The organism is Kitasatospora sp. NPDC005748 (genome assembly GCF_040630735.1).
GTDB lineage: Bacteria > Actinomycetota > Actinomycetes > Streptomycetales > Streptomycetaceae > Kitasatospora.
The window spans coordinates 1-57,671 of the sequence record NZ_JBEXYD010000024.1; the positions used below are offsets into that span (position 1 = coordinate 1).

The following is a 57,671-nucleotide window of genomic DNA, read 5'->3' on the forward strand; positions in this document are numbered from 1 at the left end:
CGCCCGGTTACATTCCGAACCCGGAAGCTAAGCCTCACAGCGCCGATGGTACTGCAGGGGGGACCCTGTGGGAGAGTAGGACGCCGCCGAACAATTATTCAAGGCCGCGGCCCCAGCGATTCGCTGGGGCCGCGGCCTTTTTGTTTTTACGCACGTATGCACCCCGGCACGACAGGGGACTTTCGCCCAGGCGCGGGGTCCCGGTCGATGCCGGACAATGGAGATGGTGCTCGGCCAGGAGGCCGGCATCGAACCGCGCGAGGGCAGTGGTGTCGCCTCCATCCGCGGTAGAGCTGAAGCAACAAGAGGAGTCACCACAATGTCGAACCAGCCCCAGGACCGTCCCGAGCGTCGATCGGACGACGGCCGCGGCTACGAGCCCCGGTCTCGTGGGGGCTGGTCCAACGACCGAGGTCCGCGTCGCGACGACCGTGACGACCGTCCGCGCCGTGACGAACGCCCCTCGGGCGGTGGCTTCAACCGTGACCGTGATGACCGTCCGCGTCGTGACGACCGCCCGTCCGGCGGTGGCTTCCGTCGTGACGACCGCCCCTCCGGCGGTGGCGGCGGTTTCCGTCGCGATGACCGTCCGTCCGGTGGTGGTTTCAACCGTGACCGTGATGACCGTCCGCGTCGTGACGACCGCCCCTCGGGCGGTGGCTTCCGCCGTGACGACCGTCCGTCCGGTGGCGGTGGCGGCGGCTTCCGTCGTGATGACCGCCCCTCCGGCGGTGGTGGCGGTTTCCGTCGCGATGACCGTCCGTCCGGTGGTGGTTTCAACCGTGACCGTGATGACCGTCCGCGTCGTGACGACCGCCCCTCCGGCGGTGGCTTCCGCCGTGACGACCGCCCCTCCGGCGGTGGCTTCCGCCGTGACGACCGCCCCTCGGGTGGTGGCTTCAGCCGCGACCGCGACGACCGTGGCGGTTTCCGCCGCGATGACCGTCCGTCCGGCGGTGGTTTCAACCGTGACCGTGATGACCGTCCGCGTCGTGACGACCGCCCCTCCGGCGGCGGTTTCCGTCGTGACGACCGTCCCTCGGGTGGCGGTTTCAACCGCGACCGTGACGACCGTCCGTCCGGCGGTGGCTTCCGCCGTGACGACCGCCCCTCGGGTGGCGGTTTCCGCCGCGACGACCGTCCCTCGGGCGGCGGGTTCAACCGTGACCGTGATGACCGTCCGCGTCGTGACGACCGCCCCTCCGGCGGCGGTTTCCGCCGTGACGACCGTCCCTCGGGCGGCGGTTTCAACCGCGACCGTGACGACCGTCCGTCCGGTGGCGGTTTCCGCCGCGACGACCGTCCCTCCGGTGGCGGGTTCAACCGTGACCGTGATGACCGTCCGCGTCGTGACGACCGCCCCTCCGGCGGCGGTTTCCGCCGCGACGACCGTCCCTCGGGCGGCGGTTTCAACCGCGACCGTGACGACCGTCCGTCCGGCGGTGGCTTCCGTCGTGACGACCGTCCGAGCGGCTTCAACCGTGACCGCGACGACCGGCCCTCCGATGGCGGTTTCCGCCGCGACGACCGCCCGTCCGGCGGTGGCTTCAACCGTGACCGTGACGACCGTGGCGGCTTCCGTCGCGACGACCGTCCGTCCGGTGGCGGCGGTTTCCGTCGTGACGACCGCCCGAGCGGCTTCAACCGTGACCGTGACGACCGTCCGCGCCGCGACGACCGCCCCTCCGGTGGTGGCTTCCGCCGCGACGATCGCCCCTCCGGCGGTGGTGGCTTCCGTCGTGACGACCGTCCCTCCGGCGGCTACAACCGCGACCGCGACGACCGCGGCGGCCGGGACTACGACGACCGCCGGGGCAACTTCGAGCCCGTCAAGCGGCTGCCGATCCCGGAGGACGTCACCGGCTTCGAGCTGGACGCGGATGTCCGCCAGGAGCTCAAGAGCCTGCCCAAGACGCTCGCCGACGATGTCGCCCGCAACCTGGTGATGGTCGCCCGCCTGCTCGACACCGAGCCGGAGGAGGCCTACCAGTACTCCCGCGTCGCGCTGCGGCTCGCGTCCCGCGTGCCCGCCGTCCGTGAGGCAGCCGGCTTCGCGTCGTACATGACCCAGCGCTACTCCGAGGCGCTGACCGAGTTCCGCGCCGCCCGTCGGATGACCGGTCGGGCGGACCTGTGGCCGGTGATGGCGGACTGCGAGCGCGGTCTGGGCCGCCCGGAGCGGGCGCTGGCGATGGCCGGCGAGGCCGAGGTCAAGCAGCTGGACAAGGCCGGTCAGGTCGAGATGCGCCTGGTCGCGGCGGGTGCCCGCGGCGACATGGAGCAGTTCGAGGCAGCGGTGGTCACCCTGCAGAGCCCGGAGCTGGCCTCCAGCGCCGTGCACCCGTGGACCGCGCGCCTGCGGTACGCGTACGCCGAGGCCCTGATCGCGGCCGGCCGGGGCGACGAGGCCCGCGACTGGTTCGCCAAGGCCGCCGAGGCCGACACCGACGGTGCCACCAACGCGTCCGAGCGGCTGGCCGAGATCGACGGCCTGGAGTTCGTCGACGCGCTCGACCCCGAGATCGAGGACGAGGTCGCGCGGGACGAGGCCGAGGACGAGGCTCCGGCCCCGGCTCCGGCGAAGTCGCGCGGCGGCGTGCCGGACGAGCGGGAGATCTTCGAGGACGAGGAAGACGTCGAGGAGTTCTACGACGAGGACGACCTGGAGATCGACGAGGACTTCGACGGCGTGGTGCCGGAGCGGTCCACCGACGCCAAGGGCTGACACGCGCGGCCAGTAGGTGAGTGAGGCCCTGCCGCACCCCGGGAAACTCCGGGGTGCGGCAGGGCCTCACTGCTGTCCGGGCGCGACCGGACGGCCCGGCCGCAGGACGCTCAGCCCAGTTCGAGACTGCGTAGGACCAGCCCGGTGGCCGGCTTCGGGCCGAAGGACGTGGACTTGCGGGGCATGGTGACGCCCTGCTCGGCGAGCCGGCGGACCACGCTCTCGCGCACCGGGTGGAGCAGCACCGCCGTGCCGCCGGTTCGGGCGGCCTCGCGCTCGGCGGACACGGCGGTGTGCAGGTAGCCGATGTCGTCCGGGCCGTCGGGGACCCGCCAGGTGTGGTCGAGCAGGGCGGCGTGCAGCACGGTCGCGTCCAGGTGGCGCCACTCCTCCGGCCGGTCGTGCGGCACGCTGGCGTCGAGCAGGGCCTCCTCGGGCTCGCCGATCAGCCAGTAGACGCCGTCGCCGCCGGTCAGCACGAACCCGTTGCCGCCCTGCCGCTTCTGCTCGGCGAGGGCCTGGAGGGCGGTGGCGAGCGGGCCGGGTACCTCCTTGACCCGCCACTGGTCGCCCAGCTTCTCCAGGGCCGCGGCGATCGGCAGCCGGTACAGCACCCGGTGGATCGCGCGGACCCGCAGCGGGTAGCGGGCGGTGTCGACCAGCAGCACCAGGCCCCGGTCCCAGGGGCTGCGCGGCAGGTGGCGGTGCTCCCGCTGGAGCCGCAGGTACATCTCCCAACGGTGGTGGCCGTCGGCGATCAGCGCCCGGCAGGTGGCCAGGTCGCGGCTGATCTCGGCGATCCCGGCGGGGTCGGTCACGGCCCACAGCCTGTGGTGGGTGCCGTCGGTGGTGGTCGTGGTGAGCAGCGGGTCGTCCCCGACGGCCCGTTCGATCACCCCGGCGGCGCCCCCGTTGCCCCGGTAGGTGAGCAGCAGCGGTTCGAGATTGGCGCGGGTGGTGCGCATCAGACCGACCCGGTCCGCCACCGGCCGGGGCATCACGTCCTCGTGGGGGAGGACGACGCCGGCCTCGCTGCCGCTGACGGCGAGGGCGCCGATCAGGCCGCGTTGGAGCAGCTCCGGGGAGTCGCCGGTGGCGGGGACCCGCTGCTCGTAGACGTACAGCGCCGGCTCCGGGTCGGCGGCCAGGACCCCCTCGCGCTGCCAGGCGCGCAGCAGCCGGGCGGCGTGCCGGTAGCGGGTGTCGCGGTCGGGCCGGTCGCCGGCGTCCTCGGGTTCGGGGCGCGGCAGGATCAGCCGGACCACGTTGTGCGGGTCGGCGGTCTCCAGATCGAGCCGGCGGCCGGGGTCGACGACGTCGTACGGCGGTGAGGTGACCGCGGCCAGGGCGCCGACCCGGTCGGGGACGTAGCGGAGGCCGCGGAAGGGGGAGAGGGACAGACCTGCGGTGGCGACGTGGCCGGGGTTACCGGGGCCGCCCTGCGGAGACTCCGCTCCGCTTTCTGCACTGGGTGTGCTCATTCTGGGCATCGTAATCGGGTACGCGTTGTTCAGAGATCGGAACACCCGTGCTGGTCCGGAGCGGGCGGGTGTCGTGACCGAGGGCGAGGTACGGCGTGAGAGAGCGCAGTGGGCGGTCGACGCAGCGTTGTGCGTCCCGCGAGGCGGTCGGCGCGGGCGGCGAGGTGGGCGCATGAGTGGTGGGCAGGAGCGGTTGGACGGCGGCGGCGGGGCGGACGGCTCCGCGGACGGTGTGATGAACGGGTCGGCGGGCGCCGGGAGTTCGGGCGAGGGCTTCGACGGCCCCGGGGGCGGGGCGGAGCAGGGCCGGGCCGGGGAGCCCGCGGGGGACGTCTACGAGTGGTTCCGCCGGGGCGGGAAGCTGCTGGCCCAGGGGCATCCGGCGGCGGCCGAGCAGTTGCTGGCGCGGGCGGCCGCGGCGGAGCCGCACTCGCGCAGCATCCGGGAGATGCTGGCGCGGGCGCAGTTCGACGCCGGTTCGTACGCGGCAGCGCTGGAGAACTTCCGGGCGGTGGCCCTGGCCGATCCGTCCGACGACTACGCTCAGTTCGGGTGGGGCGTCTCGGCGGCCCGGCTGGGCGACTTCGAGACGTCCGCCGAGCACCTGGCCCTGGCCGTCGCGATGCGGCCGGACACCGACCACTACCGGTCCGCGCTGCGGCAGACCCGGGCGACCCTGGCGGCCCGCGCCGGGGCGTTTGGCCCGCTGCTCCCGGGGGCGCCGGGGTACACCGGACCCCGCCCGTCACCCGGCGGGCTGCCGGCGGCCGCCGACCGGGGCGCGGGGGACGACGAAGTCCTCGACGGCAGGACCCGGGACGAGACGGATGACGGGAAATCGACGCAGTGAATGAGGTAGCGAAGGCATGACCGAGACGGCCACCACCGAGCGACGGACCGCCCCCGGCGGCAGTGAGCGCCCGCTCACCGAGGCGTACGACACGGCACTGCTGGATCTCGACGGCGTGGTCTACGCCGGGCCCGACGCGATCGACCACGCGGCGGACTCGCTGGCGTCGGCGCGTTCGGCCGGGATGCGGTTGGCGTACGTGACCAACAATGCCTCCCGCCCGCCGCGGGTGGTGGCCGCGCACCTGACCGAGCTGGGAGTGCCGGCCGAGCCGGACGACGTGATCAACTCGGCGCAGGCGGCCGCCCGGGTCGTCGCCGAGAAGGTGCCGGCGGGGTCGAAGGTCCTGGTGGTCGGCGGCCTGGGCCTGGAGGAGGCGCTGGCCGAGCGCGGCCTGGTGGCCGTCCGCACGCTGGCCGAGGAGCCGCTCGCGGTGGTGCAGGGCTTCGACGCCTCGGTGGGCTGGACGCACCTGGCGGAGGCGTCCTACGCGGTGCGGAGCGGGCTGCCGTGGGTGGCCTCCAACACCGATCTGACGGTGCCGACCGCGCGCGGGATCGCGCCGGGCAACGGTGCGCTGGTGGCGGCCGTGCGCGCGGCGACGGGTGTGGAGCCCGAGGTGGCGGGCAAGCCGCTGCCGCCGATGCACCGGGAGACCGTCCTGCGGACCGGTGCCGAGCGGCCGCTGGTGGTCGGGGACCGGCTGGACACCGACATCGAGGGTGCGTTCAACGGCGGCGTCGACAGCCTGCTGGTGTTCACCGGGGTCACCACGGCGGCGCAACTGCTCTCGGCGCCGGTGGAGCACCGGCCGACGTACCTCGCGGAGGACCTGCGGGGGCTGCTGGTGGCGCACCCGCCGGTCGCCGTGCAGCCGGGCGGCGGGTTCGGCTGCGGCGGCTGGGTCGTGGTGGCGCAGGACGGGGTGCTGAAGCTGGAGGGCACCGGTTCGGACCGCTGGGACGGCCTGCGGGCGCTCTGCGCGGCGGCCTGGACGGCACTGGACGCGGACGGCGGTCCGTCGGACGGGCGCAAGGCGCTGGCCGAGCTGGGGTTCTGAGCCCCGGGGCCGGCCGGCCGGGCGGTCCGGGCGGCCGGCCCCACGAACGGGTGCCGGGGCGCGGGCCGGTCGGGCCGTCCGGTCAGAGCAGTGTGCGCAGCCGCAGCAGGTCGCGGAAGCCCGCCTCCAGCCGGACCCGGCCACTGGCCCAGGCCGCCGCGAAGTTGAGCGTGCCGCCGACCAGGGCGACCAGGTCGTCGCTGCTCATGGTGAGCCGGATCTCGGCCTTCGTGGCGGGCGGGCCGGGTGCCTCGGTGACGTCCTCGATCCGGCCGTCGCGCAGCCAGCCGGTGAAGGTCAGGTCGAGGTCGGTGATCCGGCAGGTGAGGGAGCGGTCGAGGTCGGCCGCCTTGCGGACGTTGCCGGTGGACTTCGCCAGGTTCCGGCTGAGCTGCTCCAGTGCCGTCCGGCACTCCTCGGCGTTGGCCATGGCGGCTGGTCCACTCCCTGTGCGACGGCGGCGGTCACTGCGGGGCCACGGTACCGCAGGCGGGTTTTGGCGGTAGCGTCGTCGGTGGGGTGCCCGGAACCGGTCCGGGCACCCACGGCGACGGAGCGATGCGCGCAGGCGCTAAGGAGGCACCCGGATGCTGCCGAAGACGGTGCGGGGAGCGGTGGAGGTCGCCGCCGGGCTGGTGGAGGAGGTCGGCAAGCGGGTCGTCGGGACGGCGGCCGGGCTGCTGGAGATGAGCGGGGTCGACGTCGCCGAGGTGGAGCGGCGGTTGGGCGGGCCGTTCCCGCCGTCCGCGAAGTCGCTGCAGACCCTGGCCGAGGAGGCGGTGACCGCCGGCCGGGCCGGGGTGGACCTGGCGGTCGGCGTGGCGCGCAGCGAGGTGGAGAAGGCCTTCGAGAAGGTCGGCGACCAGGTGACCAAGGTCGGCGTGGTGCTCGCCTACCTGGAGAGCAAGCTGCGCGAGGTCGAGGAGGAGGCCGTTCCGGCCGCGTCGCCGCAGGAGGAGGAGCCCGGCACGGCGGCGCCGGCGCCCCGCGCCGACGCCCTGTTCGGGCACGGCTGGGAGCTGGACGACGAGCCGGCGGCACCCGCGGCGCGGGTGGGCGGCGAGCCGATAATGGCCGAGCGGGTCGAGGTCGACGAGCCGGTGGAGACCGATCCGCCGGTGCCGCCGGCGGTGGCGACGAAGCCGGCGGCCGAGAAGCCCGCCGAGCGGAAGCCCGCGGCGAAGAAGCCGGTGGCGAAGAAGGCCGCCGCGCAGAAGCCCGCCGCGCAGGTGCCTGCCGCGCAGAAGCCCGCAGCCCAGGCGCCCGCCGTGAAGAAGGCTGCCGCGAAGAAGGCTGGCACCAAGAAGCCCGCCGAGCAGCAGCCCGCCGAGCGGCAGCCCGCCGCCAAGCAGGCCGCGGCGAAGAAGGCTCCCGCGAAGCGGACCGCCGTCAAGAAGACCGCCGCCGCGACCACCGAGCGGGCCGCCGCGAAGAAGGCGGCGCAGGCCGCCGGCCAGGAGCCGCCCGCCAAGAAGCGGACCGCGACCAGGAAGACCACCGTCCGCAAGAGCAGCACCAGGAAGCCCGATGCCTGATCCCGGCCCGGGCACCGCCCCCGCGCCCGTCATCCGCCCGGCGGACCCGGCCCGGGGCCTCGCCGCGGACTCAGCCGCGGGCGCCGTCCCGGACGCCTTCCTCGGCATCGATGAGCCGCTGCCGCTTGGCGTCGAGCCGACTCCCACCGGCCACCCGGCCGTCGACGCCGCGCTGGCCCGGCTGGAGGCGTTGGACGGGGTGCCGACCGAGGCACACGTCGCGGTGTACGAAGATGTTCACCAGCGGCTGACCGACACGCTGGCCGCGCTCGACCAGGATCGACCCGCTGGGTCCGACCGTTCGCGATGACCCGTAGGAGCTGAAACACCAGTGGCAGTGGCACGACGCCGTCTCGACGCGGAGCTGGTCCGCCGCAAGCTGGCCCGGTCGCGCGAGCACGCGTCCGAGCTGATCGCGGCCGGCCGGGTGACCGTCGGCGGCACCACCGCGACCAAGCCGGCCACCCAGGTGGAGACCGCGGCGGCGGTCGTGGTGGCGAACGACGAGAACGACCCCGACTACGTCTCGCGCGGCGGGCACAAGCTCGCCGGGGCGTTCGCGGCCTTCGTCCCGCAGGGCCTGGTGGTCGAGGGCCGCCGGGCGCTGGACGCGGGCGCCTCCACCGGCGGCTTCACCGACGTGCTGCTGCGCGCCGGGGCGGCCGGCGTGCTGGCGGTGGACGTCGGCTACGGACAGCTCGCGTGGTCGCTGCAGAGCGACGAGCGGGTGACGGTGATGGACCGCACCAACGTGCGCGAGCTGACCCGGGAGCTGATCGGCGGTTCGCCGGTCGACCTGGTGGTCGGCGACCTCTCGTTCATCTCGCTCGGCCTGGTGCTGCCCGCGCTGGCCGGCTGCGCCGCCGAGGACGCGGACCTGGTGCTGATGGTCAAGCCGCAGTTCGAGATCGGCAAGGAGCGGCTGGGCAGCGGCGGCGTGGTGCGCAGCCCGCAGCTGCGCGCCGAGATGATCCGGCAGGTGGCCGGGAAGGCGTGGGAGCAGGGGCTGGGCGTGCGGGCGGTCACCGCGAGCCCGTTGCCGGGGCCGTCGGGGAACGTCGAGTACTTCCTCTGGCTGCGCCGGGACGCCCCGCCGTTGGACCCGGCGGAGGCGGACCGGGCCGTCGCCGAAGGCCCCCGGTAGGGTGCTCTGCGGACGTCCGGTCCGTCATGCTGAGTGACGCGGCCGCACCGGGCCGAGGGCGACCCGGCCGACGTAGGGAGAGGGCAGCGGGCATGAGCGAGCGAACCGTGGGGGTAGTCCCGGCCGAGATCCGGGGGAGAGCTGTCGAGGGGTACGCGTCGCCCGCGGCTACCGTGGGGAGACGGGGGCACCTCGGAGCTGTCGGGACGGGCGGAGAGGGGCGCGCATGAGTGAGGGACGTACGGTCTTCCTGATCGCGCACACCGGCCGGGAGGCCGCGCTGCGCAGCGTCGAGGGCCTGGTGCACGGCCTGCTGAAGGCGGGCATCCGGATCAGGCTGCTCGCGGCCGAGGCGGTCGACCTGGACCTGCCCGACGGCATCGAGCGGGTGGCCGGCGGGCCCGGCGCGGCGGACGGCTGCGAGCTGATCCTGGTCGCCGGCGGGGACGGGACGCTGCTGCGCGGGGCCGAGCTGGCCCGGGAGCACGGGCTGCCGATGCTCGGCATCAACCTGGGCCGGGTGGGCTTCCTCGCGGAGGCCGAGCGGGACGATCTCGCGGTCGTGGTGGAGCGGGTCGTCGACGCCGAATACGAGGTCGAGGAACGGATGACGCTCGACGTGATCGTCCGGACCAACGGCGATGTGGTCCACCAGGACTGGGCGTTGAACGAGGCCTCGATCGAGAAGGCGTCCCGGGAGCGGATGCTGGAGGTGGTGACCGAGGTGGACGGCCGTCCGGTCTCCAACTTCGGCTGCGACGGGGTGGTCTGCGCGACGCCGACCGGTTCGACGGCGTACGCGTTCTCCGGCGGCGGCCCGGTGGTCTGGCCCGAGGTGGAGGCCCTGCTGATGGTGCCGATCAGCGCGCACGCGCTGTTCGCCCGGCCGCTGGTGGCCTCGCCGGACTCGGTGCTGGCGGTCGAGGTGCAGCCGAAGACCCCGCACGGCGTGCTCTGGTGCGACGGGCGGCGCTCGGTGGAGCTGCCGGCCGGGGCCCGGGTGGAGGTCCGCCGGGGGCAGACGCCGGTGCGGCTGGCGCGACTGCACCGTGCGCCGTTCACCGACCGGCTGGTGGCGAAGTTCGCGCTGCCGGTGACGGGTTGGCGCGGCCGGGCCGAAACGCACTGACGGCGGGACCCGGGCCGCCGGTTTCGATCACCGGCGGCCCGGGCCCTTCGTCGTGGGCGGCCCTCAGACCGCCAGCGGCTGGCTGTCGTCGCCCGCGCTCCAGCGGCCGCCGACGGCGGCCCGGGCGGCGACCTCCGCGAGGCGTTCGACGGCGGCGGGCACGGCCGCGGCGGGGAGGGTGAGCGGGATCCGGATGTGGTGCTCGAAGGCCCCGTCCGAGCCGAAGCGGTTGCCCGCCGCGATCCGTACGCCGCCCTGCTCCCCGGCCTGGGCCAGTGCCGCGCCGGACAGGCCCCCGGTGGAGACCCAGAGCGCGAGCCCGCCGGGCGGAGCGGCGTAGCGCCAGGCGGGCAGCCGCTCGCGCAGCGCGCGGGCGAAGGCCTCGGCGGTGGAGCGCAGCCGGTCCAGCTGGTGGGCGCGGACGGCCGCCAGCGGCTCGCCGAGCAGCTCGGCGGCGATCAGCTGGTCCAGCACCGGGGCGCCGACGTCGCTGTAGACCCGGGCGGTGGCCAGCCGGCGCACCAGCGCGGGGGCCGCCCGGACCCAGCCGATCCGCAGGCCGCCCCAGAGCAGTTTGCCCGCCGAGCCGACGGTGACCACCTGGGCGGACCGGTCCAGTGCGGCCATCGGGCGGGGGAGCACGGCGTCCGGCGCGAGGCCCCAGCCGAGCTCGGCGGTGGTCTCGTCGGCCAGCACGATCGTGCCGGCGGCCCGCGCGGCGGCCAGCAGTTCGCGGCGCTGCTCCTCGGGGACGAGGGCGCCGGTGGGGTTGTGGAAGTCCGGGATCACGTAGGCGGCCCTGGGCGTGGCGCCGCGCAGCACCCGGCGCCACTCGGCGAGGTCCCAGGAGGGCTGCCGGGACGGCCCGCCGGGCCAGCCGTAGGGGACGGGCACCAGGCGCGCCTCGCCCAGGCGCAGGGCCTGCAGCGTGTGCGCGTAGCTGGGCGCCTCGACGGCGACCCGGTCGCCGCGGGAGATCAGCGCCTGCCGCACCAGGTGCAGCCCGCCCATCGCGCCGATCGTGATCAGGATCTGGTCGGGGGTGGTCGGCAGGCCGCGCTCGGTGTAGCGCCGGGCCACCGCCTCGCGCAGCACCGGGACGCCGGTGGGGTAGTTGCCGTGCCCGGCGGCGTACGCGGGGAGCTGTTCGACGGCCCGGGCGGCCGCCGCGCCGAGGAAGGGCTGCGGGGCGGGCAGCGCGGCGACCCCGAGGTCCAGCGTGCGGCCCTGCTCGTCCGGCGGCACCGGGTGCAGCGCGTCGCCGGGCGGCGGGGCGCCCTCGGGCAGGGCGGTCCAGCTGCCGGATCCGCGCCGGCTGTGCAGGTACCCCTCGGCGCGCAGCGCCTCGTACGCGGTGGCCACGGTGGTGCGGCTGAGCCGCAGCGCCAGGGCCAGCTCGCGCTCGGCGGGGAGCCGGGCCCCGACCGGCAGCCGGCCCTCGGTGACCAGCAGCCGGACCTGCCCGGCCAGCGTCCGGTAGGCGGGGCGGCGGGCGGTGGCCGGCTCGGGCAGCCGGGCCGCGTCGAGCAGCCGGGCCAGTGCGGCGGCGGTGACGGTGCTGTGCCAGTCGGCCATGGCTGATCAGTCCACTTGCTCGGAATTGGCCCTGGAAGGGGTCGCTTTGGCCTGCCCATCATGGCAGGGCGGCCATCGAGTCCGCCACCGTCGCGGGCCGGGCCCGTACGGTGCAGCACCACCTGCGGGAGAGCCCGATGGCCACCACGACCACGCGACCGACCACCCCCGCGCCCGCCGTCACGGCGCGGCGCCCCTCCCTCGCCGTCCGCCTGCTCGGCGACACCCACGCACTGGGCCGCCGCCTCCCGCAGCTGCTGGTCGGGCTCTCCCTCTACGGGGCGAGCATGGGGCTGATGCTGCGCTCCGGGCTCGGCCTCGACCCGTGGGACGTCTTCCACCAGGGCCTGCAGCGCACCGCCGGCCTCTCGGTGGGCGCCTGGGTGACCATCTGCGGCGCGCTGGTGCTGCTGCTCTGGATCCCGCTGCGCCAGCGCCCCGGGCTCGGGACGGTGGCCAATGTGCTGATGATCGGCGCGGCGATGGACCTCACCCTCCGGGTGACCGGCACGCCCGGACCGCTGCCGGCCCGGATCGCGCTGATGGTCGGCGCGATCGTGCTGAACGGCCTGGCCACCGGCCTCTACATCGGCGCGCGCTTCGGCCCGGGCCCGCGCGACGGCCTGATGACCGGCCTGCACCGGCGCACCGGCCGGTCGCTGCGGCTGATCCGGACCGGAATCGAACTCACCGTGCTGGCCGCCGGAGTCCTGCTCGGTGGTACCGCGGGCGTCGGCACCGTCGCATACGCGCTGGCCATCGGCCCGCTCGCGCAGATCTTCCTGCCCTGGTGCACCGTGCCCAGCCCCGCCGAAACGCCCTGGAAGGGATGAACTTGAGGGGCGTGGAGTTGCCGCTCGTCGCGCGCCGGGGCCGGAACCTCGTAAGGTCGTCACCGTGTTGGACGAGATGCGGATACGGGATCTAGGGGTCATCGACGATGCGGTGGTCGAACTGGCCCCCGGCTTCACCGCCGTGACCGGTGAGACCGGTGCCGGCAAGACCATGGTGGTGACCAGCCTCGGCCTGTTGCTCGGTGGCCGGGCCGACCCCGCTCTGGTGCGCAACGGCGCCGGACGAGCGGTCGTCGAGGGCCGCCTCGAACTGCCCGAGGGCTCCCCGGCGGCGGTCCGCGCGCTGGAGGCCGGCGCCGAACTCGACGACGGCGCGCTGCTGATCAGCCGGACCGTTTCGGCCGAGGGCCGCTCCCGGGCGTACGTCGGCGGCCGGGCCGTGCCGGTCGGGCTGCTGGCCGAGCTCGGCGAGGACCTGATCGCCGTGCACGGCCAGACCGACCAGCAGCGGCTGCTCCGGCCGGCGCGCCAGCGCGGCGCCCTGGACCGGTACGCGGGCGAGGCGGTGGCCGAGCCGCTGGCCCGCTACCGCGAGGTCTACCGCCGGCTGCGGGAGGTCTCGGCCACCCTGGAGGAGCTGACCACCCGGGCCCGCGAGCGCGCCCAGGAGGCCGACCTGCTGCGCTTCGGCCTGGACGAGGTGGCCGCCGCCGAGCCCGTCGCCGACGAGGACGTCGAACTGGGCGCCGAGGCCGAGCGGCTCGGCCACGCCGACGCGCTCTCCTCCGCCGCCACGCTGGCCCACGCCGCGCTGGCCGGCGACCCCGCCGACCCGGAGGCGCTGGACGCCGGCACCCTGCTGGCCCAGGCCCGCCGCGCCCTGGACGCCGTCCGCCACCACGACGAGCGCCTCGCCGGCCTCGCCGACCGGCTCAACGAGGTCGGCTACCTGCTGGCCGACGTCGCCGGTGACCTGGCCGGCTACGCCGACGACCTGGACGCCGACCCGGTCCGGCTGGCCGCCGTCGAGGACCGCCGGGCCGTCCTGGCCCAGCTGCTGCGCAAGTACGGCGGCCCGGAGAACTCCCTCGCGGAGGTGCTCGCCTGGGCCGACAACGGCTCCGCCCGGCTCGCCGAGCTCGACGGCGACGACGAGCGGATCGACGAACTCGGCGCCCAGGAGACCGCGCTGCGCGCCGAGTTGGCCGAGCTCGCGGGCGAGGTCTCGACCGCCCGGCAGGCCGCCGCCGGCCGCTTCGCCGAGGCCGTCTCCGCCGAGCTCGCCGAACTCGCGATGCCGCACGCCCGGGTGACCTTCGCGATCGCCCAGGTCGACGACCTCTCCGGCATCGAGGTCGACGGCCGCACCGTCGCCTACGGCCCGCACGGCGTGGACGAGGTCGAGGTCCTGCTCGCCCCGCACCCCGGGGCCCAGCCCCGCCCGATCGCCAAGGGCGCCTCCGGCGGTGAGCTGTCCCGGGTGATGCTCGCCGTCGAGGTGGTCTTCGCCGGCGCCGACCCCGTCCCCACGTACCTGTTCGACGAGGTGGACGCCGGCGTCGGCGGCAAGGCCGCGGTCGAGATCGGCCGCCGGCTGGCCAAGTTGGCCGAGTCGGCCCAGGTCGTGGTGGTCACCCACCTGCCGCAGGTCGCCGCCTTCGCCGACCGCCACCTGGTGGTGGTGAAGACCAACGACGGCACCGTGACCCGCAGCGGCGTCAAGGTGCTCAACGACGAGGAGCGGGTGCGCGAGCTCTCCCGGATGCTCGCCGGCCTGGAGGACTCGGAGTTGGGCCGCGCCCACGCCGAGGAACTGCTGGCCGCCGCCCGGGCTCCGCGCCACCGTTAGCCTCCGCCGCCCGGCCCGGCGGCCCTCCGGCGGACCGCGACGCGCCCCCCGTGGCGCCGACTGTCCAAGAGGGCCGCCGACCTGGCATGGTGGCGGCTGGACACTGGCTTTCCAGTCCCGAGCGCCGTCGGCGGGCAATCCTCGCGACGCGGCGCGCGAACCTGATCGAGTCGGATGCGAGACGACGTGGACCATTCCGCCGCCCGGGCCACCGCGGCCGCCCCAGAACCGGGTCAGCTGCACGTGGTGCTCGTCCTGGCCGCCAGTACCGGCGGCATCGGTGCGCACGTGCGCTCCCTGGCACAGGGCCTGGTCGCGCACGGAGTGACCGTCACGGTCTGCGCGCCCGCCGGTACGGACGCGTTGTTCGGCTTCTCCCGCACCGGAGCCAGGTTCCACCTGGTCGACATCACCCCCACGGCGGGCGCCCGCAGCGACGCCACCGCGATCGGCGAGCTGCGCCGTGCCTTCACCGGCGCCGACGTGGTGCACGCCCACGGCCTGCGCGCCGGGCTGCTGTCGGACCTGGCGCTGCGCACCGCCGGCCGCTTCCCGGGACTGCGCCCGGAGACCCCGCTGGTGGTCACCTCGCACCACGCGCTGCTGGCGACCGGCATGGAGCGGCGGCTCCAGCGGCTGATGGAGCGCCGGGTGGCCCGGGCCGCCGACCTGGTGCTCGGCGCCTCCTCCGACCTGGTGGCCCGGGCCCGCGAGCTGGGCGCGACCGACGCCCGGCTCGGCCCGGTGGCCGCCCCGCCGGTGCCCGAGGGCCGGCTGGAGCGGGCCGAGGCCCGGGCGGCGCTGCTCGGCGACGGCCCGGACCGTCCGCTGCTGCTGGCGGTCGGCGGACTCGTCCCGCAGAAGGCCTTCGGGGTGCTGCTGGACGCCACCCGCGAGCTGGCCGGGCTGGATCCGCGGCCGCTGCTGCTGATCGCCGGCGACGGCCCCGAGGCCGCCGGGCTGCGTGAGCGGGCGGCCGTGGAGAAGGCCGAGGTCCGGCTGCTCGGCTTCCGCACCGACGTGCCGGACCTGCTGGCGGCGGCCGACGTGCTGGTGGTCTCCAGCCGCTGGGAGGCCCGTTCGCTGGCGGTCCAGGAGGCGATGCGGGCCGGCGTCCCGGTGGTGGCCACCGCCGTCGGCGGCATCCCCGAGCTGGTCGGCGACGCCGCCGTGCTGGTCCCGCCCGGCGACGCGGCGGCGCTCGGCCGGGCGGTGCGCGAGCTGCTGGCCGACCCGGAGCGCCGCCGGCGCCTGGTGGCCGCCGGCCGGCAGCAGGCCGAGACCTGGCCGGACGAGGCCGCCACGGTGGCCCAGGTGCTCAGCACCTACGACGAGCTGGTGCAGCGCACCCCGTAGCCGGGCCGAGCGGCCGGTCCGAACCGCGACGGGTGGGACCGGGCCTGCCCGGGCCGTGGCCGCCCGGGCAGGCACCGCTCAGACCGTGGCCTGCTCGACCCGGTCGACGGCCGGGGCGTCCGGCTGGGCGGAGAGGTAGGCCCCGCCGCAGGCGGTCAGCCGCAGCGCGGTGTCGATCAGCGGGACGTGGCTGAAGGCCTGCGGGAAGTTGCCGACCTGGCGCTTCTCCCGCGGGTCCCACTCCTCGGCGAGCAGGCCGAGGTCGTTGCGCAGCGACAGCAGCTTGTCGAACAGCTCGCGGGCCTCCTGCACCCGGCCGATCATGGCGAGGTCGTCGGCCAGCCAGAACGAGCAGGCCAGGAACGCGCCCTCGTGGCCGGAGAGGCCGTCCACGTTGTTGCCGCTCTCGTCGTGCGTCGGGTAGCGCAGCACGAAGCCGTCCTCGGTGGAGAGCTCGCGCTGGATCGCCTCGATGGTGCCGATCACCCGCTTGTCGTCCGGCGGGAGGAAGCCGACCTGCGGGATCAGCAGCAGCGAGGCGTCCAGCTCCTTGCCGCCGTAGTACTGGGTGAAGGTGTTGCGCTCCGGGTCGTAGCCCTTCTCGCAGACGTCGCGGTGGATGGTCGCCCGCAGCGTGCGCCAGCGCTCCAGGTGGCCGTCGGAGGGGGCGTCCTCGGGGTTCTGCTCCAGCAGCTTGATGGTCCGGTCGACCGCCACCCACGCCATCACCTTGGAGTGGACGAAGTGCCGGCGCGGGCCGCGGACCTCCCAGATGCCCTCGTCCGGCTCGGTCCAGTGGTCCTCCAGGTAGTCGATGAGCCGCAGCTGGAGGTGGTGGGCGTGGTCGTTGCGGACCAGCCCGGTCATGTGGGCCAGGTGCAGGGCCTCGACGACCTCGCCGTAGACGTCCAGCTGCAGCTGGCCGGCGGCGCCGTTGCCGACCCGGACGGGCTGGGAGCCCTCGTAGCCGGGCAGCCAGTCCAGCGAGGACTCGGTGAGCTCGCGCTCGCCGGCGATGCCGTACATGATCTGCAGGTTCTCCGGGTCCCCGGCGACGGCGCGCAGCAGCCACTCGCGCCAGGCCCGGGCCTCGTCGCGGTAGCCGGTGCGCAGCAGCGAGGACAGGGTGATGGCGGCGTCGCGGAGCCAGGTGTAGCGGTAGTCCCAGTTCCGCTCGCCGCCGATGTCCTCGGGCAGGGAGGTGGTGGGGGCGGCGACGATGCCGCCGGTGGGGGCGTAGGTGAGGCCCTTGAGGGTGATCAGCGAGCGGATCACCGCCTCCCGGTAGGGGCCCTGGTAGGTGCACTGGCCGGCCCACTCGTGCCAGAAGTCCGCGGTGGCGTCGAGCATCTCCTCGGCGTCCGGCGCCTTGGGCGCGTCCAGGTGCGAGGCCTGCCAGGTGAGCGCGAAGGCGATCCGCTCGCCGGCCTGGACGGTGAAGTCCGCGTAGGTGGTGAGGTTGCGCCCGTAGGTGTCGGCCTCGCCGTCCAGCCAGACCGAGTCGGGGCCGGCCACGGCCACCGTCCGGTGGCCGCCGTCGGCCTGCTCGACGCGGTGCACCCAGGGCACGACGCGCCCGTAGCTGAACCGCATCCGCACCGCCGAGCGCATCCGGACGGTGCCGGACAGGCCCTCGACGATCCGGATCATCTGCGGGACGGAGTCCCGGCCGGCCAGCGGGCGCGGCGGCATGAAGTCGATCACCCGGACGCTGCCGCCCCGGGAGTCCCACTCCTGTTCCAGGATCAGTGAGTCGCCCCGGTAGCGGCGCCGGTCGGCGGGGACGGCCGGCGCGGCCGCGGTGGGCGGGGGGACCCGCAGGTCGCCGGTGTCGGTGTACCGGACGTGTGGGGTGTCGGGGGCCGGCGCGGGGGTGGCCGGCAGCTCGGCGGCCATCACCTCGGCCGGGCCGATCCGCCAGAAGCCGTGTTCATCGGTGCCCAGCAGGCCGGCGAACACCGCCGGCGAGTCGAAGCGGGGCAGGCACAGCCAGTCGACCGCTCCGTCCCTGCTGACCAGGGCAGCGGTCTGCATGTCCCCGATGAGTGCGTAGTCCTCGATACGGCCGGCCACGTGGATCTCCAGTTCGCAATGTGGTCACGACGCATCGGCGATCCGGGGAGAGCCAGCGGGTCTGCGGGGCCGGGGGTCACCCCGGGACGTCCGGCCTGCCGGGGGTGGTGACAGGCCTTGCTGGAGTGTCCGCGCGGGGCTCGGTCGAGCCCCAGGGTGGGTGGGGAGGTGCTGGATAACGGGGAGGTCCGGTCGCGCATCGGGGACCGAGAGGTGTCCTTGCCCTCCCACGCCCTCCGCTTGCTCGTGCTGTCGGCGATGCGTCCGTGCAGCTTACGACGGACGAAAGGGGCGAAGCACGCGGGCGCAGCCCTGCGTGGCGCCACAATTCGGCGGAAATGCCGTGCATCGTGGGGGAGCCGTCAAGGATGGCTCGGAAGGATCACCTCCGGATGGTCCGTCGGGAGGGGGCTCCATGACCCGCCCGAGCGCCGCGGAGTGGCCCGCTCGGGCCGGTGGTGCGACCGGTGTGACGCGTGCGCCGGGTGGTGCGCCGGTGGTGCGCCGACGGAGTGGTTCCCGAGCGCCGCGAGCGGGCCGGAACGCGTCCGGGCCGGGGCACTGATACCCTGGTATCCCGTGGACCGGTGGGATCAAACGCCCCGGACCAGCCGAACCGACGACTCATCGAGTGCCGTGCACCACACCGCACTCCCGTCGCGCCAGGCGAGCCGAGAGCTTCCCGCCCACGTCACCTTCGACACGCGACCCACGGGAGCCCCCTCTTGGCACAGCCCCATTCCGGCAAGGCATCGAACGGCCGCGCCGTGACGACCAAGCACCTCTTCGTCACCGGGGGTGTCGCCTCTTCGCTCGGCAAGGGCCTCACCGCCTCCAGCCTGGGCGCCCTGCTCAAGGCCCGCGGACTCCGCGTGACGATGCAGAAGCTCGACCCGTACCTCAACGTGGACCCGGGCACCATGAACCCGTTCCAGCACGGCGAGGTCTTCGTCACCGACGACGGTGCCGAGACCGACCTCGACGTCGGCCACTACGAGCGGTTCCTCGACACCAACCTGCACGGCTCGGCGAACGTCACCACCGGCCAGGTGTACTCGACGGTCATCGCCAAGGAGCGCCGCGGCGAGTACCTGGGCGACACCGTCCAGGTGATTCCGCACATCACCAACGAGATCAAGGCCCGGATCCGCCGGATGGCGACCGAGGACGTCGACGTGGTGATCACCGAGGTCGGCGGCACGGTCGGTGACATCGAGTCGCTGCCCTTCCTGGAGGCCGTCCGCCAGGTCCGTCACGAGGTCGGCCGGGACAACGTGTTCTTCGTGCACGTCTCCCTGCTGCCGTACATCGGCCCCTCGGGCGAGCTGAAGACCAAGCCCACCCAGCACTCGGTGGCCGCGCTGCGCAACATCGGCATCCAGCCGGACGCCATCGTGCTGCGCGCCGACCGCGAGGTCCCGCAGGCCATCAAGCGCAAGATCTCGCTGATGTGCGACGTGGACGAGGAGGCCGTGGTCGCGGCCATCGACGCCAAGTCGATCTACGACATCCCCAAGGTCCTGCACGGCGAGGGCCTGGACGCGTACGTGGTCCGCCGGCTGGACCTCCCGTTCCGCGACGTGGACTGGACCACCTGGGACGACCTGCTGCGCCGCGTCCACGAGCCGCAGCACATCGTCAAGGTCGCGCTGGTCGGCAAGTACATCGACCTGCCGGACGCCTACCTGTCGGTGACCGAGGCGCTGCGCGCCGGCGGCTTCGCCAACAACGCCCGCGTCGAGATCAAGTGGGTCACCTCCGACGACTGCGAGACGCCCGAGGGCGCCCAGGCGCAGCTCGGCGACGTGGACGCGATCTGCGTCCCCGGTGGCTTCGGCGACCGGGGTGTGGACGGCAAGGTCGCCGCGATCACCTACGCCCGGGAGAACAGGATCCCGCTGCTGGGCCTCTGCCTGGGCCTGCAGTGCGTGGTCATCGAGGCCGCCCGCAACCTGGCCGGCCTGCCCGAGGCCAACTCCACCGAGTTCGACGCGGCCGCCAAGTACCCGGTCATCTCCACCATGGCCGAGCAGCTGGCGATCGTCGACGGCAAGGGCGACCTGGGCGGCACGATGCGACTGGGCCTCTACCCGGCCAAGCTCGCCGAGGGCTCCATCGTCCGTGAGGTCTACGGCGGCGAGCAGTACGTCGAGGAACGCCACCGCCACCGCTACGAGGTCAACAACGCGTACCGCGCCGACCTGGAGAAGACCGGCCTGCAGTTCTCCGGCCTCTCCCCGAAGGGCGACCTCGTCGAGTACGTCGAGTACCCGCGCGAGGTGCACCCCTACCTGGTGGCCACCCAGGCCCACCCGGAGCTGAAGTCCCGCCCGACCCGCCCGCACCCGCTGTTCGCGGGTCTGGTCAAGGCGGCCATCGAGATCAAGACGGCCGCCCAGTAGTCGGTACGCGGTAGTCGGTACCCGGTAGTCGGTACCCACTGCTCGGCGCCCGGTGGTCGGCGCCGAGCAGTGGGCGCCGGCCGGGAGTAGTCGTCGACACGTCACCGGACGGCGGCCCCGCGATTCCCGCGGGGCCGCCGTCCGGCGTTAGATTGTGTCGTACTGACGAAAAGGGGAGAGCGATGGACGACCAGAGCATCTTTGACGTGGCCGAGGAGTGGGAGACCCGGGGGACCGCGACGCCCTTCCAGGGCAAGGTCACCGGCGTGCGCTCCGAGGAGGTCCGGATGCCCGACGGTAGCTGGGCCCGCCGCGACTACCAGACCCACCCCGGCTCGGTCTCCGTCCTCGCGCTGGACGACCAGGAGCGGGTGCTGATCCTGCGCCAGTACCGCCACCCCGTCCGCCAGCGGCTCTGGGAGCTGCCGGCCGGCCTCCTCGACGTCCCCGGCGAGAACCCGCTGCACGCCGCCCAGCGCGAGCTGTACGAGGAGGCCCACTGCAAGGCCGACACCTGGCGGGTGCTGGTCGACTTCTACACCTCGCCCGGCGGCACGGACGAGGCGCTGCGGCTCTTCCTCGCCACCGACCTCACCGCCGCCGAGGGCGAGCGCTACGAGGCGCACGGCGAGGAACTGGAGATCGAGACCGCCCGGGTGCCGGTCGCCGAGCTGATCCGGCTGATCCACGCCGGGGAGCTGCACAACCCCACCCTGATCACCGGCACGCTCGCCGTGCACGCCGCGCTCACCGGGTCCGGCGGCCTGGCCGCGCTGCGCCCGGCCGACTCGCCGTGGCCGGCGCGGCCCTTCTCGGCGTGACACCTCCGGCGTGACCTCGGCGCGGTGCTGCTCGTGGGGGTGACGACTCCGCGGTGCTGCTTCGCGTGGTGACGCTTCTGCGGTGCTGCTTCGTGGGGTGCTGCTTCCTGGGGTGCTGTTTCCTGGGGTGACCTTCCCAGCGGGCCGGTGGACGGCGCGTCACCCCGCGGTTGACCCGCAGGGGTGACTTACCGGTTCGTACGACCGGATGTCACCTCGGCGGAGCCGGACGGTCGAACTACGCTTCGCAGACAGGGCGCCCGTCCCGGGCCGCCTCCGCTGAGCGCTGGGTGACGTCGGGAGTGGCACGGGTGGCGAGGAAGACGGCGACCATGGACGCGGGGCCCGGCGTATCCGTCGAGGACGTTCCCGGGCTCGACCGGCTGCCCGCCGGTCCCGCGCTGCTCGTCGGCCGGCGTGCCGAGCTCGCCGCCCTGCGGGCCGCCGCCGCACGCCCGGCCGAGGGCCGCAGCCGGGTCCTGGTGCTGGCCGGCCGGCCCGGATCCGGGCGGACCACCCTGGCCGTCCGGTTCGCCCGCACGGTCGCCGCCGACTACCCCGACGGTGTGCTGTTCGCCCGGCTCTCCACCCCGGACGGCGGCCGGGTGCCGCCCGCCAGGGCCGCCCGCCGGCTGCTGGAGCAGCTCGGCGCGGACGTCGCGGGCGTCCCGCTGCCCGGCGCCGTCGAGGACAGCCGGGACGAACCGGCCTGCGTCGCGCTGCGCGAGGCGCTGGCCGGGCGGAAGGCCCTGCTGCTGCTGGACGACGTGCGGGACGCCGGACAGCTCTGGCCGCTGCTCGCGGACGAGCCCGGCTGCCTCGTCCTGGCCACCACCGCCGGGCCGCTCACCGGCATCGAGGACATCGACCCGGTCATCCTCGGCGGGCTCGACCGGGAGGCCTCGGGGGAGCTGCTCGGGGACCTGGTCGGCGGGACGAGGATCAGCTGCGACCCGGTCGGCGGGGCCGACCTGGCCGAGGCCTGCGCGGCCCGGCCGGCGGCACTGCGGCTGATGGCGGGGTGGCTGCGGGGCAATCCGAAGCTGGCGGTGACGGATGCCGCGAAGGAGCTGGCGCGGGCGGTGCGGGAGGCCGACGCCAAGCCGGCGGGGGGCGCGAAGGCGGCCGGTGGGGTGCATGCGGCCGGGGAGACGGCTTCCGGGGGGAAGGAGACCGCCCGGGGCGGTCCCGGCGCGTCCGGTGGGCCGGGGCGTACGAAGGGCGGCGCCCTGCACGCGGGGGCCGGTGCGGGGGTCGGTGCGGGGCCCAAGGCCGGGACCGGGGCGGACGGGCGGGCTCCGGGCGGCGCCGGGGCCGGGGCCGGTCCGGGGGACGGGAAGGGTGTCAGGCGTCCCGCCGGGCCCGCGCGGGGCGGAGCGAAGCGCGGCGAACGGCGCGGCGGGACGCAGCCCGCGGAGCACGTTTCCGCGCCGGCTCCGGAGCAGGTCCCGGCCCCGGAGCGGCCCGGCCGGCCGGGCGGCGCCGGAAAGCCGGGGACCGCCGGTGCCGCTGCGGGCTGTGCAGTCGGTACGGCCGGGACGGCCGGGACGGCCGGTAGGGTCGGTTCGACGGCCGAGCAGGTGGAGTCGGCCGCTGCCGCCGCTGCCGCCGTCCCGGTGACGGACCCCGCGGCCTGGGTGAAGCCCGGGCCCGAACCTGCCGAGCCCGTTCCGGTGCCGGACAACGATCCGCTGATCGGCGCGTTCACCCTGCTCTACGGCACGCTGTCGGCCGCCCAGGCGCGGATGCTGCGGGCGCTCACCCTCGCACCGGGGCAGACGGCCGACCTGCGGACCGCCTCGGCCCTGGTCGGCTGCCCGGCGCCGGAGGCCGCCACCATGCTGGCCGCGCTCGCCGAGCGGGAGCTGCTCGGTGCGGAGCCCCCCGCCGCCGACGGGACCCCGCGCTACCGGGTGCCCGGCCGGCTCTACCCCCGGCTGGTCCGGCTGCGCGAGAGCGAGGACCGGCCCGCCGAGGTCGAACTGGCCCGGGCCCGGCTGCTGGAGCGGCTGGTCCGGCTCACCGAATCCGCCCGCGCGCTGCTCGACCCGGCCGGCGGCCCCGGCCCCGACCCGCTGCCCGGCCCGCTCCGGCTGCGCTCCGCCGCCGACGCCCGGCAGTGGCTGCTCGGCGAGCGCGACGTCCTGCTCGGCGCGGTCGCCGACGCGATCGGCCAGGGCGATCTGGACGGCTCGGCCGGCCGGCTGGTCACCGCCCTGCTCCGGGCGCTGCCGCTGACCGGCGCGGCCGCTCCCGCCGACCTCTACCAGCTGCACGAGCAGGTGCTGACCGTGGCCGAACGCCACGGCAAACCGCGCCGGGCCGCCGCCGCGCTGCTCAATCTGGGGGACCTCCAGGCCGCGGCCGGCCGCTGGGAGCAGGCCTGCGCACACTACCGGGCGGCCCTGGAGCACGCCCGGTCGGCCGACGACGAGGCGCTCTGCGCCCGGGCCCTGGAGGGCGCGGCGGGCTGCTACCGGGCGCTCGGCGAGGCGGTTCGCGCCGCCGACTGGTACGGGCGGGCGCTCGCCCTGCGGCAGGCGATGGGCGACCACGCCGCCGAGGCCCGGCTGCTCGCCCGGGTGGCCGAGGCGCACACCGCGCAGCGCCGGTTCGAGGAGGCCGAGCGGGAGTACCGGGCCTCCCTGTCGGTGCTGCGGAGGCTGGGCGACGAGCGCGGGCAGCAGGTGGTCGGCGACGCCCTCGCGGAGCTGCGGGAACGCCTCGACGGCGGGTGGTAGGGGCGGGTTCCGGAGTATTGTCGGAGATGCCTGGTTGGCATTGCTTTGGCGGGAAGATCGCTGGGGAAGCCTACGAACCTGCCAATGTGTCCGGCAGATTTGTTCGCTTTGGAAGGCTGACACGCCGCCTGGGCTTCATTACACTCGAACTCAGTCGCGCAGCGATCCATGCCCCGGTGTCGTCCGGAGGCTTCCCCACGTGCGCGTCGCCCGCCGGTCTTCTCCGGTAGGGACCCCCATGGCAAGAGGACGTGTTTAGCCGTGAAGGTCGGCATCCCCCGCGAGGTCAAGAACCACGAGTACCGCGTGGCCATCACGCCCGCCGGCGTGCATGAGCTCGTCCGCAACGGGCACGAGGTCTACATCGAGGACAACGCCGGTCTCGGCTCCTCGATCCCCAACGAGGAGTACGTGGCCGCCGGCGCCACCATCCTCCCCACCGCCGACGAGGTGTGGGCCACCGCCGACCTGCTGCTGAAGGTCAAGGAGCCCATCGCCCAGGAGTACCACCGTCTGCGCAAGGGCCAGACCGTCTTCACGTACCTGCACCTGGCGGCCGACCGCGCCGGCACCGACGCGCTGGTCGCGTCCGGCACCACCGCGATCGCGTACGAGACCGTGCAGCTCGCCAACGGCGCCCTGCCGCTGCTCGCGCCGATGTCCGAGGTCGCGGGCCGGCTGGCCCCGCAGGTGGGCTCGTACCACCTGATGCGCCCGGCCGGCGGCCGCGGCGTGCTGCCCGGTGGCGTGCCCGGCACCCACCCCGCCAAGGCCGTCGTCATCGGCGGTGGCGTCTCCGGCTGGCACGCGGCCACCATCGCCATCGGCATGGGTTACGAGGTGACCCTGCTCGACCGCGACATCAACAAGCTGCGCGAGGCCGACAAGGTCTTCGGCACCAAGATCAAGGCCATCGCCTCCAACGCCTTCGAGCTGGAGAAGGCCGTCCTGGAGGCCGACCTGGTGATCGGCGCCGTGCTGATCCCGGGCGCCAAGGCCCCGAAGCTCGTCACCAACGAGCTGGTCTCCCGTATGAAGCCGGGCTCCGTGCTCGTCGACATCGCCATCGACCAGGGCGGCTGCTTCGAGGACTCGCACGCCACCACGCACGCCGAGCCGACCTTCCAGGTCCACAACTCGGTCTTCTACTGCGTGGCCAACATGCCGGGCGCCGTCCCGAACACCTCCACCTACGCGCTGACCAACGCCACGCTGCCCTACATCGTGGAGCTGGCCAACCGCGGCTGGAAGGACGCGCTGCGCCGTGACCCGGCGCTGGCCAAGGGCCTGAACGTGCACGAGGGCCAGATCACCTTCGGCGCCGTCGCCGAGGCCTTCGGCCTGGAGTCCGTCTCCCTGGAGAGCGTGCTCGCCTGATCTCGGGTTCCCCCCGGTCCGGGACGGTCCGCGCCACGCCGGCGCGGACCGCTCCGACCTGGGCCGTTCCCGGTGGGACGGCCCGTAGGCCCCCGACCCTTCCTCCTCGTCCGCCAGCGGGCCGGAGGTCCTCGGATCGGGGGCTTCGCCATGCCCGCGAACGGCGCCGAGGCGGGCGGGTGGGCGGCGTCCACGGGGGCGGGTGAACGGTGCCGACGCGGACGCGTGAACGGGGGTGGTCGGGGTGGGTGAGTGGCGCCGATCCGGACGCGTGAACGGGGGCGATGTGGGCGGGTCGCTCTGTCGTCAATTTCTGTGGGTCGTGTCACCCGACCGCAGAAACGTTAGGGTCAAGGGCCCGCGCATCCCTTGACAGAGGGTTGCCCGATAGTCGACACATCCTGCCCACTACCGTGGATTGTGTTGCTGCGAACGCCTTGAACGGCCTAGAGTCGCAAACCGTCGGCATGCTGCCACGCTGACGAATCGACATAGAGTCCTGGATGCCCAAGGAGGTAAGACGACTTGTGAATGAGTCGACATTTGCTCCCGGGGGTGGTCAGCCAGGACTGGCGGAGCACACCGCCGTCCAGCCGAGTGAGGAGTCCGGGGCCCGGCAGGCCACCGTGGGCTCGGCCGAGGTCGGCTCGGTCGCACTCCGCACTTTCGAAGCACGACAGAACACAGCACAGGTGACCACGGTGACCGACTACGACGTCGACCTGCCGGCCCACGGCCTGGCCTACGGCGAGTTCGCCTACGGCGCCTACGACGACCCGGACGCCGAGTACGAGCCGGACCCGGAGTACGCCGCCACGCTGGCCCCCGACGCCGCGCGCCAGCGGCGCGAGCGGGTCGGCCCGACCGGCCGTCCGCTGCCGTACTTCCCGATCCCCGCACCGGTGGCCGAGCACGGCCCCGCGCAGATCATCGCGATGTGCAACCAGAAGGGCGGCGTCGGCAAGACCACGTCGACCATCAACCTGGGCGCGGCGCTGGCCGAGTACGGCCGCCGGGTGCTGCTCGTGGACTTCGACCCGCAGGGCGCGCTCTCGGTCGGTCTCGGCGTCAACCCGATGGAACTCGACGTCACCGTCTACAACCTGCTGATGGAGCGCGGCCTGACGGCCGATGAGGTGCTGCTGAAGACCGCGGTGCCCGGCATGGACCTGCTGCCCTCCAACATCGACCTCTCCGCCGCCGAGGTGCAGCTGGTCAGCGAGGTGGCCCGGGAGTCCGCGCTGGCGCGCGCCCTGAAGCCGCTGCTGCCCGACTACGACTTCGTCATCATCGACTGCCAGCCCTCGCTGGGCCTGCTGACGGTCAATGCCCTGACGGCCGCTCACAGCGTCATCGTTCCGCTGGAGTGCGAGTTCTTCGCGCTGCGCGGTGTCGCGCTGCTGACCGAGACGATCGAGAAGGTCTGCGAGCGGCTCAACCCCGAGCTGCGCCTGGACGGCATCCTGGCCACCATGTACGACTCGCGCACCGTGCACAGCCGTGAGGTGCTGGCCCGGGTCGTCGAGGCGTTCGGCGAGCACGTCTTCCACACCGTCATCGGGCGGACCGTGCGCTTCCCGGAGACCACCGTCGCCGGTGAGCCGATCACGACGTACGCGACCAACTCGGTCGGTGCCGCCGCCTACCGCCAGCTCGCCAGGGAGGTGCTCGACCGGTGCCGCCCCGCCGAGTGAGTCTCCCGGGTGCCGACGAGCTGTTCCGGACCACCGGCGGGATGGCGCTGTCGCCGTCCCTCGCGCCGCGTCCGGCCGCCGAGGCGCCCAGACCGGAGACCGCGCGGGCCGTCAACGGTGCCGGCCCGGACGGTGCCGAGGGCGCCGACGACGGCACCGGCGGTGCCGCGGGTCGTGCGACCGGAGGCGCCGCGAACGGCGGCGAGGCCGGTCGGCCGCGCGAGCACCACTCGGCGGGCGGCGCCTCGGTGCCGGCCCCCGCCCAGCCGGGCGGGGCCCAGGGCATCGGGCAGTCCGGCGCGGCGGGCAGTACGGCCGGGGGCGCGGCGGGTGCCGCGCAGGCCGGTAAGACGGCTCAGGGCGGCCGTGGCGCCGCTCCGGCGCCGCGCCAGCACGCGGGTGCCACCGAGGACCAGGCGGGCGCCACAGGGCGCCCCAGGCCGCGTGGACGGGCACCGCGCCGCCCCACCGGGCGGGAGCGGCACGACGAGAAGATCACCGTGTACGTGTCCGCCGAGGAACTGATGGACCTCGAACACACCCGGCTGGTGCTCCGCGGTGAGCACGGGCTGGCGGTGGACCGCGGCCGGATCGTCCGGGAGGCGATCGCGGTCGTGCTGGCCGATCTGGAGCAGCGCGGCGAGGCGAGCATCCTGGTGCGGCGGCTGCGCGGGCGCTGAGGCCTGCGGGGCGCCTTGCGGCGCTTGTGGTGCCGGTGGTGCTGGTGGGCTCGTGATGCCTCTGGGGGGGCGCTGGGCCGGTGGTCCGGCGTTGTACCGGTGACCGGCGGCGCCCGGCGGTGCGTGCGGCGTGTCGGCGGCCCCGGCGCGGGGCGGGCGGCGGCCGCCGGGTGAAGATGGACCGTTATGCCGAGCACCCCCGAATCGCCCGCCGCCGGGTCCGTCGCTGCCGATGGGACCGCCGGATCCGATGCGTTCCTCGGGGTTGGCGGGTCGGGTGGGGCCAAGGGGTCCGTCAGGCCCGGTGAGACCGTCGACGCGGGCGTTCGCGTCGCTGCGGGGACCGATCCGGGTACGGCAGAGGGGTCGGCTGCGGCAGACGGGCCGGGGACGGCCGCCGGTTCGCCCGGCGGTGGCTTCCGGGTGCGGCTGGAGAACTTCGAGGGCCCCTTCGACCTGCTGCTGAGCCTGATCGCCAAGCACAAGCTGGACGTCACGGAGGTGGCGCTGGCCACCGTCACCGACGACTTCATGGCACACATCCGGGCCATGGGCGCGAACTGGGACCTGGACGCCGCGACCGAGTTCCTGGTGGTCGCCGCGACGCTCCTCGATCTCAAGGCCGCCCGCCTGCTGCCAGCCGCCGAGGTCGAGGACGAGGAGGACCTCGCCCTGCTGGAGGCGCGCGACCTGCTCTTCGCCCGGCTGCTGCAGTACCGGGCCTACAAGCGCGCGGCGGCCCTGTTCGGCGACCGCTGGGCCGCCGAACTGCTCCGGCGCCCCCGGACCGTCGGACTGGAGCCCCACCACGCGCAGCTGCTCCCCGAGGTCGTGATCAGCATCGGCACGGAGCGGTTCGCGCAGCTGGCGGCGCGGACGATGGCGCCCAGGCCGGAGCCGGTCGTCTACGTCGACCACATCCACAGTCCGCCGGTCAGCGTGCGGGAACAGGCCGGGCTGGTGGTCGGGCTGCTCACCGAGCTGGGCGAGGCGTCCTTCCAGCAGCTGGTCGCCGACGCGCCGGACACCCTGGTGGTGGTCGCCCGCTTCCTGGCCCTGCTGGAGCTGTACCGGGAGCGGGTGCTCGCCTTCGAGCAGCCCGAGGCCTTGGGCGAGCTGCTGGTGCGCTGGGTGGCCGAGGAGGACCGGGGTGTGGTCGAGGTGACGGACGAGTTCGACCGGCCGGCCGGTGAGCAGAAGGAGGAGCGATGACGACTGGGGCGGACGGCGGGAAGCGGCGGGTGCGGCGTCCGCTCGGCGTGCCGGGGCAGCCGAGGGCCCAGGAGTGGCTGGAGCCGGCGCCGGGGGTGGTCGGGGAGGCGGCGGCCGGGGAGGGGGAGGTCGCTGCCGCGCCCGTGGTTCCCGTGACTCCTGGTGCTTTCGCTGCTCCTGGTGGATCGGCTCCTGGTGGGGCGCGGGGGGTCGAGCCCGGTCCGGTGGCGTCCGAGGCCCTGGTGGTGCACCAGAAGTCGGCCCCGTCGACTTGCGGTGCGGGGGGAGGCGGGCGGGTGTCCGCGCCGCCTGTGCCTGTGCCTGCGCCGCCTGCGCCTGCACCAGCTCCTGCGCCAGCGCCTGCGGCGCCCGCGTCCGGGCCCGTCGGGTTGGAGGCGGCGGACCGGCCCGGGCTGAGGGCGGAGCTGGAGGCGATTCTGATGGTCGTCGACGAGCCCGCCCGGGAGGCCCACCTGGCGTCCGTCCTCGAACGGTCGCGGGAGGAGGTGGCGTCGGCGCTGCGTGAGCTGTCCGCCGAGTACACCGCCCAGGGCCGGGGCTTCGACCTGCGGCTGGTCGCCGGCGGGTGGCGGTTCTACACCCGGGCCGACTGCGCGGCGGCCGTCGACCGCTTCGTCCTGGACGGCCAGCAGGCCCGGCTGACCCAGGCCGCGCTGGAGACTCTGGCGGTCGTCGCCTACCGGCAGCCGGTGTCCAGATCACGGGTCTCAGCCGTCCGTGGTGTGAACTGTGACGGCGTGATGCGTACCCTGGTACAGCGAGGACTGGTGGAAGAGGCCGGATCCGAGCCCGAAACAGGTGCGATCCTGTATCGGACGACGAACTACTTCCTGGAACGGATGGGGCTCCGCGGCCTGGATGAGCTGCCGGAACTCGCTCCCTTCCTGCCCGAGGTCGACGACGTGGAAGCGGAGTCCCTGGAGGGCACGATGATCGCGGAGGCGGTCGCCGCCGCTGCCGCGCAGGCTGCGGACGGCAGTGGCGAAGCCGATCGGGCTCCGCTCGATCGATAGGGGGGCGGTGAGGTCGGCCGAAACGACCGCACAGCCCAATCCCAGACGGAACGACGTACGGACACTTTGATGCGTAGCAGTGGCAACGGCAGGAACAGCAGCGGCGGCGGCGGCGGTCGCGGCGGACAGGGCGGGGGCCGGAGCGGCGGCGGCTCCCACGGGGGCGGCGCGGGCCGTGGCGGATCGGGCGCTCCGCGCGGGGGCTCGTCCGGCGGCGGCTCGCAGGGCGGCGGTTCGTACGGCGGGGGTTCCTACGGCGGTGGCTCCGGCTCCTCGCGGGGCGGGTCCGGTTCGTACGGCGGGGGTTCGCGCGGCGGTTCGTCGAGTGGTGGGTCCTACGGCGGCGGCTCCGGCTCCCGCGGTGGGTCCGGTTCGTACGGTTCGGGTTCGCGCGGCGGCTCGTCGGGCGGCGGCTCGTACGGTGGTGGCTCCGGCTCCTCGCGTGGCGGTTCGTATGGCGGCGGGTCCGGCTCGTCGCGTGGCGGTTCGTACGGTGGTGGCTCCGGCTCCTCGCGTGGCGGTTCGTACGGTGGTGGCTCCGGCTCCTCGCGTGGCGGGTCCTACGGCGGCGGCTCCGGCGCGCCGCGCGGCGGGTCCGGTTCCTACGGTCGGCGTGACGACCGCCGGGACGACCGGCGCGACGACCGCGGCTTCCTGGACCGCCCGCTGCGGCCCGAGGAGCGGCGCTACGACCGCCCCGAGTTCGGCGGCGGCCCCAACGCCACGCCGGCCCGCGGCGGCTACTCCGGGCGCCGTCCCAACCCGGCACCGCGGCCGCGCCGTGAGGGCCAGGGCGCCCCGGGCGACCCGCGCCGTCAGCCGCAGCGCTCGCGCGAGCTGCAGGCCAAGATCGAGGACGCCGTTCTGGCCCGGCACGACAAGCCGGCCGTGAACCTGCCGAAGACCGCCGGCGAGCCCGAGGGCGAGCGCCTGCAGAAGGTGCTGGCCCGGGCCGGCATCGGCAGCCGCCGGGCCTGCGAGGAGCTCATCGAGCAGGGCCGGGTCGAGGTCAACGGCAAGCGCGTCACCGAGCAGGGCAAGCGGGTCGACCCGCAGAACGACGAGATCAAGGTGGACGGCCTGACCGTCGCCACCCAGTCGTACCTGTTCTTCGCGCTGAACAAGCCGGCCGGCGTGGTCTCCACCATGGAGGACCCGGACGGTCGCCAGTGCCTCGGTGACTACGTGACCAACCGGGAGACCAGGCTCTTCCACGTCGGTCGTCTGGACACCGAGACCGAGGGCATCATCCTGCTCACCAACCACGGCGAGCTGGCCCACCGCCTCACCCACCCGCGGTACGGCGTGACCAAGACCTACCTGGCCGCGATCCAGGGACCGATCCCGCGTGACCTGGGCAAGCAGCTCGCCAAGGGCATCGAGCTGGAGGACGGCTTCGCCCGGGCCGACAGCTTCAAGGTGATCTCCAACGTCGGCAAGAACTACATGGTCGAGGTGACCCTGCACGAGGGTCGCAAGCACATCGTCCGCCGGATGCTGTCCGAGGCCGGCTTCCCGGTCGAGAAGCTGGTGCGCACGCACTTCGGCCCGATCGCGCTGGGCGACCAGAAGTCCGGCTGGCTGCGTCGTCTGACCAACCCCGAGGTCGGTCAGCTGATGCGCGAGGTCGGCCTGTAGGAATCTGTGGACCGGTCGCTAGAGGGGTTCCTCTGTAGACCGGTCGACATATTCTGGCGATCTCTGTAGACCGGTCTGCATAGTTGGGGGCGTTTCTGTGGACCGGTCTGCATAATCGGGGGCCGGTTCTGTAGACCGACCGACATATTCGCGGAGCGTGTCTGTAGACCGGTCTGCATAATCCGCGCGAGCGGGACTGCGTCGGTAGACCGGTCTACATATTCGGGTGTTTCGGGAGGGTCTCCCCGTCGAGTGGCGGGGAGGCCCTCCTGCTGTTCGGCGGGTCCTGCTGTGAGCAAGGACGCATCGCCTGGTCATCGCCTTGTCAGCGCGATGATCCGTGGCCGAAGATTGCCACCTGACCACGACCCGCCGAGTGGCGGGACTGCGCCACCGGGGGCGCGGTCGGGAGTCGAGACGGGGGAGCGGCGTCGTGTCCGATGCACCACTCAGCACACTGGGACTGGCCGCGCCGGACGGTCAGGTCTACGCGGCGCTGGTGGCCAACCCGCAGTCCACCGCGGAGGACCTCGCGACCTGCTGCGGTCTGACACTCCAGCAGAGCGTCCGCGCGCTGGACCGATTGGCACAGCAGGGCATGGCGACCAGGGCGCCGGTGGACCGCCACCGCTTCCTCCCGGTGGCGCCCGATGTCGCGATCGGCACGCTGATCGGCCATCGCGAGTCCGAGCTGCGGCACGCCAGGGCCGAGATGCACCGGCTGATGGACGCCTTCCGGGAGGCCTCGCGCTACACCGACCCGGCGCACTCGGTCGAGGTGCTGACCGGCGGCGAGGCGATCGCCCAGCGGCTGGAGCACATCACCGAGACCAGCCAGTACCAGGTCCGGGGCTTCGACTGCCCCCCGTACATCCAGGACCCGGTCGCCAACATCCCGCTGCAGCGCGAGCGGATGCGGGAGGGGCTGCGGTTCCGGACCATCTACGACCGGGAGGCGGTCGCCTGGCCCGGCCGGCTGGAGAAGAACATCCTGGCCGGCGTCGCGGACGGCGAGGAGGCGAGGGTCCGGCCGGTGCTGCCGATGAAGATGATCATGTCGGACGACCGGATGGCCATCATCCCGATCAGCGTGGGCGACAGCGTCCTCGACGCGGCCTACGTGATCCACCCGTCGGCGCTGCTCCAGGCCCTGGACACGCTGTTCGAGGCGGAGTGGGAACGGGCGGTCCAGCTCCAGTCCGCGATCGGCGCCGCCGAGGGCGCGCTGGAGCCGGAGGCCGACCACCGCAAGCTGCTCGGCCTGCTGGCGGCCGGCCTCACCGACGAGTCGATCGCCCGCTCGCTCGGCTGGAGCGCCCGGACCACCCAGCGCCGGCTGCAGAGCCTGATGCGCGAGCTGGGCGCCACCACCCGCTTCCAGGCCGGAATGGCGGCCCGGGAGCGGGGCTGGCTGTAGCCGGGACGGTGGCGGTTCAGCTCCAGGGCGTGAGGTTCGCCCAGTGGCCGTCCGGGCCGCGCTCGACCTTCTCCAGGCCGACCACGGCGGACCGGTTCAGTCGCCCGTAGATGTGCGGGAACAGCACACCGGGGGTGGCTCCGGGCGGCGGTGCGCCGTTCGGGGCCTCCCACTTCACCATCGGTTCCACCAGCGACTCCTCGATCAGCAGCACCATCAGCGGACCGGGAGTGTCGGCGTAGAAGGCGTTGGCCACCGCGAGCGCCGTCCGCTCGTCCGCCGAGCAGTGGATGAACCCGTCGGTGAGCAGCGAGGCGGTGGCGTACGGCCGGCCGGGGTCGGCCAGCCAGTCGTCGAGGGGGGCGAGGTGCAGGATCATGTTCCTGTTGTACCTGAACGGTCGTCACGGCGAGGGCGCGGCCGACCGGGTTCGGGCGCCGGTGTCACAGGTGGTGGGGTCACAGGTGAGGGGGCCAGAGGCGCCGGTGTCATAGGTGATGGTGTCGCAGGCAGTGATGTCGCAGCCAGTGATGTCGCAGGCAGTGGGGTCACAGGCCCGCCACCTTCGCGGAGGCGGAGATCTCGTACACCAGCGTCACCGTTCGGCGGGCGCCCGGGCCGAGCGGGAGGTCCCAGCGGACGATGCCCTCGGTGTCGAAGGCGTCCGGAGCCGGGGAGCACTCCTCCTTGCGCAGCCGCACCTCGACTGCCGAGACCTCGGAGACCGGTACCCGCTCACGCACCGTGACAAGCTGCTCGTCCCGCTCCTCCGGGCCCGAGAAGCGCGAGATGTGCAGCCGGACCGTCCGGGTGGTCACCGAGCGCTGGGTGAGCCCCGCGGTGCCCTGCCGTTCGTCGGTCTCCCGGACCACCCGGTAGCCGTCCGAGCTGCCGAACGCCAGCTCCGCCTCGGCGCCCGCGGCGGTGAAGGGCAGCTCGCCGCGGCCGGTGAAGCCGCTGCCGCGGATCAGTTCCACCGGGCCGGCGAGCAGCGCGTGCCCGGCCGCGTTGCGGAACCGGACCACCTGGGTCACCAGCGGCGACAGCTCCGGGGCGCAGGCGTACTCGCCGGCGGCGGGCGCAGTGAAGGAGCCCAGCGGCACCCGGTGCGCCCGGCCGTCCGAGGGCACGGTGGCCGGCGTGGGGGCCCGCAGGATCCGGACCTCGCCGCCGTCGTCCACCCCCGGCACGGCCTCGGACGGGCCGAGGGTGCTGATCGTCTCCTCGCGCAGTTCGACCTCGACCGTGCGCCGCTCCTCGGCGCTGCGCTCGCGCAGGGCCAGCACGTCCTCGCTGATCGCGGGCGGTGCGGTGGCCAGTGCCGAGCGGGCGGTGGAGAAGGTGAGCCGGGCGCCCGTCCAGTCCTCGCCGGTGCGCTGCCAGACCACCGCCTCGGACTCCAGGTGGAGCGACCCCTCGGCGAGGGTGGCCCGGTAGGAGGGCCGCCAGACCGCGCACGGCACCAGGTGGCTGACGGTCAGCCGGGCGGGTCCTGCGGCGGCCGCCTCGACGGTGAGGTCCAGGTGGGCGACCAGCTCGGCGGGCGCCTCCTCGGCCTCGTCGAGGGCCGTCCGGGCCTCTGAGCGCTCGACCTCCAGGTCGCGCAGCCGGGAGTGGGCGGCCCGCAGCTCCTCGCCGTACCGCTCGCGCTCGGCGTCCACCCGGTCCAGCTCGCGGGCCCAGCGGGCCCGTTCGACCTCGCCGGCGCCGGCGCCCTCGCCGACCTCGCGGAGCAGGTCGGCGGAGAGCTGGGCGAGCAGGGCCAGCCGGGCCTCCAGGCGGTGGCGCAGCTGGTCCTCCTGGCGGGCCCGCACGTCGAGCTCGTGGACGCGGTGGCGCAGCGCGGAGTCGTCCGGACCGGGCGCCAGCGGGGCGCGCGGGGTCCAGGCGCGGACGATCCGGGCGTCCAGGACGCGGGGGCCCGCCATCCTGGGCGACTCGGCGTCGGCGGGGGCGAGGCCGGTGGCTTCGGCCCGCAGGGTCCGGTCGACGGCGAGCGCGGTGATCGGGCCGAGGCGCAGCCGCTGGACGCCCGCGGCGAGGTCGACGGTCACGGCGCGCTCGACCTGGCTGCGGTCCTCCAGGCAGGTGACGGCGGTGACCGGGAGGGGGATGGTGTCGCTGCTCATCGTTCAGTTCCTCCGGTTTCCACCGACGATGGCCTTTCCGGCCGGGATTCTGATCTGGTACCCGCCGTCGAGTTCGGCCCGCCCGCCCGGCGGCAGTTCGACCCGCCAGAGCCGGCTGCTCGGCGGGCACTCCGGGGAGGGGACGGCGGGCGCGTGCCAGTCGGCCCGTTCCTCGATCCGGATCTCGCTGTCCGGGGTGACCGGCACACGCTCGCGGACCTCCACGGTGACGGCGTGCCCGAGCCGGTTCGCGAGCCCCACGTGCACCCGGTGGTCGAGCACGGTGCTGGTGTTCAGCATGCCCGTGGTGGACTCGTGCAGCTCGGTGCGGCGCGCGACCTCGACGCTCTCGGTCACGCCGGTGCCGAGCCGGCACGTCCCGCCCGGCGCGAGGGTGGGCAGGGCGGCGGTGAGCAGGAACTCGTCGTCGACGGTGACCTCGACCGGACCGGCCAGCACGGCGTGGGCCGTCCCGTTGGCCAGGACCAGCGTCCCGTACACCTTCTCCTCGACGGAGGGGACGGTGACGTACTCGGGCCGGACGGTGACCGGGATCTCGCCGATCGTGACCGTGTGCCAGGTGCCGTCGGACGGGATGTCGGCGGGGGCGGCGGCGTCGAAGCGGTGGTCGAAGGAGCCGGCCGAGGCGCGCGGCGGTACGGCGTGGCGGGGGAGCGGCAGGCCGCTCAGGGTGGAGCCGGTGAAGGTCGGGCGGGTCGGGGCCGTGGGGTGGAGGGTGCCCCGGCGGGCGGCGGGCTCGTCGGGGCCGGCCAGGACGAGCGTGGGGTAGTCGAGCAGCGTGGCGCCCGGGGCGGGGGGAGCCGGGGGCGCGGGCGGGGCCGCGGCGGCGCCGAACTCGTCGGCGAACGCGGCCTCGGCCGCCCCGCCCGCGGCGGAGCGGCGCGCGGAGCGATCCCGGCGGCCGAGCGGCGCGGGGGCCGCGGCGGCCGCCGGCGGGGGCAGCGGGGCACCGGGCTGCGGGGCGCCGGGGTGCGCGGGCGGCGGCCCGCCGTAGCCGGCGAAGCCGAGGGACGGGGCGGGCGCCTCGAAGGCCTGGACGCCGCCGCGGGTGCCGCCCGCCAGGGGTGCGCCGCCCGGTGCCATCGGGGCGGGGGGCGGTACGGGGCGCGGGAGCGGGGCGGCGGCCCCGACGAGGGCCGGTCCGCTACGGCGGGGCTCGGGGCGGGGACCCACCGCGTCGTAGCCGGTGAAGAGGTCGCTCAGCCCGGCCGGGGGCTCGCGCCAGCCGGAGGGCGGCGGGGCGGGCTGGCTGCGGCCGATCCGCAGCGAGCGCAGCTTCGGCAGGTCGGTGCGCCGCTCCAGGTCGGCGGTGGAGAGGGCGAGGCGGACGCCGGTCCAGTCCTCGCCGGTCCGCTGGGCGACGGAGGCGCGCAGGACCAGCCGGCCGGTGTCGGAGCCCTGCTGGTAGGAGAGCCGGTAGGCGGGCACCCAGCGGGCGGCGGGGACGCCGTATTCGAGTTCGATGTCGATCTCGGGGGCGGGTGCGGTGTCCTCGGGCCGGGAGTTCGCGGGCGCGGGAGCGGTGAGGGTGAGCAGGACGGTCGCGGAGGTCTCCACCGGCCGGGCCGGTCCGGCGGTGGACGAACGCGCCAGCCGGTCGGCCAGCGTCTCGGTCGCGTGCTCGGCCCGTTCGAGCTCCTCGGCCAGCTCGTCGGCGCGGAGGTGGAGCCGGGTGAGCCGCTCGTCGACGAACTCGGCCAGCTCCAGCCAGGCGTCGGCGGGCGTGCGGCGGAGCGGTTCGTCCCGGCGGCGGGCCGGCGGGACGGCGCGCAGCGCGGTCGTCTCCGCGATGGTGTCGAGGACCAGGCGCTGCCGCTCGCGGACGGCGGACTCGTGCTCCCGGGCGGCCTTCAACCGGCTGTGGAGCTCGGGGAGTTCGTCGAGGGAGCGGAGTTCGGCGACCGGTTCGAGGCGGGCCTCGGTGACGGCGGTGCCGGGCGGGCCGGAGAGCACCCGGGCCCGCAGCGACCGCCCGTCGAGCACCTGCGGCAGCCCGGTCAGCCGCAGTCGCCCGCCGGGCGGCAGGGCCACCCGGGCGCGCCGGCGGCAGACCGCGCCGACGGCGTGGACCACGACGGAGTCGAGCTCCGACGGATGGGCCGGTACCGCGGTTCGGTCGGACTGCTGTTCGTCGTCTGCCCTGTGCTGGTCGTCCACCCGGCCTACCCCTTCGTTCGCGCCGCTCGCGCCGACGGCGCGCTGCCGCCCCCTGGGCGGTCAGTCTGCCTCGCATCGGCGCGGGCGTCCTCGGATTTCGCCCGTGCTCGGCGTGTACGGCGTGCGTGTGCGGCGGTGTGTGTCCGCGCGTGTGCGGTGCGTGCGTGCGTGCGTGCTGGTGCGGTGCGTGGTGCGGTGTCCTGTGGTCGCGGTGTGTCGTGTTCGCGGTGCGGTGCGGTGCGGTGCGGTGCGGTGCGGTGCGCGTGCGATGTGGTGTGGTGCGGTGCGGTGCGCGTGCGATGTGGTGCGCGTGGTGTCGCGTCAGGGGGGACGGAGCCGGTGGCCGCGCGGTTGCGGTCGGCGGGGGTGGACTGTGGCCGCGGGGGTGGTGGGGATGCGAGAGGATGGGCGGGCACGTCCAGGCCAGCCCCTTGAGGAGAGCCACCCCGCCATGCGCACTGCCGCCGTCGTCGGTACCGGACTCATCGGCACCTCCGCCGCCCTCGCCCTGACCGGACGCGGGCTGACCGTTCATCTGGAGGACGCCGACCCGGACGCGGCCCGTACCGCCGCGTCGCTCGGCGCCGGCACCACCGAGCCGGCCGACGGCCCGGTGGACCTCGCGATCATCGCGGTGCCGCCCGCCCTGGTCGGCAAGGTGCTCGCCGACTGCCAGCGGCGCGGACTGGCGCGCTGGTACACCGACGTGGCCAGCGTCAAGGACGGGCCCAGGGCCGAGGTGGCCGCGCTGGGCTGCGACACCGTCCACTACATCGGCAGCCACCCGATGGCCGGCCGCGAGCGCTCGGGCCCGCTGGCCGCGCGCGCCGACCTGTTCGAGGGCCGGCCCTGGGTGCTCACCCCCACCGCCGACACCGACACCGAGACGCTCAACGCCGTCCTGGAGCTGGTCGCCCTCTGCGGCGCGATGCCGATCGTGATGGACGCCGCCGCGCACGACCGGGCCGTCGCCCTGGTCTCGCACGCCCCGCAGCTGGTCTCCTCGCTGGTCGCGGCCCGGCTGGAGAAGGCCGACGAGACGGCCATAAGGCTCTCCGGCCAGGGTGTTCGGGACGTCACCAGGATCGCGGCCTCCAACCCGGGCATGTGGGTGGACATCCTCTCCGCCAACGCCGGCGCGGTCGCCGACATCCTGGAGGAGGTCGCCGTCGACCTCGGCGAGACCGTCGCCGCCCTGCGCTCGCTGCAGGCCACCGAGGAGGGCGAGCGCCGAGCGGGCGCCGCCGGGATCGAGACCGTGATGCGCCGGGGCAACGCCGGCCAGTCGCGGATCCCCGGCAAGCACGGTGCGCCGCCGACCCGGTACGAGACGGTGGCGGTGGTCCTCGGCGACCAGCCCGGCGAGCTGGGCCGGCTCTTCGGCGAGGTCGGCGCCGCCGGGGTCAACATCGAGGACGTCGTCATCGAGCACTCGTCGGGGCAGCAAGTGGGCTTCGTCCAGCTGTCGGTCGCGCCGGGCGCGGTGACACCGCTCACCGTGGCGCTCCGGGCGAGCGGCTGGAGCGTCCGGGACTGAGGACCGGTACCCGAGGGGCCGGTGCGCGGCCGCCGGTAGGGGTGCCCGGCCGGTGCGGGGGCCGGATCAGGGGCCGGTTCGCGGGTCGGTACGCGGGCTGGTGCGGGGGCGGCGGTACGCGGGCCGGTTCGGGGGCGGCGGTACGCGGCCGGCACGGGGCCGCTTCCGGTGGAACGGAGCACCGGGGCGGGGTCTGGCGCCGGTCCATTAACCTGGAGGGAGACATCCCCCGGTTTTCAGGCTGTGCGGCTCGCGCCGTACAGGATTCAGGTTCGGGCTCAGGCCCAGAGAGAGGTTCGCCCCGTGGACACTGCCGACCGAGCGCACGCCCCGGTCGTCGTCGCCATCGACGGACCCTCCGGCTCCGGCAAGTCGACCGTCTCCCGGGCGGTCGCCGCCCGGCTGGGGCTGAGCTTCCTGGACACCGGCGCCATGTACCGGGCGCTGACCTGGTGGATGCTGGCCAACGACGTGGACATCGACGACCCGGAGGCCGTGACCGTGGCCTGCGGCAAGCCGGTGATCGTCTCCGGCACCGACGCGGCCGGCCCGACCATCACGGTGGACGGCCAGGACGTGTCCGGTCCGATCCGGGGGCCCGAGGTGACCGCGCAGGTCAGCGCCGTCGCCGCGGTGCCCGCCGTGCGGACCCGCCTGGTGGAGCTGCAGCGCGGCTGCGCCGAGGTCGCCGAGCGCGGCATCGTCGCCGAGGGCCGGGACATGGGCAGCGTGGTGTTCCCGGACGCCACCGTCAAGATCTTCCTGACCGCCTCGGTGGCGGCCCGGGCCGAGCGGCGGGCGGCCGAGCTGCGCGCCAAGGGCGTCGACGAGGCCACCATCGCCGAGATGGCTGCCGACCTGGTCCGCCGGGACAAGGCGGACTCCTCGCGCGAGACCGCTCCACTGACCCAGGCCGCCGACGCCGTCCTGGTGGACACCAGCGAACTCAGCCTGGAGCAGGTCATCGGCACGATAATCATGCTGGTGGAGGAGCGGGCCGGGCTGTCGGCGGTCTGAGCCGCCACCGGGCGCCGCCCGGGGGTCCCGTCCCCCGCGCCGTCCGGGATCCATCACTCCGGGCCCACCGCCCGGGGCACACCCTCCGCGGCCCTCGCCGGTCGCGGCCCGCTGTTCGGGAGCGCCCACGGGGCGCCTCCCTGGAAGTACGGAAGCGCCCGCGGGGCGCCTTCCTCGAAGTACTCGCGCTGCCCCGACCGGGGCAGGTACGCACGGCACGCCCCTGGGAAGGGCCGCGCCGGGAAACGGAAAACACGAACATGACCGCAGAGCACTCCGCCACCGAGCACGGTGAGCTGGACGCCGCCGAGTACGCCGAATTCATGGCGCTCGCCGCCGAGGAGGGGTTCGACCCCGAGGACGTCGACGGGCTCGGGGGCGCCGACCACGCGCCGCTGCCCGTGCTGGCCGTCGTCGGCCGCCCGAACGTCGGCAAGTCGACCCTGGTGAACCGCATCATCGGCCGCCGCGAGGCCGTCGTCGAGGACAAGCCGGGCGTCACCCGCGACCGGGTCAGCTACGAGGCCACCTGGAACGGCCGCCGCTTCAAGGTCGTCGACACCGGCGGCTGGGAGATCGACGTCCTCGGCATCGACGCCATGGTGGCGGCGCAGGCCGAGCTGGGCATCGAGACCGCCGACGCGGTGCTGTTCGTGGTCGACGCCACCGTCGGCGCCACCGACACCGACGAAGCCCTGATCAAGATCATTCGCCGGGCCGGCAAGCCGACCGTGCTCTGCGCGAACAAGGTCGACGGCCAGTCCACCGAGGCGGAGGCCGCGTACCTGTGGTCGCTCGGCCTCGGCGAGCCCTTCCCCGTCTCCGCCCTGCACGGCCGCGGCTCCGGTGACCTGCTCGACGCCGTCATGGCCGCCCTGCCCGAGGCCCCGCCGCAGACCTTCGGCGTCGCCGCCGGCGGCCCGCGCCGGGTCGCGCTGATCGGCCGGCCCAACGTCGGCAAGTCCAGCCTGCTCAACAAGGTCGCCGGCGAGGAGCGGGTGGTCGTCAACGAGCTGGCCGGCACCACCCGTGACCCGGTCGACGAGATGATCGAACTGGGCGGCAAGACCTGGAAGTTCGTCGACACCGCCGGTATCCGCCGCCGGGTCCACCTGACCGCCGGCGCGGACTTCTACGCCTCGCTGCGCACCTCCGCCGCCCTGGAGAAGGCCGAGGTCGCGGTCGTGCTGGTCGACGCCAGCGAGACCCTGGCCGAGCAGGACACCCGGATCATCTCGATGGCCGTCGAGGCCGGGCGTGCCGTCGTCATCGCCTACAACAAGTGGGACCAGCTCGACGAGGAGCGCCGCTTCTACCTGGAGCGCGAGATCGAGCGCGATCTCGTCCAGGTGCAGTGGGCGCCCCGGGTCAACGTCTCGGCGAAGACCGGCCGGCACATGGAGAAGCTCGTCCCGGCCATCGAGACCGCCCTCGCCGGGTGGGAGACGCGCATCCCGACCGCGCGCCTGAACGCCTTCCTCGGCGAGCTGGTCGCGGCGCACCCGCACCCGATCCGCGGTGGCAAGCAGCCGCGCATCCTGTTCGGCACCCAGGCGGGTACCCGCCCGCCGCGCTTCGTGCTGTTCGCCTCGGGCTTCCTGGAGGCCGGGTACCGCCGCTTCGTCGAGCGCCGGCTGCGTGAGGAGTTCGGCTTCGTCGGCACGCCGATCTCGATCTCGGTGCGGGTGCGGGAGAAGCGCAAGCGCAAGTAGTCGCCGCCGCTGCGCCCGGTCGGCCGCCGCGCCCTGGTGGCGGGCCGGCCGGCCCGGTGGTCCGGTGGTCTGTCGGCCGGGGGGGTCGACGTAACGCTTGGACAGGAGGGCCCCCGCCGTTTCGACGGCGGGGGCCCTCCTGCGTGCGGGGGCGGGTGCCCCGGCGGGTGCGGGCCGGTGCGGGCCGGTGCGTGGGCCGGGTCAGTGCTGGTCGCTGCTGCGGCCCGGGGGGAGCGAGAGCAGGTTGCGGTGGCGTCCGCCGGTGGCCGGACCGGCGGTGGTGCCGCCGCCGTTGCTCATCACCGGCGCCGGTGCCGGTGCCGGGGCGGGCATCGGGTGCGGCACGGGCCCCAGGTAGCCGGCCGCGACCCAGCCCTGGCCGTTGGCGAACTGGGCGGCGGGCTGGGCGGGTTGGCCGACCTGGCCGAGCCCGTCGCTGGTGGGGTCCGCGGGAGTGTGCGGGGCGCCGGTGTACTGGGTGCCGGTGTGCTGGCTCGCGGTGTGCTGGGCGTGGTTGGTGTGGGTGCCGCTGCTGTGGGTGCTGCCGGTGTGGTGCCCGGTGTGGCCCTGGCCGTTCTGCTGGTTCGGCATGAACTGGGGGAGGCCGGCGGCCTGGCCAGCGTACGTCTGGAACGCCTGGTGCTGCGGCGGGTACGGACGGGGCTCGGCGAGCACCGGGTAGCCGTCGCGGACGGCGAAGCCCGTGAACCTCAGGTTCTCCTCGCCCGAGCGGTCGCCGGGCAGCGCGCGGAACAGCCGCCGGTACTCGGAGTACAGCTCGTCGTAGATCGGCGTGGCCGAGTGCGGGTGCTCAGCGTCGAACGACGGGCGCATGCCCGGGATCACTCGGGGGGCGGTGGTGGACCGGCGGTGGGATGCGGAGACGTCGTAGCTGTACACACAGGGGCCAACGAGCGAGTCCCCCGGGGGATGCGGGGTGCCCGGCCCCGGCCGGAAGGTTGGCCTGTGCCGGTCGGGGTGCGGACCGGTCCGTGGCGGGCCTTCCGGCCGGGGCCGGGCTCCCGGCAGGGGGTTCGGCCGGGGTTGGGCTTCCGGCCGGGGCGGGGCGGGGCGAGGCGTGCCGGGGGTGTCGGGGAGGCTCAGGTGCCCGCGAGCGGGAGGGAGGCGCCGACCACCTGTCCCAGGGCGACGGCACGCTCCAGCGCCTGGCGCAGCAGGTCCTCGCGCGGCTGCCGGCCCACCATGCCCGCCGGGACCGCGTACATGGTCACCTCCGTGAGCTGGTTGGCGGCGAACCTCCAGGCGTCGGTGACCTGGAGCGGCTGGTGGGCCTGCCACCAGCCGGTGCTGCCCCCGGCGGCGGCGGGCTGCAGGATCGCGTGCAGCTTGCCCATCGCCACCAGGACGGACCAGCCGGCCAGTTGGTCCGGCGTCTTGTCGAGGTCGGTGACGGGCTGGAAGCCGGCGTCCTGGAGGAGGTCCAGGAACTCGTCGGTGCCCGAGGTGTTGCCCGGCCGGCCGACCGGTCCGGTGGGCTCGACGACGACCGCGGCGTGACCGGTGTCGCCGTGCAGGACCAGCCCGCAGGTGATGCCGAGGATGGCGGCCTGGCCGGGCGCGGTGGCCTGGGCGCCGGCGGACGGGGCCGGGTTCGGGACGGCGGGTCCCGGGATCGCGGGGCCCGGGACGGCGGGCGCCTCGGTCTGCGCCTGGCTGATGCTGCGCACCGCGCCCACCAGCTGCTCCTCGGAGACCGGCACCACCTGGGAGGGGATGCAGCGGGCATGGGCGAAGGCGAGCACCGCCGTCTCCTCGCCGACGAACAGCACCGTGCTGGTGGGCTCCTGGAGCGAGTCACCGGGGGTGCGGCAGGACGTGCACTCGTAGCTGTCGGGTGTGTGGGCGCCGCCGAGCAGGCGGTCTGCCTCGTCGTCGCCGATCTCGGATCGGACCTCGTCGCTGACGGCGAGCATGCGCGGCACTGGGACTCCTCGGTTGTCGGGTTCGCCGGCGGTCAGGGGTGACGCGGGCGGGGGAGGGGAGCGGGCGGTGGGGCTGGGTGTGGCTGGGTGTGGCTGGTGCAGTAGGTGGAGCGGGTAGCGCTGGTGGGGCTGGTGGGGCTGGAAGAGCTGGTGGATCGGGTGGAGGGCCGCTGGGGTGGGCGCTCGGGTCGGGCCGGGGTCGTTCGGGGGGGTGGGACCGGGTTGGGACGGGGCGGGACGGGCGGTGGGGCGAGGGGCCTTTCCGGCCGCCTTTACCAACGGACCCCTGTGGCAGGGGTCACGGGTGGACACCGAGGGTGACGGGAATTGCCCCTGATCCGACCGCGTGACGTGGTCGAATGCTCACAATCTGTCGATGTCGGCGGCAGGAGTGCCGGAATGAAACCGTGAGGTGGGTCACGGCCGGGCAATGTTTGATCTAGGAAATGACGGTTATATCGGACATTGTGGACATGCTTGCATGGTCATTACCGCCGGTAACGCCCTGCTGAGCTGGGCAGACCGTCGGGTGTTTGGTTCCGTGGCGACCTGACTCGTAGCTTCATTGGCGGTGCAACGAGCACCACCCGGGTTCACTCCGACGCACAGCCCACCGGCTCACCCCGGCGCGGGCCGTGCCCACTGATGCGACCGCTCGATCTGGTCGCCGGTGCGTGGTGGGTGGCCGGGGCGGCGCGGCACGTCCGACACGTGCCCGGCCGCCCGATGGACGCGGCGAGCGATTCGACTCCTTCGAGGGTCTGGTTCCGCATGCCCGCCCGGGGCTGTCGAGAGGAACCTCATGACCTTCCGTAACGAGACCGCCGCTGCCACCACCTCCACCGTCACCAAGCGCAACCGCGTTCGGATGGCTGTTGTCGCGGGTGCCGCTGTCGCGGCCCTGCCGGTGGCCGGCCTCGTCACGGCCAACTCGGCCTCCGCCGCCTCCGTCTCGACCTGGGACGCGGTTGCCCAGTGCGAGAGCGGCGGCAACTGGGCCATCAACACCGGCAACGGCTTCTACGGCGGCCTGCAGTTCACCTCCAGCACCTGGGCCGCCTTCGGTGGCACCGCCTACGCCGCGCAGGCCAACCTGGCCACCAAGGCGCAGCAGATCTCCGTCGCCGAGAAGGTGCTCGCCTCGCAGGGCCCGGGCGCCTGGCCGGTCTGCTCCGTCAAGGCCGGTCTGACCAAGGGCGGCACCCCGGCCGCCGTCGACACCTCCGTCGCCGCGAAGCCGGCCGCCCCGGCCGCCACCGCTGCGCCGAAGGCCGCCGAGGCCCCCAAGGCCGCGCCGAAGACCGTCGAGGCCCCCAAGGCCGCGCCCAAGGCTGCCGAGGCCCCCAAGGCCGCGCCGAAGTCCTCGGACGCCGCCGCCTCCTGGAAGGCCGAGAAGCCGGCCAAGCCCGCGAAGCCGGCCGCTCCGGCCTCGAACGACGCCAAGCCGGTCACCGGTGGCAGCTACACCGTGAAGGCCGGTGACACCCTCAGCACCATCGCCGCTGCCCAGGGCACCGACTGGCACGAGCTGTACAACGCCAACGCCAAGGTCATCGGCGGCAACCCCGACCTGATCTTCCCGGGCCAGACCCTGACCGTCTGACCTTTCGGGGACTGTCTGATCCCCGGGGGACCGTGTGATCCCTCGGGGTCGGCCGACTTCTCGGGTCCGACGGACCTCTCGGGTCCATAAGGATCCCGCCCGTCCGTCGTGCCCTCTGGTCCGTCGTGTCCTCCGGTCCGTCGTGCCCTCCGGTGCGACCAGGGCCGCCGGTTCGGCTGGGCCGCCTGTTCCAGGTGGCCGCCGTACTCCGGACATGCTGTTCGAACGGCCGCTTCTCCGCTGTGCGGGGGAGCGGCCGTCGGCGTGTCCGGCGCGTCGGGACGGGCCGGGGAGAGGTGCGCTTAGGGTCGGCTGCTGTGCCTTCTCAGCGTTCATAGGATCAGCCGTGAATCCTTCGTACCGACCGGTCACCCGGTTCGGTCCTCGGCTGCCGGCGCCCTCCTCGCGCCCCTCGTCGCCCTCGTCCTCGCCGTCGCGCTGGCCCTCGTGCTCCTGCCGGCCGTGGTGCCGCTCCCGGCCGGCCGGGCCCGGGCCGCTTCGACGGTGGCGGACATGATCTGGGACGAGCTCGCCGAGTGCGAGAGCGGCGGCGACTGGCGGGCCGCCACCGGCAACGGCTACTTCGGCGGCCTGCAGATCTGGCCGCCGACCTGGGAGGAGGCGGGCGGTCTGCGTTTCGCCGACCGCCCCGACCGGGCGAGCCGGCGCCAGCAGACCACCGTGGCCGAGGAGATCCTCCATCTGCAGGGGTGGGAGGCGTGGTCGGCCTGTGCCCGGGAGATCGGGATGATCGGTGGAGGGTCCGACCGCGACTGATCGGGTCCTGCGCCCGCTCGCCCTGCCGGGCGCCCGGTGAGTGCGGGAGGATGGTGGCGTGATCCAGGGCGAACTGTTCGGTACGGGTTCCGGTCGCGACCTCGGGTCGGGTGCCGGTCGCGTCCCGGGGTCCGGTACCGGTCGTGACCTCGGGTCCGGGCGCGTGCTCGGGTCCGGTGCCGGGTCGGGCGCTGACGGGACTTCCGTGCCCGAGCGGTCCGAACCGGCGCCCGGCGCGGTGCTCGTCCCCGGCTGGCTCGACGCCGAAGCCCAGCTCCGCCTGGTCGCCGCGTGCCGGGAGTGGGCCCGGCCGCCGGCGGGGATGCACACCGTCCGGATGCCGACCGGCGGCATGATGTCGGTCCGCATGGTCGCCCTGGGCTGGGACTGGTACCCCTACGGCTACCGTCGCGTCGCGGCCGACGGCGCACCGGTCAAGGCGTTCCCACCGGAGCTCGCCAGGCTCGCCCGCGGCGCGGTCGACGCGGCGTACGGCGAGGCCGTCGACACGATCGCGGGCGCCGCCGGGTACGAACCGGACATTGCGATCGTCAACCACTACCCGCACGGCGCGAAGATGGGGCTGCACCAGGACCGCGACGAGCGCACGGACGCGCCCGTGGTCTCGCTCTCCCTCGGCGACACCTGCCTCTTCCGGCTCGGCAACACCCGCACCCGCACCCGGCCGTGGACCGACCTGGAACTGCGCAGCGGTGACCTGCTGGTGTTCGGCGGACCGGCTCGCTTCGCGTACCACGGGGTGGTGCGCACGCTGCCCGGCACGGCGGATCCGGCGCTCGGGCTGACCGGCCGGCTCAACATCACCGTCCGCCAGTCGGGCCTGTGACGGCGGCGCGGCCGGCGTCCGTACGCGGAGCCTTCGGCGTCCGGGCGGTGCTCGCGGTGTCCCTTCGCGGCGCCGGCGGTGCCCGTTTGCGGCGCTCGCGGTGCCCCGTCTGCGGCGTTCGCGGTGTCCGGGCAGAGCTCCCACGCCGGCACGTTCGAAGCGATGGGCCCTCGTTCGAGTGAATCGGTGGAGAGGTGCGGGGTCGAGGGGAATGCCCTGGCTCGCTGAAGGATTCGACTGGGCGGGAGAATTCGATAGAACGGGCGTCGGCAGCCGGGCGGGCATCTCCGTCCGGGCCGGCCACCCGGAGAGGAAGCGCACGCATGGGTACCCCTGTCGACGAACTCGTCGAGCTGCTGGACCTTGAGCAGATCGAACTGAACATCTTCCGCGGGCGCAGCCCGGAGGAGGCGCTGCAGCGGACGTTCGGCGGCCAGGTCGCGGGCCAGGCGCTGGTGGCGGCGGGGCGCACGGTGGACGGCGACCGCCCCGTCCATTCGCTGCACGCCTACTTCCTGCGCCCCGGTGTGCCCGGCGTGCCCATCGTCTACCAGGTGGACCGGATCCGGGACGGCCGCTCCTTCACCACCCGCCGGGTGCTCGCCATCCAGGGCGGCCGCTCGATCTTCGCCCTCACCGCCGACTTCCACGTCCCCGAGGAGGGCAGCATCGAGCACCAGTACCCGATGCCCGCCGTCGCCGCCCCCGAGGACCTGCCGAGCGCGCTGGAGGAGGTCGGGTCCCGGCTCGGCGAGCTGCCCCCGTTCATCAGCCGCCGCCAGCCCTTCGACATCCGCTACGTCGACCGGCTGCGCTGGACCAAGGAGGAGCTGGCCGGCGTCGAGGCCCGCAGCGGTGTCTGGCTGCGCACCAACGGCGCCCTGCCCGACAACCCGCTGATCCACGTCTGCGCGCTCACCTACGCGAGCGACATGACGCTGCTCGACGCCGTCCGCGCCCCCGTCGAGCCGCTCTGGGGCACGCGCCACTTCGACATGGCCTCGCTGGACCACGCGATGTGGTTCCACAGACCGTTCCGGACCGACGACTGGCTGCTCTACCAGCAGGAGTCCCCGATAGCCCACGGCGCCCGCGGTCTCGCGCGCGGGCAGATCTTCGACCGCCACGGGCAGCTGGTCGTGTCCGTGGTGCAGGAGGGGCTCTTCCGGCCGCTGAAGGGCTGACCCGCCCCTCGGCGCCCGGGTGGGGCCCGCCGTCCGTCCCGTCGGACCTGCCGGGAATGATCCACCCCGGTGATCGGCGTTGACGTGATGACGGACACCGCACGGGTGGTGCCGGACCGTCCCCCGGGCCCCGGTGCCCGGCGGACAGTCCGGCGGGCCCGGACCGATTGGGAGGGCACACCGATGACGGCGACAGCCGCGGAGGACTGGAAGCACTGGAGCGAGGGCCGCGCTGCGGCGGTGAGCGCCCGCCACGGCCAGCTGGCGCTCACCGGTACGCACTGGCTGGAGCCGGACCCCGCCGGGATACCCGGCGTGCCCGGCCGCTGGTGGGCCGACGCGGAGGGCGTCCGGCTCCGGGCGACGGCGTCCGACGGCATCACCGTCGCGGGCGCGTCCGCCCCGGTCGACGGCGAGGTGCTGCTCCGCCCGGACACCGACCCGGCCGCGGACACCGCCTCGGTCGGGGACGTGCTGCTCGTCCCGATCGAGCGCGAGGGTGAACTCGCCCTGCGGGTCTTCGACCCGGCCTCGCCCGGGCGGCACTCCTTCGCCAGCATCTCCGCGTACCCCTACTCGCCGGAATGGGCCGTGCCGGCGCTCTACACCCCCTTCGAGGGCGAAGCCCGGGCCGTCCTCGTCCCCAACGCGGACGGCAAGGACCGCCCGCTGGCCCTCACCGGCCGGATCTCCTTCACCGTGGCGGGCGAGCACCGCACCCTGACGGTCGGCAGCGCGGGCCGCGGGCTCAGCGGGGTCATCGCGGACGCGAGCAGCGGCGCGGACACCTACCGCTTCCGCTTCATCAGCCTTCCCGAACCCGATGCGGACGGCCGTACGGTGCTGGACTTCAACCGCGCCTACCTGCCGCCGTGCGCCTTCGCCGACCACTTCATCTGCCCCTTCCCGCCGCCGGGCAACCGGCTGGACTTCGTGGTCGAGGCGGGCGAGAAGCAGGTCCTGACCCGGTAGCCGCCGCCACCGCCGTCGCTGCCGCGGCTCACCGGGGGCGCGGTCGGCCGGTGACGCCGCCCAGCCCAGCGGGGCCGCGGCCGCTCGGCCAGGACCCCGGTGGGCTGGGCGCGCGGGCGGAGGTCGAATATGGGGGGCTGTGTCGACCAATCATCCTGCCAATTCGGATGCCGCGCCGCCCGCGGCCGCCTCCGCGCCCCCGGTACCTGTCGTGCCCCGGGCACCTGTCGTGTCCCCGGTTCCCGCGGCGCCCCCGGGGCCGGCCGCGCCCCCTGGGGGCCTTGAGGGTGGTCCCTCCCCGGCCCCGGCCGTGAAGCCCCCCGCCTCGTCCGTCGAACCCCCCGCAGCGTCGGCAGAGCTCCCCGCCCCGTCCGCGCGCTGGTACCGCAAGGCCTTCGCCGACCTCAGCCCGCTGCGCGACAACGTCGACTACCGGCGGGTCTGGTTCGGGCAGGCGGTCTCGTCCATCGGCCAGCAGATGACCGCCGTGGCCGTCTCCGTCCAGGTCTACGACATGACCGGCTCCAGCTTCGCCACCGGCCTGGTCGGGCTCTTCTCCCTCTTCCCGCTGGTCGCCTTCGGCCTCTACGGCGGCGCGATCGCCGACACCGTGGACCGGCGCAAGCTCGGCCTGATCGGCTCGGCCGGCCTCGCCGCGGTCTCCGCCGTCCTCGCCGCCCAGGCCTTCGCCGGGCTCGGCCTCGTCGCCGTCCTCTACGCCGCCGTCGCCGTCCAGGCGGGCTTCTTCGCACTGAGCTCGCCCGCCCGGTCGGCGATGATCCCCCGCCTCGTCCCGAGCCACCAACTCCCCGCCGCCAACGCCCTGAACACCGTCAGCATGAACCTCGGCCTCACCGTCGGCCCCATGCTCGGCGGCGTCCTCATCGGCGCCTGGGGCACCCAGGCCGCCTACCTGGTCGACACCGTGGCCTTCGCCGCCACCCTGTACGCGATGTGGCGCCTGCCCGCCATGCGCCCGCTCGGCGACCGCCGCGGCCGCGCCTCCGTCCTCGACGGCCTGCGCTTCCTGCGGGAGCAGCCGAACCTGCGCACCAGCTTCCTGGCCGACCTGGCCGCGATGATCTTCGGTATGCCGCGAGCCCTCTTCCCCGCCATCGCGGTCACCTTCTACGCCGGCGACGCCCGCACCGTCGGCCTGCTGGTCGCCGCCCCCGCGGTGGGCGCCCTGACCGGCGCCCTGTTCTCCGGCTGGGTCGGCCGGGTCAACCGCCAGGGCGTGGCCGTCCTCGCCGCCGTCGCCGCCTGGGGCCTCGCCATCGCCGCCTTCGGCCTGATCCACAACCTCTGGCTCGGCCTCCTCCTGCTCGCCGTCGCCGGCTGCGCCGACACCGTCAGCATGATCTTCCGCAACACGATGATGCAGGTCGCGGCCCCCGACGAGATGCGAGGCCGCCTCCAGGGCATCTTCATCGTGGTCGTCGCCGGCGGCCCCCGCCTCGGCGACTTCGAGTCCGGCACCGTGGCCTCCCTCACCAACCCCGCCACCTCCGTCATCAGCGGCGGCCTGGCCTGCGTCGCCGCCATCGCCCTGCTCGCCGCCCGCCGCCCCGCCTTCCTCCGCTACGACGCCCGCCACCCGACCCCCTGACACCACCGCCATACCTGGCAGCGAGCACCCCCCGACGTGCTGTATTGTTTTCCACGTCGCCGGGACAACGGCGACAAGGTCGAGAAGCCCCACAGCAGAGCCCCCCAGGCCCCGCCGAAGGCACCGAGACCACGGGACGTGGCGCAGCTTGGTAGCGCACTTGACTGGGGGTCAAGGGGTCGCAGGTTCAAATCCTGTCGTCCCGACCAGCGTTTTCGCAGGTCGGAGGCCATTCCTATCGAAAAGATGGGGATGGCCTTTTCTTTTGGTGATCGCACGATGGTCATGAACGCTCGCTCGCGTCACCCTGCTGAGCGCATTGCCGCAGGTCTGGGGCATCCGCTGGGTTGACGGGGCGTTTGTTCAGTCATCCGGGAATCAGCGCGCCGTTGATCGCCGGCCGGTCATCTCTTCGGTGCGGGAGTTCTCCAGCATCGAGGAATGGCTCGGCCGGGCCCGCAACACCTACCGCTACTACGACATCCTCGCTGATATCGGTGGACCGGTCCGAACTCCCGTCGAGACACCCTGTCCTGGATCCGGCTCTGCCTGCGCGCCCACCATCGGCAGGCCCAGAGCGTCAAGCGCCAGGTGAACACTGCCCGCGAGGTCTGGACCGCCCTCGACGATGCCGTCGACAGCGCGGCTGGCCCGACCGCATGCTTGACGCCCTCTTCCCCGCGGTGATGGGCAACCGCCTGCGCCGCGCAACCTATCGGGCCGACGCCGGACTCAGCGAACAGCAGGCTCAACGCGACATCCGCGAACTCGTCGGCGCAGGCTGGCTCGTGGCCAAGGGCGAGGCCCACGGTCGCTGCTGCGCCGCCGGCCCGCCTTGCCGGAGGGGGTCACCCGCGACGTTTGGGAGCCCCGTACACGGCGGGACCCGTACGCGTGATCGACGGCAGCCGATTTCGGGTGTGGCGTTCCATGGCCGTTCGGCGACGCGGGGCCTGACGGGAATTCTTCGTGGTCGGCTCAGTTGCCAGCTCGCCGTCCCGGCGGCTGTTGGTCACGATTGCTGGCGGCGGCGATCCCGGTCTGCTTTCTGTCCGACGCCCACAGCGATCTCCTCCAGGATCTTCCTGGGCACCCGATCCACGATCCGTCGATCTGCCAGCCACGAAGGGTCCCGGCGGAGGAACTCGACGTCCATCTCGAAACCGCCGCCGTCATCGACCAGCAGGTTGTGTTCTTGGACGTACCAGCGCCGGCGGTCGCCGGGCTGCGTCACCTCGAACGAAGTCTCGCAGTCCACATCGTCGCCGTGGGGGCAGTTGTTGTAGTCGCTGCAGGTAAGCACGCCGTCGTCGGTCATGCAGAGATTATGGCGTTCCAACTGCGCATCTTCCAGGCACCAGTTGACTGAGCACCAGTTCGATCGTCCGGGGCGCTGATTTGGTTATCGGTAGATTTTTCGTGGCGACTGATGAGATGTGCGGCCGGTGACCAAGTCGGAGTGGATGCCGACCTGGTCGGCGAACGCCCGGTGATCGTGGAGCGGTCGGCCCCGAACAGCAGGCGCAGAAGGGCGTGCCCCGTCACGGCGGAATCTCCCGTTCGAACCATGAACCCATCACCACCGCTGCCCATCAACGAGCCCTGTCAGTGAGTCCGGTGCCAGCGAGGAGCCGGGTTAGCCTGCCACCGGTTACAGCATCCGAGCGGGCCGTAGCAAGATATGCTGCGGGAAATGTATCGACTGCATGGGACCAGCCGCGGACGGCCACCGCCCTGCCATCTGGGACTGCTGGGTTGGGATGAGCCAGAAGTTGACCTTCGCGTCAGACGGCACGGTAAGAGCCGGCTCTGCCTGTCTCACCGCTCCCGAAAGTGCCGGGAACGGTTCCCCGGTTGCGATGTCCGAGTGTGTCGGGGCGCGCGGCCAGCAGTGGGTGCTGCGTGCCGACGGCTCCTTGTACAACCCTGCCGTCGACCGCTGCCTGGAGACTCCCGGCTGGGTCACCATCAGCGACACCGGCTTGGGAGTCTGGTCCTGCCTCGGTAATGCGAATCAGCGGTGGAACCTCACCGTCAATCCCGCGGTCTGAGCGCCGCCCCGCTCACCGCGCCCGTGCCGGGCGGAGGATGACCCTCCGCCCGGCACGGGCGTGTCCGGTCGCGACGGCTCGTGCGGTGGTTGCCCCATCGCTGACTTTCGAGGCGGTGTGCCGGGAGGTCCGGTCGGCGAACAGGGGACGGGCCGGGGCTGACTCGATGGGACAGAATGGCCCCGCCGGTCGCGCGGCGTTCGGTAGGGTGCGGAGTCGAACGAGCTGGTGGGCTCGGTGGGTCAGCAAGCTCGGTGAGTCAGTAAGCCACCCTCAATGCTGAGTTCGACATTCGGCGACTACGATCTGACTTACGCAGTCGGCGGGTCTCAGGAACCCATCCCTGGCGATGGGCCCTCCGGTCCGGGGTGCTTCGGTGCTGATCACATCAGGTGTCCGGGGTCGGGCCCCGTGCTTGCACGGGGTGGCGGAGGGGATACAGCGGACCGCCCGGGAAGGGGCGGTGAAACGCTCAAGGTGAGGCTCGCCGACCGCGTCTCACAAGCGGGAACGAGGCGGCTCGGTGACGACGGCAGACGACTTCGCGGACCTTAGCCCGGCGCAGTTCCTCAAGGCGGTGGTCAGCGGCTCGATCTACCCGTACATCGAGCATCGGATCCCCAAGCGCAGCGGTGGGACGAGGGTCCTGCACGCCCCGGTTCCGCGGTTGTCCGGGCTCCAGCAGGAGATCCTTGCCCGGCTGGAGACCCTTCCGGCCGAGTCCCAGCCGCACCCGGCGGCGTTCGCCTACCGAGGTGGCCGTTCGGTCGTGGACTGCGCTGCCGTTCACGTGCGCGCCCACACCGTGATTCGACTGGACATCGCCGACTTCTTCGGGAGCATCCGGGAACGACACGTCCATGCCGCGCTGAAGGACGCCTGGACCGCCCCGACGAAGCGTGAGTACCGGATCGACCTGGTGAGGGATGACGGCCGTCTGGAGGTCGGTTTACGGCGTACGGGCCGCACCCTGGACACCTACACCATGGCCCGGTTGGTCACGGTGTCACCACCTGCGGCGAGGGAGACCTGGACGAACCGTGGAACCGGGCGTCGCGATGTGTACCTGGCGGCCACCGGACAGAGCTTCCGCGTTCGTCGGCCGAGCCTGGTTCACCAGCACACCCGCGAGGGGTTCCTGCCGCAGGGTGCCCCGACAAGCGGGTACCTGTCGAACATCGTCATGCGTGAGGTCGATGCTGTCGTCACCCACCTTGCGGAGTCCCTGGGGCTGCGCTACACCCGTTACAGCGACGACCTGTACTTCTCCAGCCGAAGGCGCGTCCACCACGTCGGCGTCGACCGTCTCGTGGCCGGAGTGAAGGAGGCCCTGGAACCGCTGGGCATGATGCTCAACACGAAGAAGACCTATGTGGCCCGTCCCGGCGCCCGCCGCAGTGTGCTGGGCATCCTCGTCGACGGCCCCGTTCCCCGCCTGACGCGCGAGTACAAGCGCCGCATCACCAAGCATGTGCGAGGGGCGGCCTCGTTCGGTGTGGAGCAGCATCGCCGGCACCAGAACTTCGAGGATCCGGCGGCGCTGGACGCCCACGTGACCGGGCTGCTGTCGTTCGCGCACATGGTCGAACCCGGCTGGGCGGAAGGGCAGCTCACGGACTGGAAGCGGTTGCGCGGGATTCCGCTCAGGACCGTGGACCCGGTGATCGGGCAGCTCGGGCTCGATATGCCGTGGGAGGCGGAGGTCGAAGCCACCCAGGAGAACTTGGCCAAGGCCTCCATCGACGACCTCGTTCGCGGCGCCCAGCGTTATCGTTCCTCATCGGACTACCTGCAGATGCTCGAGTTCGTCGGTCGGTTCAAGCGGTACGCACCGTTCAACGCGATGGTGGTCCATATCCAGAAGCCGGGAGCGCGGTATGTCCTGTCCTCCTCGGAGTGGAAGTCGAAGTACTGGCGGGTGCTCAAGCCCGGTGCCCAGCCGCTGCTGATCTTCCAGCCCCGCGGGCCCTACATGCTGGTCTACGACGTCGGGGACACCGAAGCCCTGCCCGGGGCCCTGCCGCTACCCCAGGCGATCACGGCCCCGGTGTCGGTGTCCTCCCGAGTCGACGAGAAGGACGTGGCCGAGATCTGGCACCACACCGAGACGAACCTGGCGCCGCTGGGGATCCGGCTCACCCTGGTCAACCACGGGGCCGCCTCTTGCGGGCGCGCGTACCGCAGTAGGCAGCGCGGGCTGGTCGAGCGCCCTGGCAGCAGGCCCGGAGGCAGGCCGGAGGCATACCCGGTGCTGTTCGAGATCGAGGTCAACCAGAACCTGCCGCTGCTGGACCGGTACGCCACGCTCGCCCACGAGCTCGGGCACCTGTTCTGCGGGCATCTCGGTGCCGGTCCCGGGGGCATCTGGTCCGACCGGTACGTGAAGCCTTCCTCGGACAGGGAGGCCGTGGAGATCCACGCCCGCAACGAGGTCGAGGCGGAGTCCATCGCCTACATGGTTCTCAAGCGGCTGGACCCTGGTGTCCGGATGGGTGACTACATCGCCGGACATCTCGGCCCCACCCAGGAGGTTCCCGAGACGGTCGCTCTCAATCTCACGGTCAGGTCGGCCGGCCTGATCATGGAGATGGGCCAACGGCGCATTTCCGCCTCCAGGCTTCGGAGGAGAAAAGAGTGATCAGGGTGCTCACCGTGCACCGGCCGCCGGTGCACGCCCTTACCTGACCCTCCGGAGTCCAAGGGGCCGCCTCACGTTCGTTCCGAGGGTGGGAGGAACGCGCTGGGCTCCCCGCTCCACGTCACCCGAAGCGCTTCGCGTGCGCGGGTGCAGGCGACGAACAACAGACAGCGTTCACGCAGCAAGTCGGACTGGTGCTGCAGCGGATCGACATCGGCAGGGGTGATCTCCCGGGGGAAGGGCACGGCATCGGTCGAGGCGCCGAGCACTGCGACGGCCCGGAACTCCAGCCCCTTCATGGAGTGCATCGTCGCCAGCCGCACTCCGGGATCACCGGTCAGGGCCTGTCCCTTGACACGGGCGATCGGCACCCCGGCCGCCTTCAGCTTCTCCTCGGCCTTGTCCAGGGCCAGGTTGAAGCGGGCGCAGACGCCGATCTCACCGGGCACGATGCCGGCCGCGATCCATCGCTCGACCTGTGCGACGAGTGCCATCACCTCCTGCTGCCGGTTCGCGTAGCCGTGCGTCTCCGGCCGACGGCCGTGCAGCAGTGAGCGGTAGCCGGCCAGGGAGTCGGTGCCGTCGCCTTCCAGGGCGTCGACCGTCACCGGGGCGAGCAGCCTCGCCGACCAGGCCAGGATCTCCTCGGTGGAGCGGTAGTTGACGCGCAGCCGGAAACTGCGGCCCGAGGTCTGGATGCCGAGGGAGGCGAGTGTGACGCGCGAATCGTAGATGCGCTGGTGCGGGTCGCCGGTGAGGAACAGGTCGTCCGGGCCGGCGGCGACGGACGCACGCAGTACCCGCCACTGGGCCGGGTGCAGGTCCTGGGCCTCGTCGACGACGACGTGCCGGTATGCCGGCCCCTGCTCGGAGAGCAGGTCGGCGGCTCGGGCGCAGATGCCCAGGTGGGTGGTCTCGCCGCGATCGCGCAGGATCTGTTCGAAGAGCTCGACGCCCTGCCACAGCAGCTTGCGCCGGCCCGGACCCAGCCCGGTACCCCGTCCGTTGCGGGAGGCCGCGAGGTAGGAGTCGAGGTCGTGCAGGTTCTGACCCAGCACGACGTGGCGGTACTCCTGTGCGAGGAACCGCTCGGTGAACGGCAGGTCGAGTCGCTTGGCGACCCTGCCCCACAGCTGCTGCTGTTCCCGGTCACCGATCGGCTGCGGTACGCGCGAGTCCCGACCACGCACGATCCCGTTGGCGTAGGCGTCGACCGTGGTGACGTCGACCCGTCCGAGCAGTGCCTCGTCGTGGTCGAGGAGGAGGTCGAGGTTGTCCCGCAGGCCGGAGGCGAGCGCGTTGGTGTACGTCGCGAGCAGGATCCGACTGTCGGCGGAGCGTCCCAGCAGGTGCTTGACGCGGTGCAGTGCGGCGACCGTCTTGCCCGTGCCCGGACCTCCGGTGACCTGGACCGGTCCGCCGTAGGAGGTACGGAAGGCGACGCGCCGCTGGGACGGGTGCAGGAAGACCCGCCAAGCGGCGAACGGCTTCTCCAGAACCTCCGCCAGCTCCTCCGCCCCGGTGACGATCCGGATGCGCGCCGAGGTGTTCGCGATGACGGTGGCCAGGTCCTCGACCGGCTCGGACGGGGCGTCGGCCGGACGGCGCACCGCGACGACGTCCCGGTAGACATCCTCCGGGGTGAAGCCCTCCGCGAGGTACTGCAGCACTTCCAGCTGGTCCTCCGGGAGCAGCGTGGCGAACGCCTCCAACTGCGCCTTGTCCGCGATGGAGCGCACGGCGCGCAAGACCTGGTCGTCGACGCCCAGGTCGCGCAGCGTCCCGTCGGACACCTTCTCGAAAAGCAGCTCGGGTGCTCGGCGGGCCGCTTCCTCGTACATCGGGGTCAGCTGGTCGATGGCGACGGCGTTGCGGACCTCCAGGGCGCGGGTGGCGGTGTTCGCGCTGTAGAGCCGCTTCGCCGCCCAGGAGTACGCGTCGTCGTGCGGCAGGACGTTGACGAGCAGGAAGACGTCGCTGCCGTCGTCCGGCGCGAGGACGACACCGCGCCAGAAGCCGGTGATCCGGATGGTCCGCATGCGCGGATCACGGGAGTTCTCCACCGACTCCAGATGAAGGCCCTTGTCGGCGTTGAGTTCGGCGGCGCTCAGGGCCTGGAACTTGGCCATGGCTTTGCGGACGCCGGCGCGGACCGGCTTCTCCAGGGTGTCGTAGCCGTCCCAGAAGCTGTGGGCGAAAGCGAGTCGGGGCATGATCCCTCTCGGTCCGAGTAGTGGTCGTGGCGGTATCGCGGGTGTGCCGTGCTCAGGTGGCCCGTTGTTCGGCGGTCACGACCGCAGTCGGATGGGGACCGCTGCCAGCCGGGCGGCGAGGTCGCGGAAGTCCGCGAGGAGCTCGTCCGGGCCGCGGTTCAGGTCGAGGGCGTGCTGATGGAGCCGGATGCCCTGGCCCTGCGGGCCGGCGGAGCCGCGCACCTCGTGGACGTGCCCGTCCGTACGGCCCGCCGCGTACACGAGGTGCCCTTCGTCCAGCCCGAGGACGGTGCAGTAGGCGAGGACCTGGTACAGGTCGGCGCTCGGGTAGCCCGCGGTCTTCTCCGTCTTGTACTTGGCGTCGACGACGCCGACCGGAGTGCGCCCGTCGGCCGCGTACGCGACCAGGTCGGGGCGGATCCGGATGCGCCCGACGGTGTCCAGGTGGTGCCGGTCCTGCAGACGGGCGGTGAGTCCGTGCTCGCGGACGGCCTCGCGCAGCGCGCCGGTGACGAAGTCCTCGAAGAGGGCGTTCATGTCGAACAGGAAGCCGTCCAACCGGAGGTCGCCGGGCCGGTGCTCGGGTGAGGCTCCGGCCAGGATGACCTCGGCCAGCCGGAGAGCGGGCTGGTAGCGGGCATTGAGGCGCGACGGCTGCCAGGCCGGAAGGGCGT

The 57,671-nt window shown here is 73.7% G+C and carries 43 protein-coding genes, 1 tRNA gene, 1 rRNA gene and 1 pseudogene (1 of these 46 running past the window's edge); 34 read left to right on the top strand and 12 right to left on the bottom strand.

Annotated features, from left to right (window positions below; genetic code table 11):
* From rrf to ABZ495_RS18935, 3 genes and pseudogenes are all read left to right on the top strand, one after another.
* Positions 1-92 (top strand): 5S ribosomal RNA (rrf, locus tag ABZ495_RS18925); the annotation flags it as partial.
* Between the two features lie 326 nt (positions 93-418).
* Positions 419-1,946, top strand: a pseudogene (locus ABZ495_RS18930) (hypothetical protein); the annotation flags it as partial.
* Positions 1,838-2,725, top strand: a complete 888-nt coding sequence (locus ABZ495_RS18935) for a tetratricopeptide repeat protein (protein ID WP_352296141.1) — start codon at positions 1,838-1,840, stop codon at positions 2,723-2,725. The pseudogene ABZ495_RS18930 and the gene ABZ495_RS18935, both read left to right, overlap by 109 nt.
* A 110-nt stretch (positions 2,726-2,835) precedes the next feature.
* Here the strand turns inward: ABZ495_RS18935 and ABZ495_RS18940 are convergent, their stop codons facing one another.
* Positions 2,836-4,206, bottom strand: coding sequence for a DUF1015 domain-containing protein (locus ABZ495_RS18940; protein WP_359836987.1), 1,371 nt, complete (start codon positions 4,204-4,206; stop codon positions 2,836-2,838).
* Between the two features lie 172 nt (positions 4,207-4,378).
* Between ABZ495_RS18940 and ABZ495_RS18945 the strand changes: the two genes are divergently transcribed.
* Both ABZ495_RS18945 and ABZ495_RS18950 read left to right on the top strand, forming a co-directional pair.
* Positions 4,379-5,056: a tetratricopeptide repeat protein gene (locus ABZ495_RS18945; protein ID WP_359836990.1), complete on the top strand. Its 678-nt coding sequence runs from the start codon at positions 4,379-4,381 to the stop codon at positions 5,054-5,056.
* A 16-nt stretch (positions 5,057-5,072) separates the two neighbouring features.
* Positions 5,073-6,116, top strand: a complete 1,044-nt coding sequence (locus ABZ495_RS18950; protein ID WP_359836992.1) for an HAD-IIA family hydrolase — start codon at positions 5,073-5,075, stop codon at positions 6,114-6,116.
* A gap of 82 nt (positions 6,117-6,198) precedes the next feature.
* Here the strand turns inward: ABZ495_RS18950 and ABZ495_RS18955 are convergent, their stop codons facing one another.
* Positions 6,199-6,546: an alkyl sulfatase C-terminal domain-containing protein gene (locus tag ABZ495_RS18955; protein ID WP_359836994.1), complete on the bottom strand. Its 348-nt coding sequence runs from the start codon at positions 6,544-6,546 to the stop codon at positions 6,199-6,201.
* 157 nt (positions 6,547-6,703) lie between these two features.
* Between ABZ495_RS18955 and ABZ495_RS18960 the strand changes: the two genes are divergently transcribed.
* The 4 genes from ABZ495_RS18960 to ABZ495_RS18975 all read left to right on the top strand — a co-directional run bounded on the left by ABZ495_RS18960 (position 6,704) and on the right by ABZ495_RS18975 (position 9,924).
* Positions 6,704-7,651, top strand: a complete 948-nt coding sequence (locus ABZ495_RS18960; protein ID WP_359836996.1) for a hypothetical protein — start codon at positions 6,704-6,706, stop codon at positions 7,649-7,651.
* Entirely contained in the window at positions 7,644-7,961 is a 318-nt protein-coding gene (locus ABZ495_RS18965) for a hypothetical protein (RefSeq protein WP_359836997.1), read from the top strand. Before ABZ495_RS18960 ends, ABZ495_RS18965 begins: the two co-directional genes overlap by 8 nt.
* 27 nt (positions 7,962-7,988) lie before the next feature.
* Positions 7,989-8,795, top strand: coding sequence for a TlyA family RNA methyltransferase (locus ABZ495_RS18970; protein ID WP_329492300.1), 807 nt, complete (start codon positions 7,989-7,991; stop codon positions 8,793-8,795).
* A 226-nt stretch (positions 8,796-9,021) separates the two neighbouring features.
* On the top strand, positions 9,022-9,924 hold the full coding sequence (locus ABZ495_RS18975; protein WP_352296109.1) for an NAD kinase: 903 nt from the start codon (positions 9,022-9,024) through the stop codon (positions 9,922-9,924).
* Positions 9,925-9,987: 63 nt separating this feature from the next.
* Here ABZ495_RS18975 and ABZ495_RS18980 read toward each other — a convergent pair whose 3' ends face one another.
* Entirely contained in the window at positions 9,988-11,499 is a 1,512-nt protein-coding gene (locus tag ABZ495_RS18980) for a PLP-dependent aminotransferase family protein (protein ID WP_359836999.1), read from the bottom strand.
* 287 nt (positions 11,500-11,786) lie between these two features.
* Here ABZ495_RS18980 and ABZ495_RS18985 point away from each other — a divergent pair, with 287 nt between their 5' ends.
* The 3 genes from ABZ495_RS18985 to ABZ495_RS18995 all read left to right on the top strand — a co-directional run bounded on the left by ABZ495_RS18985 (position 11,787) and on the right by ABZ495_RS18995 (position 15,498).
* Complete coding sequence (locus ABZ495_RS18985) at positions 11,787-12,332, top strand: hypothetical protein (protein ID WP_359837080.1); 546 nt, start codon at positions 11,787-11,789, stop codon at positions 12,330-12,332.
* A gap of 76 nt (positions 12,333-12,408) precedes the next feature.
* On the top strand, positions 12,409-14,142 hold the full coding sequence (recN, locus tag ABZ495_RS18990; protein WP_359837082.1) for a DNA repair protein RecN: 1,734 nt from the start codon (positions 12,409-12,411) through the stop codon (positions 14,140-14,142).
* Positions 14,143-14,328: 186 nt separating this feature from the next.
* On the top strand, positions 14,329-15,498 hold the full coding sequence (locus ABZ495_RS18995) for a glycosyltransferase family 4 protein (protein WP_359837000.1): 1,170 nt from the start codon (positions 14,329-14,331) through the stop codon (positions 15,496-15,498).
* Between the two features lie 78 nt (positions 15,499-15,576).
* On the opposite strand, the gene ABZ495_RS19000 is transcribed toward ABZ495_RS18995, so the two are convergent.
* Complete coding sequence (locus ABZ495_RS19000; RefSeq protein WP_359837002.1) at positions 15,577-17,571, bottom strand: glycoside hydrolase family 15 protein; 1,995 nt, start codon at positions 17,569-17,571, stop codon at positions 15,577-15,579.
* Between the two features lie 725 nt (positions 17,572-18,296).
* On the opposite strand from ABZ495_RS19000, the gene ABZ495_RS19005 reads away from it, so the two are divergent.
* The 10 genes from ABZ495_RS19005 to ABZ495_RS19050 all read left to right on the top strand — a co-directional run bounded on the left by ABZ495_RS19005 (position 18,297) and on the right by ABZ495_RS19050 (position 32,587).
* The gene (locus ABZ495_RS19005; protein WP_329490166.1) at positions 18,297-19,973 is read left to right on the top strand and encodes a CTP synthase; all 1,677 of its coding nucleotides are present in this window, start codon (positions 18,297-18,299) and stop codon (positions 19,971-19,973) included.
* A 182-nt stretch (positions 19,974-20,155) separates the two neighbouring features.
* Positions 20,156-20,794 (top strand): NUDIX hydrolase, encoded by a 639-nt coding sequence (locus tag ABZ495_RS19010; RefSeq protein WP_359837003.1) that lies wholly within the window; start codon positions 20,156-20,158, stop codon positions 20,792-20,794.
* Positions 20,795-21,105: 311 nt separating this feature from the next.
* Positions 21,106-23,535: a tetratricopeptide repeat protein gene (locus tag ABZ495_RS19015; RefSeq protein ID WP_359837005.1), complete on the top strand. Its 2,430-nt coding sequence runs from the start codon at positions 21,106-21,108 to the stop codon at positions 23,533-23,535.
* Between the two features lie 261 nt (positions 23,536-23,796).
* The gene (gene ald, locus ABZ495_RS19020; protein WP_329490170.1) at positions 23,797-24,912 is read left to right on the top strand and encodes an alanine dehydrogenase; all 1,116 of its coding nucleotides are present in this window, start codon (positions 23,797-23,799) and stop codon (positions 24,910-24,912) included.
* A gap of 527 nt (positions 24,913-25,439) precedes the next feature.
* Positions 25,440-26,606 (top strand): ParA family protein, encoded by a 1,167-nt coding sequence (locus ABZ495_RS19025; protein WP_329490171.1) that lies wholly within the window; start codon positions 25,440-25,442, stop codon positions 26,604-26,606.
* A complete protein-coding gene (locus tag ABZ495_RS19030; RefSeq protein ID WP_352296123.1) occupies positions 26,603-27,286 on the top strand; it encodes a hypothetical protein in 684 nt (227 codons plus the stop codon). The genes ABZ495_RS19025 and ABZ495_RS19030 overlap by 4 nt, the downstream gene beginning before the upstream one ends.
* Positions 27,287-27,472: 186 nt before the next feature.
* Positions 27,473-28,498, top strand: coding sequence for a segregation/condensation protein A (locus ABZ495_RS19035; RefSeq protein ID WP_359808213.1), 1,026 nt, complete (start codon positions 27,473-27,475; stop codon positions 28,496-28,498).
* Positions 28,499-28,887: 389 nt separating this feature from the next.
* Positions 28,888-29,532, top strand: coding sequence for an SMC-Scp complex subunit ScpB (gene scpB / locus ABZ495_RS19040; protein ID WP_359808211.1), 645 nt, complete (start codon positions 28,888-28,890; stop codon positions 29,530-29,532).
* Positions 29,533-29,601: 69 nt separating this feature from the next.
* On the top strand, positions 29,602-31,170 hold the full coding sequence (locus tag ABZ495_RS19045) for a pseudouridine synthase (RefSeq protein WP_359837007.1): 1,569 nt from the start codon (positions 29,602-29,604) through the stop codon (positions 31,168-31,170).
* Between the two features lie 433 nt (positions 31,171-31,603).
* Entirely contained in the window at positions 31,604-32,587 is a 984-nt protein-coding gene (locus ABZ495_RS19050; protein ID WP_329490175.1) for a helix-turn-helix domain-containing protein, read from the top strand.
* Between the two features lie 16 nt (positions 32,588-32,603).
* Here ABZ495_RS19050 and ABZ495_RS19055 read toward each other — a convergent pair whose 3' ends face one another.
* From ABZ495_RS19055 to ABZ495_RS19065, 3 genes are all read right to left on the bottom strand, one after another.
* The gene (locus ABZ495_RS19055) at positions 32,604-32,966 is read right to left on the bottom strand and encodes a DUF952 domain-containing protein (protein WP_329490176.1); all 363 of its coding nucleotides are present in this window, start codon (positions 32,964-32,966) and stop codon (positions 32,604-32,606) included.
* Positions 32,967-33,135: 169 nt separating this feature from the next.
* Positions 33,136-34,716: a mucoidy inhibitor MuiA family protein gene (locus ABZ495_RS19060; RefSeq protein WP_359837009.1), complete on the bottom strand. Its 1,581-nt coding sequence runs from the start codon at positions 34,714-34,716 to the stop codon at positions 33,136-33,138.
* Positions 34,717-34,719: 3 nt separating this feature from the next.
* On the bottom strand, positions 34,720-36,894 hold the full coding sequence (locus ABZ495_RS19065; protein WP_359837010.1) for a DUF4139 domain-containing protein: 2,175 nt from the start codon (positions 36,892-36,894) through the stop codon (positions 34,720-34,722).
* 451 nt (positions 36,895-37,345) lie between these two features.
* On the opposite strand from ABZ495_RS19065, the gene ABZ495_RS19070 reads away from it, so the two are divergent.
* The 3 genes from ABZ495_RS19070 to der all read left to right on the top strand — a co-directional run bounded on the left by ABZ495_RS19070 (position 37,346) and on the right by der (position 41,160).
* The gene (locus tag ABZ495_RS19070; RefSeq protein ID WP_329490179.1) at positions 37,346-38,431 is read left to right on the top strand and encodes a prephenate dehydrogenase; all 1,086 of its coding nucleotides are present in this window, start codon (positions 37,346-37,348) and stop codon (positions 38,429-38,431) included.
* A gap of 303 nt (positions 38,432-38,734) precedes the next feature.
* On the top strand, positions 38,735-39,448 hold the full coding sequence (cmk, locus tag ABZ495_RS19075) for a (d)CMP kinase (protein WP_329490180.1): 714 nt from the start codon (positions 38,735-38,737) through the stop codon (positions 39,446-39,448).
* A 260-nt stretch (positions 39,449-39,708) separates the two neighbouring features.
* The gene (gene der / locus ABZ495_RS19080) at positions 39,709-41,160 is read left to right on the top strand and encodes a ribosome biogenesis GTPase Der (RefSeq protein ID WP_329490181.1); all 1,452 of its coding nucleotides are present in this window, start codon (positions 39,709-39,711) and stop codon (positions 41,158-41,160) included.
* Positions 41,161-41,361: 201 nt separating this feature from the next.
* On the opposite strand, the gene ABZ495_RS19085 is transcribed toward der, so the two are convergent.
* Together ABZ495_RS19085 and ABZ495_RS19090 are read right to left on the bottom strand one after the other, a co-directional pair.
* Positions 41,362-41,994: a hypothetical protein gene (locus tag ABZ495_RS19085; protein ID WP_359837012.1), complete on the bottom strand. Its 633-nt coding sequence runs from the start codon at positions 41,992-41,994 to the stop codon at positions 41,362-41,364.
* Positions 41,995-42,260: 266 nt separating this feature from the next.
* A complete protein-coding gene (locus tag ABZ495_RS19090; RefSeq protein ID WP_359808201.1) occupies positions 42,261-43,103 on the bottom strand; it encodes a hypothetical protein in 843 nt (280 codons plus the stop codon).
* A gap of 802 nt (positions 43,104-43,905) precedes the next feature.
* On the opposite strand from ABZ495_RS19090, the gene ABZ495_RS19095 reads away from it, so the two are divergent.
* The 7 genes from ABZ495_RS19095 to ABZ495_RS19125 all read left to right on the top strand — a co-directional run bounded on the left by ABZ495_RS19095 (position 43,906) and on the right by ABZ495_RS19125 (position 50,304).
* On the top strand, positions 43,906-44,706 hold the full coding sequence (locus tag ABZ495_RS19095; protein WP_359837014.1) for a transglycosylase family protein: 801 nt from the start codon (positions 43,906-43,908) through the stop codon (positions 44,704-44,706).
* Between the two features lie 447 nt (positions 44,707-45,153).
* On the top strand, positions 45,154-45,483 hold the full coding sequence (locus ABZ495_RS19100) for a transglycosylase family protein (RefSeq protein ID WP_359837016.1): 330 nt from the start codon (positions 45,154-45,156) through the stop codon (positions 45,481-45,483).
* Between the two features lie 205 nt (positions 45,484-45,688).
* Complete coding sequence (locus ABZ495_RS19105; RefSeq protein ID WP_359837017.1) at positions 45,689-46,330, top strand: alpha-ketoglutarate-dependent dioxygenase AlkB; 642 nt, start codon at positions 45,689-45,691, stop codon at positions 46,328-46,330.
* Between the two features lie 323 nt (positions 46,331-46,653).
* Complete coding sequence (locus ABZ495_RS19110) at positions 46,654-47,514, top strand: acyl-CoA thioesterase II (protein WP_352297673.1); 861 nt, start codon at positions 46,654-46,656, stop codon at positions 47,512-47,514.
* 183 nt (positions 47,515-47,697) lie between these two features.
* Entirely contained in the window at positions 47,698-48,486 is a 789-nt protein-coding gene (locus tag ABZ495_RS19115; RefSeq protein WP_359837020.1) for a DUF1684 domain-containing protein, read from the top strand.
* A 310-nt stretch (positions 48,487-48,796) separates the two neighbouring features.
* Positions 48,797-50,095 carry an MFS transporter gene (locus ABZ495_RS19120; RefSeq protein WP_359837022.1) on the top strand — a complete coding sequence of 433 codons (1,299 nt, stop codon included), beginning with the start codon at positions 48,797-48,799 and terminating at the stop codon, positions 50,093-50,095.
* Between the two features lie 132 nt (positions 50,096-50,227).
* Positions 50,228-50,304: transfer RNA gene (locus tag ABZ495_RS19125), tRNA-Pro, on the top strand.
* Between the two features lie 803 nt (positions 50,305-51,107).
* Here the strand turns inward: ABZ495_RS19125 and ABZ495_RS19130 are convergent.
* Positions 51,108-51,413, bottom strand: a complete 306-nt coding sequence (locus ABZ495_RS19130; RefSeq protein ID WP_359837024.1) for a hypothetical protein — start codon at positions 51,411-51,413, stop codon at positions 51,108-51,110.
* A 379-nt stretch (positions 51,414-51,792) separates the two neighbouring features.
* Between ABZ495_RS19130 and ABZ495_RS19135 the strand changes: the two genes are divergently transcribed.
* On the top strand, positions 51,793-52,146 hold the full coding sequence (locus ABZ495_RS19135; RefSeq protein ID WP_359837085.1) for an RICIN domain-containing protein: 354 nt from the start codon (positions 51,793-51,795) through the stop codon (positions 52,144-52,146).
* A gap of 523 nt (positions 52,147-52,669) precedes the next feature.
* Positions 52,670-54,784: an RNA-directed DNA polymerase gene (locus tag ABZ495_RS19140; RefSeq protein ID WP_359837026.1), complete on the top strand. Its 2,115-nt coding sequence runs from the start codon at positions 52,670-52,672 to the stop codon at positions 54,782-54,784.
* 71 nt (positions 54,785-54,855) lie between these two features.
* Here ABZ495_RS19140 and ABZ495_RS19145 read toward each other — a convergent pair whose 3' ends face one another.
* Together ABZ495_RS19145 and ABZ495_RS19150 are read right to left on the bottom strand one after the other, a co-directional pair.
* Positions 54,856-56,997, bottom strand: a complete 2,142-nt coding sequence (locus ABZ495_RS19145; protein ID WP_359837028.1) for a UvrD-helicase domain-containing protein — start codon at positions 56,995-56,997, stop codon at positions 54,856-54,858.
* Positions 56,998-57,072: 75 nt separating this feature from the next.
* Positions 57,073-57,671 carry the final stretch of a restriction endonuclease gene (locus tag ABZ495_RS19150; RefSeq protein ID WP_359837030.1) on the bottom strand. 673 nt of this gene lie beyond the right edge of the window, so the window shows 599 of its 1,272 coding nt (coding positions 674-1,272); the start codon falls outside the window, past its right edge — the gene reads right to left on this strand; it ends in the stop codon at positions 57,073-57,075.

Bases quoted from the DNA above. Each gene is read 5' to 3' on its own strand.
- ABZ495_RS18940 (WP_359836987.1), bottom strand. From the start codon at position 4,206: ATGAGCACACCCAGTGCAGAAAGCGGAGCGGAGTCTCCGCAGGGCGGC.
- ABZ495_RS18945 (WP_359836990.1), top strand. From the start codon at position 4,379: ATGAGTGGTGGGCAGGAGCGGTTGGACGGCGGCGGCGGGGCGGACGGC.
- ABZ495_RS18950 (WP_359836992.1), top strand. From the start codon at position 5,073: ATGACCGAGACGGCCACCACCGAGCGACGGACCGCCCCCGGCGGCAGT.
- ABZ495_RS18955 (WP_359836994.1), bottom strand. From the start codon at position 6,546: ATGGCCAACGCCGAGGAGTGCCGGACGGCACTGGAGCAGCTCAGCCGG.
- ABZ495_RS18960 (WP_359836996.1), top strand. From the start codon at position 6,704: ATGCTGCCGAAGACGGTGCGGGGAGCGGTGGAGGTCGCCGCCGGGCTG.
- ABZ495_RS18965 (WP_359836997.1), top strand. From the start codon at position 7,644: ATGCCTGATCCCGGCCCGGGCACCGCCCCCGCGCCCGTCATCCGCCCG.
- ABZ495_RS18975 (WP_352296109.1), top strand. From the start codon at position 9,022: ATGAGTGAGGGACGTACGGTCTTCCTGATCGCGCACACCGGCCGGGAG.
- ABZ495_RS18980 (WP_359836999.1), bottom strand. From the start codon at position 11,499: ATGGCCGACTGGCACAGCACCGTCACCGCCGCCGCACTGGCCCGGCTG.
- ABZ495_RS18985 (WP_359837080.1), top strand. From the start codon at position 11,787: ATGGGGCTGATGCTGCGCTCCGGGCTCGGCCTCGACCCGTGGGACGTC.
- recN (WP_359837082.1), top strand. From the start codon at position 12,409: ATGCGGATACGGGATCTAGGGGTCATCGACGATGCGGTGGTCGAACTG.
- ABZ495_RS19010 (WP_359837003.1), top strand. From the start codon at position 20,156: ATGGACGACCAGAGCATCTTTGACGTGGCCGAGGAGTGGGAGACCCGG.
- ABZ495_RS19035 (WP_359808213.1), top strand. From the start codon at position 27,473: ATGCCGAGCACCCCCGAATCGCCCGCCGCCGGGTCCGTCGCTGCCGAT.
- ABZ495_RS19045 (WP_359837007.1), top strand. From the start codon at position 29,602: ATGCGTAGCAGTGGCAACGGCAGGAACAGCAGCGGCGGCGGCGGCGGT.
- ABZ495_RS19055 (WP_329490176.1), bottom strand. From the start codon at position 32,966: ATGATCCTGCACCTCGCCCCCCTCGACGACTGGCTGGCCGACCCCGGC.
- ABZ495_RS19060 (WP_359837009.1), bottom strand. From the start codon at position 34,716: ATGAGCAGCGACACCATCCCCCTCCCGGTCACCGCCGTCACCTGCCTG.
- ABZ495_RS19070 (WP_329490179.1), top strand. From the start codon at position 37,346: ATGCGCACTGCCGCCGTCGTCGGTACCGGACTCATCGGCACCTCCGCC.
- der (WP_329490181.1), top strand. From the start codon at position 39,709: ATGACCGCAGAGCACTCCGCCACCGAGCACGGTGAGCTGGACGCCGCC.
- ABZ495_RS19085 (WP_359837012.1), bottom strand. From the start codon at position 41,994: ATGCGCCCGTCGTTCGACGCTGAGCACCCGCACTCGGCCACGCCGATC.
- ABZ495_RS19095 (WP_359837014.1), top strand. From the start codon at position 43,906: ATGACCTTCCGTAACGAGACCGCCGCTGCCACCACCTCCACCGTCACC.
- ABZ495_RS19110 (WP_352297673.1), top strand. From the start codon at position 46,654: ATGGGTACCCCTGTCGACGAACTCGTCGAGCTGCTGGACCTTGAGCAG.
- ABZ495_RS19115 (WP_359837020.1), top strand. From the start codon at position 47,698: ATGACGGCGACAGCCGCGGAGGACTGGAAGCACTGGAGCGAGGGCCGC.
- ABZ495_RS19130 (WP_359837024.1), bottom strand. From the start codon at position 51,413: ATGACCGACGACGGCGTGCTTACCTGCAGCGACTACAACAACTGCCCC.
- ABZ495_RS19145 (WP_359837028.1), bottom strand. From the start codon at position 56,997: ATGCCCCGACTCGCTTTCGCCCACAGCTTCTGGGACGGCTACGACACC.